This window comes from Mucilaginibacter frigoritolerans (assembly GCF_007830615.1).
Classification (GTDB): domain Bacteria; phylum Bacteroidota; class Bacteroidia; order Sphingobacteriales; family Sphingobacteriaceae; genus Mucilaginibacter; species Mucilaginibacter frigoritolerans.
The window spans coordinates 1-57,671 of record NZ_VLLI01000007.1 but is presented as its reverse complement, the minus strand read 5'-3'; the positions used below and the strand labels follow the sequence as shown (position 1 = coordinate 57,671).

Below are 57,671 nucleotides of genomic sequence, written 5' to 3'. Positions count from 1 at the left end.
TTTTGCTGGAAAATCCCGGCAAGTATAAAAATATAATGTTGACCGATGTAAGGGATGTGATATTTCAAAAGGACCCCTTTAATGAGTTGAGTGCAGGAAAAATTAATTTTTTTCTGGAAGACCCTATACAAACCTTCCGTTATTCTGAATTAAACTATCAATGGTGTTCTGCTGCTAATGGCACCGAACTTACTGATCGTATTATTGATAATATAGTAAGCTGTGCCGGGTTTACCATCGGAGAAATAAACCCTATAATGGAATACCTGGAGCACATTCAAAAAAAGCTGGAGTTTCGTGATGAGCTGCCATGGGCCTTTGATCAAGGTATACATAATGGGTATATTTATGGTGTAAAACCTGCCGAAATGCAAGTTTTTACCAATGATGATCCCTTTGTGGTAACACTAGGGGCTTACCAGCCCTATAAGCTAAATGAAGAAAATGAAGTGGTGAATAGTAAGGGCGAAATTTATCCGGTGGTACACCAGTATGACCGTTCAGGTGAGCTTTTTACCCTGGTGAAAGAAAGATATATCGGGAGTCGGCTCACACAAAAATTAAAAAGGTTGTATTACGCAATAATGCCCTGATATTTTAAGGTGAAAACGTTGTTTAGGAAAGGGATTCTGGATGTATTAAGGCGATTTAAAATTTATCGTGCTTATTCGCTAATACCAAAGGGTGAAATCAATTTTTCGCAATTGGAAGATGCTAAGGTTTTAAAAGCCGATGAATATCCTCCAATAAAAAGAAAAACCCCTTTTACAATAGGTGAGGGAATATATTGGAAGTTTGAACAATCATTAAATGATGTTCCGCAAAAAACATTTGTAATTGAAGCAAATGGCTGGCGGGTATGGGGTAATCAGGGTGCTGCCATTAATAGTAAAGAGTACTTATTTAAAGATGTTTCAAGAGAATTTGAGAAGCCGGGACATAGTATCTTTCTGCAACTTAAGTTAGCCCCTCTGGTCCATTTGGCAGGAACCTCAGCATTAATAAACGCGTCCGGTGCAGATATGTATTACCATTGGATGGTTGATATTTTACCCCGCCTCAAGTTGTTACTTGATTGTAATTTTAACAATGAAAATATAGATCATTATATAGTTGATTACCGGGGCATTTCTTTCCAAACCGAAACACTGGCAATATTAGGCATCAATGATGATAAAATTTCAAGAGCTGATAATCATTTCAATTATCATGTTTTAGCTGAGCGTTTAATAGTCCCTTCGCTTGCTTCAAAACTTGATGTGGTATCTGCTGATGCGTGCGGTTTTTTAAGAGATACATTTTTAAAAGAAGAAAAAATCAGTAGTTTCGGAAAGAAGATTTATTTAAAAAGGACAGGTAAAAGAAAACTGATCAATCAGGCTGAGATAGAAGAGTATCTGGAAAGTTTAGGATTTCAGGCCGTTCAGTGCGAAAACTACTCTGTTGAAGAACAGGTTGCAATTTTTCAGCATGCTGATATAGTAATAGGTCCACATGGTGCAGCATTTACTAATGTAGTGTTTTGTAAACCAGGAACTAAGGTTATTGAATTCTTTTCGCCAAGATGGATAAATCAGTGTTACTGGACAATATGTAATGAGGTAGCATTGGAATATTATTATTTAATTGGTGAGGGGCCCCCTCCTGCAGATCATTCTGATGCAAAAGGTACAACGGCTGATATTCAATTAAATCCGGATAAAATAAAGCAGTTATTTAAACAATTTCACATTTGAATTAATTGGCTTCTCCAAAAAAACAAATCAAAATAAAATTCCTTAATGGGCTATCTTTTCAATTAGGGGTAAAGGAGATTTTAAGCTACGTGACTCCTTACTATGATTTTATTGATAGTGAGGATCCTGATTTTATCATTTTTGGTCCTTATGGCAACAGTCTGCCTGAAAAGAGTGACAAATATGTCCGCATCGGATATTTTTGTGAAAATGTGGTTCCTGATTTTAGTATTTGTGAATGGGGCTTTGGAATGCCTAGAGAAGAAGATATTAAAAACCCCAGGTATAAAAAAATTCAATGGCATAACCTTGATCCAAACGACCTGGTTAAAGTAAATGCGGATATTGATGAGGTAATCAATTCAAAAACAAAATTCTGCAATTTCTTGTACGGGCACAAAGTACCATATCGTGAAGCTTTTTTTAAAGCATTGTCAAAATATAAAAAAGTAGATGCGCCGGGTAAGTCAATGAATAATATGCCTTCTATCGATGATATTTATACCGGCGATATCTGGAGCCGTAAGAGGCAGTTTCTGAAGCCTTATAAATTCACCATTTCATTCGAAAATAACTCTTATCCTGGTTATCAAACAGAAAAGATTTATGATGCAATGTTAGAATGGAGCATACCTATTTATTGCGGCGACCCATATATTTACAACCTGTTCAACACAAAAAGTTTTATTAACGGCTTTGACTATCTGAATCCTAATTATGGTGGCCTTATCAAGTCGATAGAAAAATATTCACAAATGAATTTTGTTGATTTCAGACCGGGAGTTTATAAAACCATACCGCATCATATTGTCAGGAAAATTAAGACTCTTAGCAGGGAACTAAAAATGACTTTGGAATTCAATGGTTTAAATTATAAAAAGCTGGTAGACCGTGTTGTTGAAATTGATGAAAATGAAAGTCTTTACAGAGAAATGTTACTTCAGCCCTGGTTTGCTAACAACCAGATTCCAGCGCAGACCTCAGCAGTTGAAAGGTGGAAAGAGATTTTTGGATAATGATTGAGCAGCCTTTAGTTTCAGTAATAATTCCTTTATACAATACAGAGCGTTACATTGAGCAATGTATTAATTCGGTATTGAATCAAGGTTGGCCTAATATTGAATTAATAATTGTTGATGACGGTTCAACCGATCGGAGTTATGAAATTGCAAAGGCTTTTGAAGGCCCTAAAGTCAAACTATTAAGACAATCTAACCAGGGAGCAAGTGCCGCAAAACAAAACGGCTTAAACCATGCTACCGGGCAGTATATCCAATATTTGGATGCAGATGATTTACTGCATCCTGAAAAAATAGAAAAACAGATCATCTCCTTACAAAATAACCCCAACAAAATTGCGGTATGCACAACAGCGCATTTTTTTGATGAGGACATAGTTAACTATATTGCTGATGATGACCGTTTTTTTAAAGAATATCTCAATGACCCTCTAAATTTTTTAATAAAATTGTATGGTGGTTTTGATTTAATGGGAGGAATGATACAGCCTAATGCCTTTTTAACGCCAAAAAGCATTATTGATAAAGCCGGCCCATGGGAAAAGAGTATTTCGCCCTGTACAGATGAAGATGGCGAATATTTTGCCCGTGTAATATTACATACCGAAGGCATTATTTATACACCGGAAATCTTAAATTATTACAGAAAAACTAAGACTCAAAGCTCCCTGTCGGGGAAACTGAATACAACCACTTGTTCTAATTTAATTAAAAGTATATGGCTTAAGCATACTCATTTGTTGTCATTTGCTAAATCAGATGAGCAAATAACGGCTATACATAATGCTACATACCGTTCACTTGATCAATTAAAGGTTTGGATATTTTTGGTTTATGACAATCTAGTATCGGAGATAGAGGTATATCAAAGTAAACTTAAGCCATCGCTTAAACCCAGTTACCATAAAATGGGTGGTGCCGCCATCAATACTATAGCCTGGCTGTTTGGATGGAAAATTGCCAAAAGATTTCAGGTTTTAAAGCAGAAGTTGTTTTAATGGATACCTTGAATTTTTATATTGATAAAAACCATTTCCCTTATGAATATCAGAACGATTTGAGTTTTGATAACCCAAGGCTGCTGGAGGTTTTGGGCAGCGCCAATACCTGGATGCTTTGGACCCTGCGCACCTACCTTGAAATGAAAGAGAATTTTGATTGCAGGCTTACAGACGAAATTCCGGCAAGCGGCATCACCTTATTTTTTCGGGGTTCCATCAGCTTAACACAAAAACCCAATAAAAACCAGTTTTGGGTTTGTATGGTGGCCGATGCTACCTGGCATCCTTATAGTCATGTTAATTTATTTCAGAATAAGGCAGGCATTACAAAATATGCCCAATCGTACTTTATCAGGCATTGGTATCAGTTGGGGATCATTAAATCACAATCAACCAACTCATCGCCTAAAAATATTTATTACTTTGGCGATAAGGCTAATCTGGCGCCTGAATTATTATCGGACGACTGGAATAGATTTGTTGATGAAAATGATTTTTCCTTTATAACCCCTCATTTTTCTGAGTGGAACAATTACACCGATGCCGATATTGTAATTGGCATACGATCATTTAAAAAAGGCGAACAATTTTTGAATAAACCATCGTCCAAACTCATTAATGCCTGGCGGGCCAATGTGGTTTTTATAGGCGGCGAAGATGTGGCCTATGCAGAAGAAAGGCAAACTGAATTTGATTATATTGATGTAGATAGTTACGAAAATTTTAAAACTTCGTTATTAAAATTAAAAATGGATCCAACCCTTTATCAAAAATACCGTTTACAGGCATTAAAATGTAGCGAGCGGTTTCCGGATAGTTTTTTCTCCGGTCAATGGAAGCAGGTGATTACTGAAACCATTATTCCGCTTTATCAGCAGTCGGCAAAAGCCGACAGATTTAAACATTACAAATTTTTAATAACACGCTTTATAAGGTATAAATCAGAAGCATTGGCCCTAAGGCTCAAAAAAGCAGCTGCATAATCCCTTTTTAAACACAAACTAATATCCATGAGTAAAGTTAGTCTGGTCATTTTCACCTGCGAGAGCAGGGAACACCTGATGAAAGCCACCTACGATTCATTTTTGGCCAGGTGCAATTATGCATTCGATCAGATTATACTAGCTGTTGATGGTCATGTAGACCAATCCATCATATCTTATATCAACCCCGACCTGGTTATTTACGGGTACAAACGGAAAGGATATGTAATCAGCATAAAAAATACCATCATCAATATTAAATCCGACTATTTTTTTTGGCTGGAAGATGACTGGAATTTCCATACAAAAGTGGATATACCTTGCTATATTGATCTGCTCGAAAAAAATCCTTCCTGGAGCCAAATTGCTTACAGCAAATATGGTCCTTTAACAGAGGAGTTTAAAGTGCAAAAGCTGGCCGACAACTTGTACGAAAACATTAATGGTTATTCATGTAATCCTGGTTTTAATCGTACTGCATTTGTAAAGGATGGGTTTTACCAAATGGATTCCGCGAAAAAGAAGCGGGATGACTTAAGTGAAATAGGCTTTGAAAACTTTCTGACCAGTTACGCTAGCGAAAACGGTAAAAAATGTGTGCTCATTGACCCCGTTGATCATACAGCTATCTCGCACGAAGGTTACCTGGAAAGTACGCCCCGCAACTGGCATATGATCAGCTCCCTGGAGAAAAAAACAGAAGAGCATTTATTGATTTTCCCCAAGCCATCCCTATGGAGAAGGCTATATATGATTGTGAAGCTGTCAAAAGCATTGATTAGCCTATCACTGCGGCAGCTGTGGAATAATGAGGTTTATGAGTTGTGTTTCAGGGTGATTACCCTAGATATTGTAAAAAAGAAGAATGCCAGGACAGAGACAGATCATAACAATAGCAACGGGTAAAAAGCTTTACGTTGATTTTTCGGTAAACTTAGCCCGTTCTTTTTTCTGGTGGCATCCGGATACGGATATTAAATTTCAGCTGGTTACAGATCAGCCTGATTTTATACCTGCTGATGTGAAGTCTAAAATTGACCTGATTGCAATTACAAAAGGCGAAATAGGCGAAGGGTTTTCAACCAAACTGCACTTGGATAAGCTGATCAGCGAAGGTCAAACCCTTTTTATTGACAGCGACTGCCTGGTTTATAGAAACCTGGATAACGTATTTGAACAGTTTAAGGGTCACGCCGTATCAGTAGTTGGCGATTACATTGCAAAAGGCGAATGGTTTGGTGAGATTGAGCCCATCTGCAAAAAGTTCAACATTGCTCACATGCCTAAATTTAACGGTGGTGTGTATTATTTGGAAAAGGGCGAAATGGTAAACAAAGTTTATGATACCGCCCGTCAGCTGGAAAAGCAATATGACGAAATAGGCTTTAAGCGCTTGCGCAACCGCCCCAATGACGAGGTTTTGATGGCATTGGCTATGGAACTTAATAATCAGGTTCCGGTTGCAGATGATGGAAGCATACTGGCTGAGTTTGTAAATTTTAAATCGGGTGTAAAGTCTGATTTATTGAATGGTATAGCGGAGTTATACAATAGCCCGGATCACCAGGAATACCAGGAGCATTGGCCGCTTAAAATAGCCAAGCCAGCCATGGTTCATTTTTTGGGTCATCATAGCCAGATCATGCCTTACGTAAAAGAGGTGAAGCAATTGGAATATGTGTCTGCAAAAAAGAGATCGGTAAATGCAGCTAAGCAGCTTGCTTTTTTACAGGTAACTTTACCTGCAGAAACAGCCTCATGGTTTAAAAATACATTGAGGCCATTTTATCACTCGTTATTTGGCGCTCGCAAAATAAAAAAGTCAGAAAGGATAATTGATTGAGATGGATGTAAGCATTATTATACCCACCTATAATCGTTTGTGGAGTTTGCCAAAAGCTATAAAAAGCTGCCAGGAAAGCTCCTTAAACGTTGAAGTTATTGTGGTTGATGATGGGAGTACCGACGGCACCTGGGAATGGCTTGGGGAGCAAAAAAACATCGTTGCCTTTCGTCAGGATAATATGGGTAAAGATTGGGCCGTAAACGCCGGATTCGTGGTAGCAAAGGGAAAATATATCCGGTTTTTAGATTCTGATGATTGGCTGTTAGCCCATTCAACCGACCAATTGTTTGCCGAAGCAGAACGGGATGCTCTGGATATTGTTTGCGCCGGTTATGAGTATTACAGCGAAGACGAAAGCTTTATAAAAGAATCGCCCTGGGTAGTTTGCGATGATTTTTTAGCACAGCAATTGGGGGAGTGCGATTCGTCGCACTATAGTGCGTACCTGTTTCGCAAAGAGTTTATTAAAGATGTTCCCCACAGACAGGAATACGGGGCGCTTGACGACCGGAAATTTGTGATTGAATGCGCGATGAAGCAACCCCGAGCCGGTTATATCAATATAACAACACTGGCGCACCGAATACATGAGCAAGCGCGTTTACAAACCACCAACGGCTTGCAGGAGAGTGCCAATTATTGGGCAAGGTTAAATATTTACAAAAAATGCTTTGATGTACTTGCAGCAAATGGAGAGCTAACGCAGCGTCGTAAAAATGCAGCCTGCAATATTTTATGGCACCTGGCCCATTGGGTAGCCAAAAGCCACATCAAAAGCGGCGAAGAAATTTACAATTGGGTTTACCAATTAAATCCTGAGTTTTTGCCGACTGAAAATTTAGGCATAAACCGTTTGTACAAAACCATTGGCTTTGTTAAAACGGAGAAATTGTTAAGATTAAGACGTTCACTAAAATTATAGAACTATAAAACCTTTAAATATTTTTTACGGCGAGCCTGAGTCTGATCGCTGGATAAAGTTTGATCGTTATCCGCGCCAGCTGATCCGCAGGATAGTAAGGGGCAAAAAAAAACCTGGTGGGGTGGGTATGGTAGCTATTAACCTGTTAAGGGGGTTGGATAAATTGAATATCTCCTATCGGTATAATGATTATAGCTATATAAAAAAGCATCCGGAGGAAATTGCTTGTATAATAGGTATGCCCCATATTTTGTTTAAGAAAAAGTGGGTAAACCCGGTTATTTTAGGAGCAGCTATTTATTCGCACTCCATAGAATGCCCTGATCTTTTTGAAAAATATCCAAACGTAAAGCGCTGTTTAGTACCCGGTGAGTGGATGCGTAAAATGTTTGAACCACATTACCAGGATAAAGTATTATCCTGGCCTGTAGGTATCGATATTAATCAATGGTCGCCCCAGCTAAAGGGAAAACCAGAAGTTGATTTTCTGATTTATGACAAGATCCGCTGGAAGCACGATGAATATCAACAAGAGCTGATTGATCCGCTATGCACGATATTGGATAAACATAACCTGTCGTATGAGTTTATCAGGTATGGCAGCTATGTGCATCAGGATTTGATGGACAAACTAAAAAGGGCAAAGAGTGTGATCTTTTTGTGCGAGCACGAAACACAGGGCCTGGCCTACCAGCAAATGCTGGCAACCGGAACACCCGTTTTGGCCTGGAACCGTCAGGGCTTTTGGCAGGACCCCTATTACTATCCGCATAAAGTGAAGTTTGAGCCGGTTGATTCAACCCCATACTGGGACGAACGCTGCGGTTTAAAGTTTGCCGGGATAAGTGATTTTGAAGAGCAGTTGCTGCAATTTCAGGCAGATTATGCCGGCTATCAGCCAGAAAAATATATTGAGGAAAATCTCACCCTTGAAAAATGTGCCGAAAAATACCTCGCGATTTATCAACAGGTTTTAAATGAATTGAATTGAAGATAGCCATCATTGTAAATCCGCTGATTCCTGTACCTCCTGAGCAATATGGAGGTATTGAACGCATTATTTATATGCTGATACAGGAGTTGATAAAAACAGGACATGATGTTACCCTGTATGCCCACCCAGATTCAAAGCCTGGGTGCAAGCTGATTCCTTATAGCGAAGAAGAGCATTATTCGTTAAAAGATTTCATCAGGATTAACCGTATAACCGCCAAAATAGCGCATCAGGGCTTTGACCTGGTACATACTTTTGGCCGCATGAGCAATATCGCTTTGCTGATGTTATCCAAAATACCTAAAGTGGTGTCCTATCAATTGCCCCCAACGGTATCGCAGGTAAAAAAGGCGGTAAAAATAGCGCGTTTACACTCTTTACATTTTACGGCTTGTAGTAATTATATAGCAGGGCAAATAAAAGATTATTGCGATGTAATCACCATTTACAATGGCGTTGATATAGCCGATTACCAATGTAACGATAAGATGGAAGCCGATGCACCATTGGTTTTTTTAGGCAGGATACAAAAAGAAAAAGGAACAGCAATAGCCATACAGTTGGCAAAAAAAACAAAGCGGAAGTTGATTATTGCCGGTAATATACCTGCAGAAGCCATCCATCAGCAATATTTTAATGAGGAGGTAAAGCCCTTTATTGATGGGGAGCAGATCAACTATATTGGTCCAGTTAACAATGTGCAAAAGAATGAGTTGTTGCGCAAAGCTTATGCCTTTTTAATGCCCGTTTTATGGGATGAACCCTTCGGTATAGTAATGACCGAAGCTTTAGCCTGTGGTGCACCCGTTATTGGTTTTAGAAGAGGAGCCGTACCCGAAGTAGTAACCAACGGACTAAATGGTTTTGTTTGTGATACCTTTGATGAAATGGTTATAGCCATTGAACACATTGGTGATATTAGCTGTACTGCATGCCGCCAGGTGGTGGAAGAAAGATTTAGTTCAACCGTTTTGGCTAAGCAGTACGAAACACTTTATAAACAACTAATTGGTAAATGAGTAAGGTAGCACTGCTGGTATCTGACAAAAAATATATCCGTGCTGATATTAACGGCGGGGTACAGCTGTGCACGCAGGAGTATATCATGTACATACAATCGGCAGGGTATGAAGTACAGGAGTTTCATGTTGCTCCATCCATCAGCATAGCTAAAAGAATAAAAATAAAACTCGGCATTGATACTTATGATCATTATAATATTGGTCAATACTGGTCTGCGTTGATTCAAACTATTAACACATCGGGAATAAAACTGGTGTTCTTTAACCAGCTAAACTTAGCTGTTTGGGCCGAAGAACTTAAAAAGCATGTAATGGCTGATGTGAAATTTGTAGGATTGTCGCACGGCAATGAGAGTGCCGATTATCTGAATGATATTACCAAATCCGGCAAAACCACCTTTTTGCAAACCTGGAAACTGGGTAAGCTTTTAGTTAAAGAAAATAGTCTGTTTACTTCGGCACTTAATGGCGTTATTGTTTTAAGTGAACTGGAAGTAGCTATTAATCACTGGATAGGTGCAGATGCAATTCTGTATTTACCACGATTGCTTAAGCCAAATTTTATACAATGGAAACCAGTAAAGCTAACTGCTGGTTTTGTAGGAACTTTGGATCATTTGCCTAATCTGCTAGGCATTCAATACCTGGCAGAAGAATTACAGCGCAGCGGGTTCAAATATCAACTCGAATTGATTGGCGGTCCGGCTTCAACAGGTGAGCGATTGGCAAATCAATATACTTTTATTCGCTACGTTGGCCCTGTGAGCGATGAGCAATTGGTGGAGCAGGTAAAAACCTGGTCTGTTTTCTTGAACCCGGTGTTCTGGTACGCCCGTGGTGCATCAACCAAGCTGGCGCAGGCTATTAACTGGGGCTTGCCTTGCCTCACTACTCCTGCGGGCAGAAGAGGGTATCATTTAAATAATGAAGCTATTGTAGCGGCAGATAATACCCCAAAAACTTTTGCCAAAGCGGTGATAAATGCATTGGCTGATGATGCACAGTTGTCCGCATTAAAAACAGCTTCAGAAAATAACGCTGAGCAGTTTGATATGCCCCCTTATATTGAGCAGTTGAAGGACTTTTTAAACCTGATTGCGGCGACAGACAATTGAAAAAGGTATTGGTGATTTCTCCTTATTTTCCGCCAACCAACGCTGCCGATATGCAGCGTATCCGTACCAGTTTGCCTTATTTTAAGGATTATGGATGGGAAGCAACCATTGTAACCGTTGATGAAGAATATTCGGAACAGGTAAAGGATAATTTACTGCTGCAAAGCGTGCCAAAGGGCGTTAACATTCACAAGGTAAAAGCCTTCAGTCGTAAGTGGACAAGTAAATTAGGATTGGGGAGTATAGCCCTGCGTTCGCTTTGGTTTTACAGGCAAACGGTAAATGCTATTTTGAAAAGGGAGCAGTTTGATCTGATTTATTTTTCAACAACTCAGTTTCCTGTCTGCATTCTAGGTGCGTACTGGAAAAGGCGATTTAATGTTCCGTATGTAATAGACATGCAGGATCCCTGGCATTCTGATTATTATAAAGATAAGCCTAAAGAACAGCGGCCTGCCAAGTACTGGTTCTCCTATCGTTTAAATAAATGCCTGGAGCCCATTGCTTTGAAAAAGGTGGATGGTTTGATCAGTGTATCGCAGTATTATATTGATACTTTAAAAACACGGTATTCTGTTATAAAAAATGTACCGGAAGCTACTATCACCTTTGGTGCTTTTGATCCGGATATTAAAATAGCCCGGGATAACAAGGCGCTGTTTACCCCTATTCTTGATGGAGCGTTTATAAATATTGTTTATGTAGGCCGCGGAGGTGCGGATATGCATAAAGCCATTGCTCCGGTATTTGAAGCACTAAAGAAAGGGCTGACCGAAAAGCCGGAACGCTTTGATAAATTGAAATTTTGGTTTATTGGCACCAGTTATGCACCCGTAGGTCAGGGAATTCCAACCATATTGCCATTGGCCAAACAATACGAGGTTGAAGGTATGGTGATGGAAATTACCGACAGAATAAGCTATTATCAATCATTAGCCACCCTACAGCAGGCTGATGCCTTGTTTATACCAGGTTCCGATGATCCGCAATATACAGCATCAAAAATATACCCCTATCTGCTGATGAAAAAGCCGGTGCTTGCCATTTTCAATAAAAGCAGCAGTGCAATTGAGGTATTAAACAATTGCGCCCAAAATGGAATAGTGCTAACAATCGGCGATGAAACGGATAAAATATACCAGCTACTGCAAGACTGGGCAAATGGTATTTTTAAAGCCGTAGAGCCAACCGTAGTTTTTGACGAATACAGCGCAAAAAACCTAACCGAAAAACAAACTGAACTATTTAACGAGGCTATAAAATATTTTGAAACAACGTATACAAACGCTTGATGGATTAAGGTTTTTAGCGGCCATTGGTGTATTATGGATCCACGTATGGACAGCGCACAGCAATCCACGCTTTCACCTCTGGAAAATAGACCTGGCCGATTTTATGGCCATTGGCGTAAACGGCGTCGAATTGTTTTTTGTGATCAGTGGTTTCTGCATGTATTATTTCTATGCCATTAAAAGCGAGTTTTCTTATCATGATTTTTACCGGTTTCTGGTGAAAAGATGGGTAAGGCTATCGCCTGCTTTTTATGCTGCAACCCTTATTTATATCCTGGTAAATAAATTCATTTACCATTACCCTGTAAACGGGATCATGAATTTTATCCATAGCCTGTTTTACTTCAATTATATTTTAGGCGATTACTTCACAGCGTCTCATTTTTGGACGCTCACTGTGGAGTGGCAATTTTATTTTATCATCCCCATACTGCTCATCTACCAGAAAAAAATCGGCTTTAAAAAAATATTCATCATCATTTTTGGATTGATAGGCTTGTCGGCCATTATATCAACCTTTATCCTCAAAAACACTAACGATTCGCTTACCGGCACTTTAGTTTTTCGTGGGATTGAATTTGGATGTGGGGTTATTGCAGCAAGGTTGTTAATTAAAAACAATGATTTTTTTAAAAACAGAACCCTTTGGTTCCTGGCATTTATAGTGATTACCTATATCGGAAGGGTGTTGATCTCAAAACCGGTTTTAAACTTATCGCTCTATTATTATAATCTATTTAAACTGGCAGGTTTTACTTTAATGGGCTGCGGCTTTGCAGGTATTTTGTACTTGTCGGTTACTTCAACCAAATGGCTTCATAGTTTTTTAGGCAATAAGTTATTCCGCTCTATGGGGCGCATCTCCTATAGTTTTTACCTGTTGCATGCATTGGTATACCCTGTTATTGTAAGTTTCACTATTGCTTATCTGCCATTTTTGAAAGGTATAGCAGCACCTGTTGTAACTACTATAATCAGCACCGTTATTTTGTACCCGGTATCGCTGTTAAGCTTTACCTTGCTCGAAAAACCGTTTTTATCCATCGGTAATTTAACTACCAAATGAAGAAACTGGCAATAATTACTACCCATCCTATACAATACTATGCACCTGTTTTCAAGCTATTACAGCAAAGGGGAAAGATTGCTATAAAAGTATTTTATACCTGGGGAGAGCAGGCAGGCTACAAGCACGATCCTGGCTTTAATAAAGCCATACAATGGGATATTCCGTTATTGGAAGGATACGATTATAAGTGGGTTGAAAATACTTCAGTACAGCCGGGCTCCCATCATTTTAAAGGAATTGTTAATCCTGGTTTGATTGATGAAGTAAAAGAATGGCAACCAGATGCTTTATTGGTTTATGGCTGGGGGTATCAAAGTCATTTAAAGCTGATACGATATTTTAAAGGAAAAATTCCGGTGTGGTTCAGGGGAGATTCAACATTGCTTGATGAAAAAAAAGGGACAAGGTCAATATTGAAATCCATTTTTTTAAGGTGGGTATATCATCATGTGGATTATGCGTTTTATGTGGGGACAAACAGTAAAGCGTACTTTAAAAAATATGGCTTTAAAGAAAATCAGTTGGGTTTTGCCCCTCATGCTATTGATAATGAAAGATTCAGTTCAGGCAAAGACAAAGAAACCTTACTTTTACGTCAAAAGCTATCTATAAAGGATAGTGATATTTTAGTTTTGTTTGCCGGAAAGATGGAAGAAAAAAAGGCGCCCATGCAACTATTGCAAGCCTTTTTAAGTTTAAACAGACCTGATGTGCATTTACTCTTTGTAGGTAACGGACAATTGGAAAGCGAATTAAAACAGCGGGGCAGCGTAAGTAATAATATCCATTTTATAGATTTTCAAAATCAATCACAAATGCCGGTAATTTACCAAGCTTGTGATGTGTTTTGCCTGCCATCCATAGGGCCGGCAGAAACCTGGGGGCTAGCCGTAAATGAAGCCATGGCATGTGGGAAAGCCGTATTGGTATCAGACAAAGTAGGCTGTGCGGTTGATTTGGTAAAAGATCATTTAAATGGGGCAATTTTTAAAGCAAGCAATGTAACGGATCTTGCTGATAAATTAAAAGACTTAACAGCAGATAATGATCTGCTAAAAAAATACGGCGAACAGTCGCGATTAATCATTAAAGATTGGAACTTTACAAATATCGCCTTAGCGATAGAAAATAAACTATTATATGAAGCGGACGGATCGCATTAAGCTTGATTTTACCAGAAACTGGACATTGCCCGGAAAAGCGCGCCTTTCGCGTTGGTTTAAACCTTCTGACCAGCTTAAGTCCATTATTAATAACGGTATAGTATGGTTAAACAATGAGGATATTGCCATTTATGCCAACACCAATAATTATATTGAATGGACTATACTCAGCAGCGGAACTTATGAAGATGAAATTAACAAGCTGATAAGGGTATCTTTAAAAAATGGTGAAAATGCTTTGGATATTGGCGGTAATATTGGCTTACAAAGTATCCGGATGTCGCAATGCGTCGGCAGCACAGGTAAAGTATTTGCTTTTGAGCCGCTTAATCATTTGCAGCAGAAGTTTACCAGAAATATGTTATTGAATAAAGCCGCTAACGTTAAACTTTTCCCGTTTGCCTTGGCTGATGAAGAAGGTGAAGCTGATTTTACCATTGATACCAATTCATGGAACCAGGGTACATTCAGTTTAACAGGGCAAAATCAAGGTACCGAAAAACAGCATGTATTTATAAAAGTAGCAGACAATATTCAGGAAGTACAAGATTTAACCTCGCTGGCACTTATCAAAATTGATGTGGAAGGATTTGAGTTCCAGGTATTGAAGGGTTTAAAACAAACATTACAAAAACACAGACCCCGTATTATATTTGAGTATGATTATCATTACTGGTTAAAAACGGGCCTCAGCATTGAAGAATGTTGTTCATTCCTTGAATCATTTGGCTATCAGTTTTACCAGATTACACCGGTAGGTTGCGAATTGATAAGCAATATAACCGAAATTGAGGGGGGTAATTTATTTTGTATCCCAATTAATTAATGAAAAGTGGTAATGCTTTAGAAAGATACGTGGTGCTCTTTATCCCATGGGCGCTTTCACTACTATTTAGTGGTGACCCTGTGTTATCTTATTTTACGGCGTGGCTGGGATCATTTGTTATATTTTACCTAACCCTATCAGGTTGGGTAAAGCCCCTTCCAAATGACAGGGAGTTTTCAGAACAGCTAATGCGGCCGGTTATTATCGTCCAGATAATTTTTGCCGGTTATATGTGTTGTACCTCCATTTTTTACTTTTTAAGTGTTTTGGGTTTTGAAAATTTTCAACGGCTAAATACCATAGTTTTTATTGATAGTGAAAAACTGAATCTTACTGCTCAATGCCAGCGATATTATTGCCTGGCACACGCTTCATTTGTTTCCGGAGTTTTAATTTTTATGAACTACTCAGAAAAAAAGGATTACTATATTGAAACTGATAAGCTGGCTAACTTTTTATTAACAACAGCATTATTATCGTTTCCTGTTTCCATTATTTTCCTGAAAGTTCCGGGCTTAACGCAATTTTATTTTCAGTTTAGTTCGTTGAGTTTTATTGCAGGTACACTGGCATTGGCGTTTGCCATTCCGTTAAGAAAAATAGGCAATACATTAATCTGCCTTGCTTTATATCTTTTCAACTTTTACCAGGCGTTTACTTCCGGATTTAAAGAGCCCATTATTATCAGTATTCTGGTTTTGGGGATATTTTTATATCCCAATTATAAAAAACTGGTTACCGTAACGTTTGGCCCAATAATGATTCTGTTGTTTATCTTTCTGCCATCGTATGTAAATAGTTTCAGGCAAAATAACTGGACTGGCGATGAAAATGTTGATAATGCATCACAGATAGCACTTGATGCAGCTTTGAATGACAATAAAGATGAGTCGAACTGGGGCTTTTTGGTTTACCGTTTAAGTGAAATTGATATGTTCACCGATTTTGTCACTTCTACACCTTCCCAAATTCCATATTATGGTATGCAGTTGGCGGCACAATCAGGTATAGCTATTATACCGCGGATATTCTGGCCCTCCAAGCCTAATACTGAAGATTTAATCATGCAGCGTGTTTATGATGCAGGTGTGGTAAAAAAGAACTCTTCGGTATCGGCCAAGCCTGCTTTTGTTGTTGATGCTTATCTTTCAGGAGGGCCTCTGGGTATATTTATTTGCTTGTTTTTATATGGTGCTGTTGCCCAGTTAATCTCTGTTTATGCCGAAAAAATATTTGGCGGTTACATACTTGGGACTACGCTTATATTCAGTGGATTATTCCAGATTATGTGGCGAGGGCTTAGTTTTGAGTTTTTAATCAATACGGTATTCTGGAGTTTTATCAGCATGCTGGTTATCCATAGAATATTAGTTTCAACCCACATACTAAAAAAAGTGTGAGAGTTTTACAGATTTGCGCGGCGTATAAACCTGCCTTTATTTATGGCGGCCCAACCATGTCTGTCTCCATGCTGAGCGAGCAGTTGGCTAAAGCTGGTATATACACAGAAGTTTATGCCACCACTGCTAATGGTAAAACAGAATTACCGGTTATCTCCGGGGTGCCCGTTAATATTGATGGCGTTACCGTCACTTATTTTAAAAGGATCACAAAAGACCATACCCATTTTTCGCCATCGCTGTTAAAAAATTTATGGAAGCAGGCACCGCAATTTGATGTAGTACACATCCATGCCTGGTGGAATCTGGTATCCCTGTTTTCGTGCCTTATTGCATTATTACGCAATGTTACTGTAGTCGTTTCACCGCGGGGAACGCTAAGCTCTTATTCCTTTAATAATAAAAATATTGGGGTTAAGCAGCTTATTCATACTTTATTGGGTAAGCCAATGCTCAATAAATGCTATCTGCATGTAACCTCTGAGAGGGAAAGTGCAACTATTGCCGGTCTTATCAATCCTAAAAGTATTACAGTATTACCAAACTTTGTTAAACTGCGGGCGTATAAACCATCTTTAAAAGTTAAGCAAGAAGATGGTTTAAAACTGATTTTTTTTTCACGCATAGAAGAAAAAAAAGGGCTTGATCTGTTATTGAATGCGTTGGTTAACATAACGGCTCCTTATCACCTTACTATTGCAGGCGATGGGGATAAAAATTATGTGGAAAGCTTAAAAGCATTGGTAGCTAATAAGCACATTGATGATAAAATAAGCTGGATCGGTTTTCAGAGCGAAAATAAATTCGATTTGCTGGGTGAACATGATCTGTTTATACTGCCATCATACGATGAGAATTTTGGTAATGCTGTAATTGAAAGTTTAAGTGTGGGCACACCAGTACTTATAAGCGAACAGGTGGGCCTTGCTGATTACGTAATGAAAAACAACCTGGGCTGGACTTGCAAAACCAGTGCTGACTCTATTACTAAGGCAATAAATAACATTGCGGCAGATAAAACATCACAGCAACAAATAAGGGAGATTGCGCCCGGTATTATTTATGAAGATTTTAACGAAAATAATTTAGTAAAAAGGTATGTTGCCTTCTATAATCAACTGATAAAAAATGACCGAATATAAAGACTACGGGTTTCACCATAATAATGCTACTCATAATTTCGGTTATCAGCTTAAGCCGTTGTTAGGTTTGCTGGATAAATCAAAAAACAAAACTATTATTGATTTAGGCTGCGGTAATGGATACCTGGTTAACTATTTAATAGAATTGGGTTATAATGCATATGGAACGGACGCTTCCGAAAAAGGAATAGCACTGGCTAAACAAACCAATGCCGACCGGTTTTTTGTTCAGGATCTTTCGTCTGATAAATTGCCAGCGCTTTTGCAAAATATTCAGTTTGATACCATTATATCCACCGAAGTTATTGAACACCTGTATGACCCGGAAGGCTTCGTGGAGTTTTGCAGAAATGCTATCCAATCCGGAGGAGAGATCATTATATCAACTCCTTATCACGGGTACTTAAAAAACCTGGTCCTGAGTTTATTTAATAAATGGGATACGCATATGGATCCTTTCTGGCTTGGTGGGCATATTAAATTATGGTCCAGAAAAACATTATCCAGAGCACTAACCAATAAGGGTTTTACTATTGAAAGCTTTACAGGCTGCGGACGGATACCTTATTTTTGGAAATCAATGATCATTAAAGCACGATTATCTTGAATAACCAGTTTTCATTCATTATAATTACCTATAACGAAGAGGTTCATCTGCCACGATTGCTGCAATCCATCAGCGGGTTGGATGCACCTGTTTTTATTTTGGATTCCGGCAGTACAGATAATACCCTGCAAATTGCCGAACAGTTTGGTGCGGTTACTTTGCAGCATGCATTTGAAAATCATCCCAAACAATGGGATTTTGCCTTAAAAAACTTTAATATCCAAACTCCATGGGTTATTTGTCTGGATGCCGACCAGATAGTAACCGACGGATTAAAAGAGCGGTTAAAGAATTTCAGGGATGAAGATCACCCGCATTTGGATGGTATTTACTTTAACCGGAAAAACTTTTTTAAAGGTAGTTGGATAAAGCATGGAGGATACTCTCCTTTTTACCTGCTTAAAATGATCAGGTATGGTGCAGGTTATTCAGATTTAAACGAGAATATGGATCACCGCTTCATTGTGCCTGGTAAAACGGAAATATGGAAGGATGGCTATATTTTAGAAGAAAACCTAAAGGAAAACAATATCAGTTTCTGGATCAATAAACATAACCGTTACAGCGATTTGGTGGCGCAGGAAGAAGTAGAACGGATGCAGCAATTGCGTTCACAAACTTTGCAGCCCCGTTTTTGGGGTTCGCCGGATGAACGTACGGCATGGCTTAAACAGTTGTGGTGGAAAATGCCCCGCTACGCCCGGCCTATGATCTATTTCATTTACCGGATGTTTTTCCAACTGGGTATTTTGGATGGGCGCACCGGGATTATATTTCATTTCTTACAGGCCTTTTGGTTCCGTTTAATAGTGGATATAAAGATTGATGAAATTTTATCGCCCCCTCAAAAAGCACCGCTAAATAGTGTTCAGAAAAAAAGCGGACCGTTAAGATTCGTCTTTTCATTTATTGTTCTCTTTGTGCTTTTTTATTATTTCAATATCCTGTTTTTTAGCATGACGGAACCTTATGGAAGGTATTATATTCCCTGGTTAGCTAATCACTTAAACTATATAAGTGCCCTGCGACTGGGATTGCTTAAAAGCAGTGCACAAATATTAAATTGGCTTGGTTTTACCTCACTCAGCAACGAATATGATTTATTGCTTGTTGGGCATGGGGTTTTAAAGCTTGTTTATTCATGTCTGGGTCTTGGTGTTATTAGTTTTTTTGCGGCATTTGTAATAGCATACCCTAAAAAATGGAAGTCAAAAATTGTATTTTTGATTAGCGGAATTATAGGTATTGAACTCTTAAATATTACCCGGTTTGTTTTGCTGGCCCTATTTTGGGACAAGCAACATGCTCGTATCATTGATCACCATACCCTTTTTAATATTTTTATATATCTTGCTATTGCCCTTACCTTGTATTTTTGGGTTAAAAGCGATAATGCATTAAACGATACAGATGCAGCAAACTAAACTGTCAACATACAACAACTATCCTTTTAATCCGGGAGGAAATCCGGTAAAAAGGGTTTTGTGGTTTTATGTTAATGCCATGTTTTTAAAAACCAGTCTGCTGCCTATAAATGGTTTTAAGCTATTTTTACTTAGGTTATTTGGTGCAAAGGTGGGTAAAGGAGTTATTATAAAACCCGGTGTAAACGTTAAATATCCATGGCATTTAACTGTTGGCGATTATACCTGGCTAGGTGAAAATGTATGGGTTGATTGCCTGGTGCCTGTAACCATAGGCAACAATGTTTGTGTTTCGCAGGGCGCATTGTTGCTTACCGGAAACCACAACTATAAAAAAACATCGTTTGATTTGATAACAAAAGAGATAGTTTTGGAAGATGGCGTTTGGATTGGTGCCTGTGCTATAGTAAACCCAGGTGTGGTGGCAGCATCACATGCAGTGCTTACCACTGGGTCGGTAGCCAATAAAAACCTGGATGCTTATTCCATTTATCAGGGTAACCCTGCAATAAAAATCCGCTCTCGTATTATAGCCTAGATAAGTCTTATGTTAAAGAACAGCTCGTATAAAGTTATCCTTACAGCCATTTTTATTACCGTATTGGTAATGGGCGTCATTTTATTTATTATTCCGCCCGCTCTTTTTCCTGATCCGGCAAACGGCCTGCAGGTATTGCGTTGTATGAAATTAGGCAGTAGCTTTAATACTTTTGTTAGCCCCGATCAAAGCGATATTTCACAAAACTACACTGAATATTTAACATGGTGGTCGCCGGGGCAATACCTGGTGCCTTATTTTTTTAAGCTGATTACCGGTGCTAATATGGGGCGCTCAATCGCCATTACAGTAACACTGGCTGAATTGCTTGGCCTTGCCGGTTTTTACGCATTCTTTAAAAAGATAGGATTTACACCCTTTGTATCATCCATTAGCCTATTGTTTATTGCATCCCAGCAAGCATTTATGGTTCCTTTTGTATATTACAATGGGGGCGAGATATTGCTCTTTGCCTTTGAAGGCTGGTTTTTGTACGGCTGCGCCAGATTAACTAAGACAGATTTTAAATTATTGCTATTTGTATTGTTATCAGGCTGGATTGGGTTTTTCTTAAAATCATCCTTTTTATGGATTTACGCTGCTGGTTTGGTTTGTGTATGGATCAGGCTTTCATCGCTTAGAATTGGTACCATTGAGTGGGTAAAAAAAGGTTTATGGCTGGCCATACCAGCTGTTATATCATTTGCTGTAATTTATTTGGGTTTTATATCAAAGGGTCAGAGCCCAACCTCTAGCTCAAACGGAATAAAAATAACCGCTGAAACCTTTAGCTTTCCGCTTGCATCGCCTATACTTTCGGGTTTTTCTGTTGATGATTTGGTGCATGGACTTATTTTTCACACAGGTAAGCCGGTGTTTAACCCCGCGTCGAGTATTGCTGTATTGTTGCTGCTTGCTTTATTGAGTTTGCTGCTTGTTTTTGCGGTTATTAAATATGTACCGAACGATAGTTACAAGCTATTTATAGGTGTATTTTATGTCATTGCTTTACTGTTTTTTGGCGTAGTTTATTTGCGCCGGCTGTCTATCTCTTACGAAGCAAGACACTTCCGGATCATTGGGCTGCTGATTATTCCGGGTGTTGTTTATCTGGCAGGCAGATTTAAAGGCGCATTTCGTATTGTTTTTAGTTTAATCTTTGTTGGCATAGCGTATACCAGCTTTAATTACCTAATAAAAGGGTATGAACAAAACAACCTGGCTGCAAAGGGCTCCACAGGTATTGCCCAGCCTAATGTAGATCAGGCAGCTTTAAATGCCATATTAAAGCTTGATAAAGAGAACAGCAACGCCCTGTTTGTTTTTATATCAAATGATACCGGCCTTGAGATTTTGCATAACCGTATTATTACCATGCCTGCAATTGGCGATAATCTTAAAATTGATATAGACGATTATAAATACGCTGGTTTTGCCGGGCCGCTATACCTGGTACTGCCCGAGAGCTATAACGGGCCAAAAGAAAAATTGATGATGAAGTCATTCCCCCAGTATGCAGGTTGGAACATATCCATGCTTAGCCCTAACTATGTTTTATATGAGGCGAAGTTGAAAAGGGGAGCAGTAAAATAACTGCCCTGCACAAAAGATAATTAGCGATTAATCTCTTTCCAAAGTAAATCTTTCAATTGATCGATATTTTTTTGCGCTACCGATGAGATGAAGATGGAAGGAATATCAGTTGGAAGTTCTTTTTTCATTTCCTCCTGAAGCTCATCATCCAGCATATCTGATTTGGTTACGGCCAATACGCGTGGTTTATGAATCAGTTCAGGGTTATATTCTTTTAATTCGTGTAGTAAAATCTGGTATTCTTCATTTATGGTGCGGGTAGTATCTGCAGGAACCATAAATAACAGTACGGAGTTACGTTCAATGTGCCTTAAGAACCTAAATCCTAGCCCTTTACCTTGTGATGCACCTTCGATTATACCCGGTATATCAGCCATTACAAATGACTTGCTGCCTCGGTAAGCTACTATACCCAGGTTTGGAACTATGGTAGTAAATGCATAATCGGCAATTTCGGGCTTGGCTGCAGACACTACCGAAAGCAAGGTTGATTTGCCTGCATTAGGAAAGCCTACCAATCCAACATCTGCCAGTATTTTTAATTCCAGTACGTTCCATTCTTCCTTACCCTCTTCACCAGGTTGTGCGAAACGGGGTGTTTGCTGAGTTGCTGTTTTAAAATGCCAGTTACCTAAGCCCCCACGACCACCCGGCGTTAAGATTTTGGTTTCGCCGTCCTGGGTTATATCAAAAAGGATTTCTCCTGTTTCCGCATTTTTAACGGTAGTTCCTAAAGGAACTTCTAAAATTTCGTCCCTTCCGGTTTTTCCGCTTCTTAAAGAACTTGCTCCAGAATCTCCATCACCTGCAATTACATGTTTACGGTATTTAAGGTGTAACATGGTCCATAACTGGGCATTACCTTTCAAAATAACATGACCACCGCGCCCGCCATCTCCACCATCAGGCCCGCCTTTTGACGTCAAAATATCACGATGCAAATGAGATGAACCAGCGCCTCCGTGACCAGAGCGACAGCAGATCTTCACATAATCAACAAAATTGGAACCCTGAGACATTTTATTTCGAATTTCAATTTCGGAGTCATTTATGAGATCAATTCCGGGTTAATCAGATTAGCTGAAAAACCTGGAATCGAACGTCCGAAATCCGAAATTTTTAGTAGTTACTTACAACATCATTAATGGCATCAAATATCTCATGAATAGAACCGATACCATTGATGCTTTTAAATTTATGCTGACTTTTATAGAACCCGGCCACCGGCGCGGTTTTATCATTGTATTCTTTAATTCTTTTACGGATCACTTCCGGATTGGCATCATCTGGTCTGCCTGAATCTTTACCCCTTAGCAATAAACGATGTTCCAGTTCATCATCATTAACCTCCAAAGCTACCATGCCTAAAATGGGCGCTTTTTTAGTTTCTAATAGTTTATCCAATGCCTCGGCTTGTGCCACGGTACGCGGAAAACCGTCAAAAATAAATCCTTTAGCGTCTTTGTTAGCATCCAGTTTATGGCTAATCATTCCAATAACCACTTCATCAGGGACTAATTTGCCTTCATCCATCAATTTCTTTGCCTCTAACCCTAATGCTGTGCCTTGCGAAATTTCGCCGCGTAAAAGATCACCTGTTGAAAGATGGATTAACCCATGCTTTTCAATAAGTTTTTGCGATTGAGTACCTTTCCCTGCCCCAGGAGGACCAAACAATACCAGGTTTAGCATGCTTTTATCAAATTAAAAGCCTTTCAGTACTACACGGAAAGGCTTATTTAGTCTTGAGTCAGAGGCCTTTTAGTCGTAAAAAACAAAGTAATGTGCTTTGTTTGTGACTATGGACAGTTGACTTGATCCAGTGCACTTGAAGGGAGTCGAACCCCTAACCTTCTGATCCGTAGTCAGATGCTCTATCCAATTGAGCTACAAGTGCTTTTTTAAACGGACTGCAAAAATAGGAAATTTTTCAATCCGTTATAATTTTTTTTAAAATTTACTTTACAACTTCTGCAATTGCAGCAAAATCAGGTAGTCCTGATGCATCTTCCAATACCTCAGCGTAGATGATTTTCTGATCCTCATCAATAACAAAGGCAGCACGTTTTGATACGCCTTTTAAGCCAAAAACGAAGTTTTCATAGATGGCGCCATAAGCGGTTGATACTTCTTTATTGAAATCAGACAGCAAATCAAACTGGTAATTATTCTCTTCTTTAAACTTTGCCAATGTAAAAGGCGAATCAACAGAAATGCCCAAAATGGTAGCATTTAAGCCATCATAATAACCAAAATTATCGCGCATGGTGCAAAGCTGGGTGGTACAAACGCCGGTAAAGGCCATCGGAAAAAAGTGGATTACTACTTTTTTCCCTTTAAAGTCAGATAATGATACTTCCTTCAACGCCGAAGAAAATAAAGTAAACTGCGGAGCGGCCTGGCCTGGTTGTAATGACATAAGCTATTTTTTTATGTAAAAGAAATCAATTAATGTGGTTTCTCAAGGAGCTCATTTGTTTTTTACATTTCCATGTATCATTATTTTAGCTTCAGTAACTTATCAGCATTGCCATGCGTTATTTTCTCCATATCGGTGTTTGAAAGTTGCATACTGTCCAGATATGTTCTACCCACTTCATTTGAGCTGAAAGGATAATCTATAGAAAACATAATATTATCAATGCCAAAGGTATCAATAGCTACTTGCAAAGGCGGCAGGCTGAATAATCCGCTGGTGGTAATGTGTACCTGGTCGTGTAGGGTTTGTATAATAGAACGCTGGTTAATGCCACCCTGGTCAATGCCAAACATTTTATCGCTACGAACCATCATCATAGGCAGCATCTCACCCATATGGCCGATGATCAGTTTCAATTTAGGATATTTATCCAAAGTACCCGATACAATGAGCCGTAAAGTATGAAGTGCTGTTTCTGAGTGCCATCCCCAGCCTGCTATAGATAAAAAGGCACCTGCCTGTTTAGGCAAGTTACTGTAGTATGCATCAAAAACTGCTTTGGGCGGTAAACCGGGATGCAGGTAAATAGGGACGTCAAGCTGTTCTGCCCGCTCAAAAATAGGCGCATACTTGGCATCATCCAAAAACTCGTCATTGGTAAGTCCATTAATAAGTGCACCGCGAAAGTTGTAGGTTTTTACAGTTCGTTCCAATTCATCAGCAGCAGCCTCGGGATTGGTGGTAGGAAGATGGGCGAATGCTTTAAATCTGTCTGTATGATTAGCTATCCGCTCGGCTATAGCATCGTTATATTTTTTAGCGAATGCCGGACCATAGCTGGCATCCAGCAGATCAGCACCTGCACCGGCTACTGATAGTACCTGTGTGGTAATGCCGTTTTCATCCATTGATTGTAGTCGCTCACCAGTAATATCTGCCAGCTTTGCAGCAAGCTTTTGTATCATTGGCGATTTGTCTAAATAATGTTTGTCATGTGCTTCCTGGGGGATCTGATTAACAAGTTCAGGAAAGGTTATGTGTTCTTCAAGAGTTACTACGCGCATAAATGTTTTTATTTAGTGAGTAACAAAGATCAGCCTGTTTAGATTGAAAAACATTGATCTGGATCATTAAAATCAGATTTTTGATTTTAATCTGCTTAATGCCTCCTGCGAGATGTTGAGATAATTTGCCACCATTTTATTGGATAAACGCAGTACCATATGCGGACTTTCTTTTAATAATTGTTTATACCGTTCGGCTGCATCATGCGTAGCAAAACTTTGTAAACGTTTGGTGTTAGTTACATAGGCAAACTCCAGGTAATTGCGATAGAATTTTCCCCAGGCTGGCATAACATCCAATAAGCCATAAAAATCGTCGCGTGTTATATATAGCAGTTCTGAGGCTTCAATCGCTTTTGTTATTTCAGTCAGCGGTTCGCCGCTTATAAAGGAAGTAAGGGAAGTTGAAAAGGTGTTTTCAAAAGCAAACCTGCGGGTAACTTCGGCCCCATTGGCCTTTACGAAATATACCCTGAGACAGCCTTTATTTACAAAATACATCCTCCGGGCTGGGGTACCTAGAATATTGATCATTTCATTCTTTTTCAATGTTAGCGACTTAAAGTGAGAAAAGACCACCTGTAACTGCTCATCATCTATAGCAACCCTGTCTGTAATATATTTACCTAACTGTTGGTACATTAAATTAATTTCAGTGATTCATTTAATTAAGTGATAAATATCGGAGTAAAAAATGGTAGACATTGATCTGCATCAAAAAAACAGACTTTTTTATGATACAAAAAGATAATATCATTGTTAGTGCTTAACTGATGAAATAAAATAACTGTTAAAAGGTAAACGATAATGAAAGCAATTGTAATTACCCAGCCCGGCGGACCGGAAGTTTTGCAAATAGCCGAAAGGCCAAAATCAGTATGCGGAACCGGTGAAGTACTGGTAAAAGTTTATGCGACAGGTGTTAACCGGCCCGATGTTTATCAGCGTAAAGGAAATTACCCACCGCCAAAAGGAGCATCGCCCGATATCCCAGGGCTTGAAATTGCAGGAATTGTTGAACAGATTGGCGAAGATGTTTCCCACTGGAAGGTAGGTGATAAAGTATGTGCCCTGCTAACCGGAGGCGGTTATGCCGAATACTGCGCCGTTCCGCATGGGCAATGCCTGCCTGTGCCAGACAATTTGAGTTTTGAAGAGGCCGCTTCCTTGCCCGAAACATTTTTTACTGTATGGAGTAATGTTTTCGACCGGGGGCAGCTAAAAAGAAGTGAAACACTACTGGTTCATGGAGGATCGAGCGGGATTGGTGTTGCTGCGATACAAATGGCCAAAGCTTTGGGGCATAAAGTTTACGTAACCGCCGGATCGGAAGAAAAATGCAGGTTTTGTGAAAACTTGGGCGCTGAACGGGCCATCAATTATAAAACAGAGAACTTTGCTGGTGTGATTAATGAAATTACCAACGGTAAAGGGGTTGATGTGATTTTAGATATGATTGGCGGTGATTATGTACAGCCCAATATTAAATCATTAGCAGAAGATGGCCGACTGGTAATGATCAATATGATGCTTGGCAATAATGTTCAGGTTGATCTTTCGGCCGTGATGAGTAAAAGGCTAACTATTACAGGCTCTACCTTACGGTCGCGGGATGTGGCGTTTAAATCCGCTATTGCAAAAAAGCTGGAGCATACCATATGGCCATTACTGGTAACCGGAAATATAAAACCTGTTATTAACACTGTTTTCCCTCTTGAAAAAGCTAGTGATGCACATGCTTTGATGGAAAGTGGTGATCTGATAGGGAAAGTGGTTTTGAGGGTTGGTTAATAGATGTAGATGTTTAATTTCTGCTTTACGAGAATTTTGCAGCCTTTATGCGCTCATTTTTGAACGGTATGCTTTGTAGGTAAAACAGGCTTAAGTGTTTAAAAATAGAGCTTGTAAACTATCGCCTAAAAAAAACTCAAGGGCTATTTTAATATTTGCTTATAAATCTTAACTTTGCGCCTCTGAAATAGCGGGTGTGTTTCATATCAGCCAATTTCACTTAAAATACATTAAATTACCCGGTTATATATGCCAAACATTGGAAAAATTTCACGGATCATTGGTCCGGTAGTTGACGTAAGCTTTGCAGATGATGCACATCTTCCAAAAATTTATGATGCATTGGAGATCACAAAGGAAAATGGTCAAAAAGTTATTTTAGAAGTTCAACAACATTTAGGTGAAGATCGTGTTCGTGCGATCGCGATGGACTCAACTGACGGATTGCTGCGCGGGATGAAAGTGCTTGACCTGGAATCAGCAATTAAAATGCCGATTGGTGATGATATCAAAGGCCGCGTATTTAATGTGGTTGGTGATGCTATTGATGGTATTGCTAACTTAGATAAAAGCAATGGTCGCCCAATTCACAATAACCCTCCGCGATTTGAGGACCTTTCTACCGAAACTGAAGTTCTTTTTACCGGTATTAAAGTTATCGACTTATTAGAGCCTTACAGTAAAGGTGGTAAAATCGGATTATTCGGTGGTGCAGGTGTAGGTAAAACCGTATTGATTCAGGAATTGATCAACAACATAGCGAAAGCATATTCTGGTTTATCAGTATTTGCAGGTGTAGGTGAGCGTACCCGTGAAGGTAACGATTTATTACGCGAGATGCTGGAATCAGGCATTATCAAATATGGTGATGACTTTATGCACTCCATGGAAGAAGGTGGATGGGACCTTTCAAAGGTTGATCCTGAAGCTTTAAAAGATTCAAAAGCTACATTCGTTTTCGGACAAATGAACGAGCCTCCTGGTGCACGTGCACGTGTGGCACTTTCAGGATTAACTATCGCTGAATATTTCCGTGATGGTGATGCTGACGGTAAAGGCCGTGATATATTATTTTTTATTGATAACATTTTCCGCTTTACACAAGCAGGTTCTGAAGTATCAGCGTTGCTTGGCCGTATGCCATCAGCGGTAGGTTACCAGCCAACACTGGCGACTGAAATGGGTACCATGCAAGAGCGTATTACCTCAACCAAACGTGGTTCAATTACGTCTGTACAGGCGGTATATGTACCTGCGGATGACTTGACCGACCCTGCACCGGCTACTACATTTGCCCACTTAGATGCTACAACCGTATTGTCACGTAAAATTGCCGAGTTGGGTATTTATCCTGCGGTGGATCCATTGGATTCAACCTCACGTATCCTTAGCCCAACTGTTTTAGGTGATGAGCACTACAATACTGCTCAACGTGTTAAAGAAACTTTACAACGTTACAAAGAGTTACAGGACATTATCGCCATCCTTGGTATGGACGAGCTATCTGAAGAAGATAAATTGGTTGTATCGCGTGCACGTCGTGTTCAGCGTTTCTTATCTCAACCTTTCCATGTTGCTGAACAGTTCACCGGTTTAAAAGGTGTATTGGTTGATATTAAAGATACCATCAAAGGCTTTAACATGATTATGGACGGCGAAGTGGATGAATATCCTGAAGCGGCGTTCAACCTTGTTGGAAACATTGAAGAAGCTATAGAAAAAGGCAAAAAATTATTAGCTGAAGCTAATAACTAAGATAAGAGACAAGAGATTTGAGATTTGAGATTGGGACCGTTGTGTCTCACGTCTCAGATCTCAGATTTCACATCTAAAAGAAACATGACATTAGAAATCCTTACTCCCGATAAAACAGTATACGAAGGCGAAGCCACATCGGTAACGCTTCCTGGTACTTTGGGATCTTTTGAAATACTGAATCACCACGCGCCTATCATCTCTACACTCCAAGATGGTAAAGTAGTTGTACGCGGTGGCAGTGCTGGTAAAGAAGACATTTATTTGATTAAGGGCGGTGTTGTTGAAGCATCAAACAACAAAGTAATTATTTTGGCCGAAGGTATTCAGCACAAATAATTATCGGCCTATCTGATATTAAAAATCCCCGGTTGGTTTCCAATCGGGGATTTTTTATGCTGCTGATTTTTGAGTCTAAACCAAAAACTCAAACAGGGTTTGATCCCTGTTTAATTCTATCACATCGAAACGATGCTCTTCCATCCGTTTTAACAGGGACGGATAATCATCGGCTGATTTGAGTTCAATGCCGACCAGTGCAGGCCCGCTTTCTTTGGAGGTTTTTTTGATAAACTCAAAGCGGGTGATATCGTCGCCGGGGCCAAGTACATTGTTTACAAACAGCTTTAATGCTCCTGGACGCTGTGGGAATTTTATAATGAAATAGTGTTTTAAGCCTTCATACAGCAGTGATTTTTCTTTAATCTCCTGCATGCGCTCAATATCATTATTGCCACCGCTAACTACACAAACTACTTTTTTACCTTTTATTTTATCCTTGCAAAAATCTAAAGCAGCTACTGATAATGCACCTGCTGGTTCAACTACAATGGCATCTTCATTATACAGTTTTAAAATAGTGGTACATACTTTTCCTTCGGGTACTGTAAGCATGTCATTTAGTACCTCACGGCAAAGGTTATAGGTTAACTTACCTACCGTTTTTACGGCCGCACCATCAACAAAACGGTTAATATCAAGCAAACTTACCGGGCCGCCATGCTCAAATGCTGTGAGCATGCTGGGTGCACCATCCGGTTCCACACCAATTAATAATATGTTGGGATTGTGTTGCTTTAAAAAGGTTCCTGTACCTGCTGACAGGCCACCACCACCAACAGGCATTATTACAGCTTCCACGCCGGGTAAATCTTCCAGTATTTCAACGCCTACCGTTCCCTGACCTTCAATAATAAGGTAGTTATCAAAAGGAGGAATAAAGGTCATAAGGTGAGTTTCTGTGTAGGCAAGGGCTTCCATAAGGCAATCATCAAAGGTATCGCCTACCAAAATAATTTCCACATGGCCATTGCCAAACATTTCTGTTTGCCTTACTTTTTGTTTAGGGGTAATTTCGGGCATAAAGATTACTCCCTTAATCCCCATTTTATTGCATGAAAAAGCAACTCCCTGCGCATGGTTACCCGCACTGGCGCAAACCACACCTCTACTTAACTCATCAGCATTTAGCTGACTAATCATGTTATAAGCACCGCGAAGTTTATAGGAACGAACTACCTGTAAATCTTCCCGTTTCAAATAAAGCTCACATTCGTAAGCTTTAGAGAGGCCCACATGATACTCCAGCGGGGTGCGTTTTACAATGTCTTTTAATCGCCGTGAAGCAGCTTCGAAATCCAATACAACATCAGCCATATTTAAATGATTTATGCCCCTCGCCTGGCAGGCAAGGGGCTATTTTTTATCAGTCTATGCCAATAAATTACAAAGATCGGTTTTTAAGATGATTTTATATTTTCCTGACGCGTTTAAATAATGTTCAGCATCTTTTGAGTGGCCTTAATTGCGCAAACGGTTTGATCGGAGTCAAGCCCACGGGTAATGAATTTGCGCTTGTCGGTTTCCCAGGTAATAATGGCTTCGCACAAAGCGTCAGAACTGCTGCCGGGTGCAATCCGTACCGCATAGTCAATTAGTTTGGGCAGGTGTCTTGCCTTCTTTTTGTAAACCATGCTCAGCGCATTCATAAAGGCATCAAACTGACCATCGCCCTGAGCATTTTCTTCAAATTTTTCACCCTCAATCTGTACTGCAATAGTTGCCGAAGGGCGCAGACCCATTGCGTGCATTAATACGTATGATTCAACCACAACTTTTTCTTCATAAAGGCTGCTGTCCAGCACATCTGAAATAATATAGGGTAGGTCTTCTTTAGTTACTGTTTCTTTTTTATCACCCAATTCAATAACACGTTGGGTAACTTTTTTAAGATCCGCATCATTTAACTTTAAACCTAATTCCTGTAGGTTTTTTTCAATATTGGCTTTGCCTGATGTTTTGCCAAGGGCATATTCACGCTTGCGGCCAAAACGTTCGGGAAGAAGATCATTGAAATATAAATTGTTTTTATTGTCGCCATCGGCATGGATACCTGCCGTTTGGGTAAAAACATTATCACCAACAATTGGCTTATTGGATGGGATTCTTATCCCCGAAAAGGTTTCAACCAGTTTACTTACTGAATAAATAGAGGATTCCTTAATGCCAACCTCAACTTCAGGGGCAAAATCGTTTATCACAGCAACGGCGCTGGCCATGGCTGCATTTCCCGCCCTTTCGCCCATTCCATTTACAGTTAAGTGTAACCCGCTTACTCCGGCTTTTACAGCCTCAAGTACGTTAGCAGTACCTAAATCGTAATCATTGTGTGCATGAAAATCAAAATGAACGCCCGGATATTTAGCGATCAGCTCATTTAAGAACTTGGCAGTTTCAACAGGAGTTAATATACCCAGTGTATCGGGTAGTAAGATCCTTTTTACGGGCTGTGTCGTTAAGAAATCCAGCATTTGGTATACATACTCAGGGGAGTTGCGCATACCATTGCTCCAATCTTCCAGATAAACGTTAGTTGCTATGCCCTTACTTTGCGCAAGGTCAATAACATGTTTTATTTCTGCGAAATGTTGTTCGGGTGTTTTTTTAAGCTGATGTGTTAAATGATTTAACGAACCCTTGGTTAGCAGGTTTTGAACTTTAACTTTTGAGTTTACCATCCAATCAATTGATACCCCATTATCCACAAATGATAATACTTCAATGCGGTTGGAATATCCGTTTTCTTCGGCCCAAATTAAAATGCTTTTAACCGCCTGGAATTCGCCTTCTGATACCCGTGCCGAAGCAATTTCAACCCGGTCTACATGAAGTTCTTCCAATAATAATTGGGTGATAGTTAGTTTTTCCGAGATAGAAAATGACACACCCGATGTTTGTTCGCCATCGCGAAGAGTGGTGTCCATTATCTCTATTTTCCTGCGTTCCATGTATACGGTTGGTTGTTGTGCGGCAATTAAGGGCAAAAGTTAGTGATTGGTTGGCTGGAATTGAGCTGATGATGTTAGCAGCCTTTTAGTTATGGCAAGGCGGGTATCATCAATTCAATTAACTTTAAAATTATAGCGGAAGATTTTCAGCAAATTCCTGAATTTCCGTCTTAATGCTTTGCAGATAATCAATATCATCAAAGCCATTTATCATGTTATCTTTTTTGTAGTGGCTGATGTCAAAGGTTTCTTTCTCGCCGGTTGAAATAATGGTAATAGTTTGAGCAGGCAGATTTATTTCAAGCTCAGTTTTTGGATCAGCAATAATGGCAGCAAATATTTTGTCAGCAAATTCGGCACTAACCTGAACAGGTAATACGCCAATGTTTAAGCAGTTATTTTTGAAGATATCTGCAAAGAAGCTGGATACTACACACCTGAAACCATAATCATAAACTGCCCATGCAGCATGTTCCCTTGAAGAACCGGAGCCAAAGTTTTTTCCACCAACCAATATTTTACCGCTATAGGTTGGATTGTTTAATACAAAGTCTTTTTTAGGAGTATTATCAGCATTATATCTCCAGTCGCGGAAAAGGCTGTCGCCAAAGCCAACGCGTTCGGTTGCTTTTAAAAAGCGAGCCGGGATAATCTGGTCGGTATCTATATTTTCTATCGGAAGCGGTACACCTGTGCTTCTTAATACAGTAAATTTATCGTAAGCCATTTTATTGTTTTTTGATTGCATCGATGTTTTTGATTACACCGATGTTTTTTGATTGATTTATTTTTTGCCTGAACTCTGATCTCTAATCGCCAATCTCGATCTTAAACAAGTTCTTCTACTTCAATTAATGTTCTTGGATCTGTAACCACACCGGTAACAGCAGCAGCAGCAGCAACCAAAGGGCTAGCCAGCATAGTTCTTGCACCTGGGCCTTGTCTGCCTTCGAAGTTCCTGTTTGAGGTACTTACAGCATATTTTCCGGCAGGAACTTTATCATCATTCATTGCTAAACAAGCGGAGCAACCTGGCTGACGTAAAGTAAAGCCTGCTTCGGTTAAAATATCCAGCAAACCTTCTTCTTTTATCTGTGCCTCAACAATGTGTGATCCCGGAACCAGCCAGGCCGTAACGTTATCAGCCTTGTGTTTGCCTTTTACGAGTGATGTAAATGCCCTGAAATCCTCGATACGGCCATTTGTACAGCTACCCACAAAAACAAAGTCTACCTGTTTGCCTATCATGGAATCACCTTCGTGGAAGCCCATATAGCCTAATGATTTTTCATAAGTAGCAGCGCCACCTTCCACATGAGCAGCATCCGGAATATCTTGTGATATACCCATACCCATGCCCGGGTTGGTTCCGTAAGTGATCATCGGCTCAATATCAGCAGCTTTGAAAGTTAATTCTTTATCAAATACGGCATCGGCATCAGTTTTTAATGTTTTGTAATAAGCTAGTGCTTTGTCCCAAGCTTCGCCTTTAGGGCTAAACTCTCTACCTTTTACGTAGTTGATAGTCGTTTCGTCCGGGGCAATCATACCACCACGGGCACCCATCTCAATGCTTAAGTTACAAACTGTCATACGGCCTTCCATGCTCATGTTTTCGAAAACATCACCAGCATATTCAACAAAATAGCCGGTAGCACCAGAGGTAGTCAGTTTTGAAATGATGTATAAAGCAACATCTTTAGGTGTAACACCCAAGCCTAACTTACCATTAACGTTAATGCGCATTTTTTTAGGTTTGGGCTGCATAATACATTGTGTAGCCAAAACCATCTCCACCTCGGAAGTACCTATACCGAAAGCAATGGCACCAAAAGCACCATGCGTTGAAGTATGCGAATCGCCGCAAACAATAGTAGCACCCGGCTGGGTAATACCATATTCTGGGCCTACAACGTGGACAATACCATTTTTTTGATGGCCCAGTCCCCAATAACTAATGCCATACTCGTTTGAGTTGGTCTCCAGCGCTTGTAACTGATTAGCCGAAAGCGGATCAGCAACCGGCAAATGCTGGTTGATGGTTGGCGTGTTATGATCGGCCGTAGCAAACGTACGTTCAGGATATAAAACTTTTATACCTCTGCTCTTTAATCCTAAAAAGGCTACGGGGCTTGTTACTTCGTGGATAAGATGACGATCGATAAAAAGCACATCCGGTCCGCCTTCAATTTTGCGCACTACGTGCGTGTCCCAAACCTTATCAAATAATGTCTTGCTCATGGTTTTAGTTCCTTATTTGTAATTCTATTTATAAAGATTAGCTGTTTTAGTACTGTTAACCAGCAATAAAAGGTCAGCATCATTAATATCTAATTTATTATCAGCCAAAGTTAAGAAGTTCTTATAGGTATCGTCAAGCTCTGCTTTATCAAGCGTAAAGCCTAAACGCTCCAGGTGAAACTTCAGGGCATGTCTTCCACTACGTGCAGTAAGCACAATAGTTGCATTTGGGAAACCTACATCCTCCGGCTTAATGATCTCGTAATTTTCACGATTTTTCAAAAAACCATCCTGGTGAATGCCTGAACTATGGGCAAAGGCGTTGGCGCCTACAATAGCTTTGTTGGGTTGTACCGGCATACGCATTTGCGTGCTTACCATGTGGCTAAGCTCGTAAAAATTGCGTGCGTTAATATTGGTGTACAAGCCTAAGTTTTGGTGTGTTTTTAAAATCATTACCACTTCTTCAATAGAAGTGTTGCCTGCACGTTCGCCAATACCGTTAATGGTGCCTTCAATTTGGCGGGCTCCATTTTGCAAACCGGCAATGGAATTAGCTGTTGCCAAACCAAGGTCATTATGACAATGAACCGAGATGATGGCCTTGTCGATATTTTTAACGTGTTCTTTAAGGTATTTTATTTTGTTTCCGTATTGATCGGGCAAGCAATAGCCATTAGTATCCGGAATGTTTACTACAGTAGCTCCGGCAGCAATAACTGCTTCAACCATTTGTGCCAGGTAAGCCACATCGGCACGACCTGCATCTTCCGCATAAAACTCAATATCCTCAACTGATTTTTTGGCGTATTTTACTGCTTCAACAGCACGTTCCAGAATTTCTTCGCGGGTACTGTTAAATTTGTGTTTGATGTGCATGTCAGAAGAACCGATACCGGTATGGATACGCGGATGTTTGGCATACTGTAATGATTCTACAGCGGCATCAATATCGCCTTTGTTGGCACGGGTAAGTGCACAAACGGTTGGGTTTTTAACTGCTTTTGAAATTTCAACAACGCTTTGGAAATCGCCGGGGCTGGAAATGGGAAAACCAGCTTCTATAATATCAACACCCAATGCTTCCAGTTCTTTAGCGATCTCAATTTTTTCAGGGGTAGTTAACTGGCAGCCCGGTACCTGCTCGCCGTCGCGTAGCGTGGTATCAAAAACGTAGACTCGATTTGGATCGTGTAACATAATTTTCCTTTTTTATTTATGATAACAGTTTTAACGTTTTATGCTCCTGTCATCAGTTAATGATCATTTTATTTATTCTGTCATTCCTCTCCACCATTGGCGGATCAGGATGATAATTTATGCTTCTTTTACTGCAACAAACCTTAACCTTTTATAATCGGCAAACCATTGGCCGTTCTCATTATAATCAGGTTCCAGCAGAGTGGTTATCTCTGCTAGCATTTGTTGTAATTCATTTTCGGGCACGCCTTCAAAATATGGTGAGCCAAACATCTTTATCCATTTAGTTACACCCTGATCACCATCCTGTAACGGTGTTTTACGATCAAAATGGATAGCAAATGTTACCCTCAAACCATGTGCCTCTAACCTGCTGGTGTATTCGCCTAATGATGGGAAATACCAAATCTGTGTTTGAGCCTGTTTATGGTAACCATGTTGTTCCAGCACTTTTTTAGTAGCTGCTATAATTTTTTCTACATTGCCTTTGCCACCCATCTCCGCAACAAAACGACCGCCGGGCTTAAGGCTTTTATAAACGCTGTCCATCATGCCATCGTGATCTTTTACCCAATGCAGGGCGGCATTTGAAAATACAGCATCGTATTGTCCCTGTTCGTTGAAGTTGCTGGCATTAGCAACTTCAAACAAAACTTCGGAATGTTTTTCTTTTGCTTGTGCAATCATTTCGGGTGAATAATCAGTACCCTTAACAATAACCCCAAGCTCATGTAATTGCTGTGTTAAATAACCAGTGCCACAACCAATATCCAGGATATGTTCCCCGGCTTTGGCATCAAGTAGTTCCAATACATTTTCACCAAACTGGTAAACAAATGCATGTTTCTGGTCATATAAATCAGCGTTCCATTTCATAATAGCCCCCTCTAAATCTCCCCCGGTAGTGGAGACTTTAATTTCATTGTTAAAACCCTCCCTACCGGGGAGGGCTGGGTGGGGCCTACAAGTACTCCAATACTTTTTGGCCCATAGCTTTGGTGCCTAATATTTTGCTTTTGTCTGTTTTGCTATCCGCGATATCGCCTGTACGGTAACCGGCTTTAAGCGCTTTATCAACAGCACTGGTAACTTTCTTTGCTTCTTCTTTTAATCCGAAACCAATTTCAAGCATTAATGCTACCGATAATATAGATGCCAGCGGATTAGCTTTATCCTGACCGGCAATATCATGTGCCGAACCATGGATCGGCTCAAAGAAACCGGTACCATCGCCTATTGAAGCAGATGCCAGCATACCCATTGAACCTGCAATTTGTGATGCCTCATCTGTTAAAATATCGCCAAAAAGGTTAGCGGTTACTACCACATCAAACTTTTTAGGGTTTTTAACCAGCTGCATAGCGGCATTATCAACAAACATGTGTTCGGTTTCTACATCAGGGTATCTTTTGGCTACTTCCTGTACTACTTCGCGCCAAAGACGTGAGGTTTCCAGTACGTTGGCTTTATCAACAGAGCATAGTTTTTTACCGCGTACCTTTGCTGCTTCGTATGCTTTTATGGCAATGCGTTCAACCTCATAACGGTTATAGTTCATTAGATCGGATGCGAAATCTTCTGTGCGTTTTTTTTCGCCGAAATAAACATCACCTGTCAACTCACGGAAAAACAGGATATCGGTTCCTTTTAACACTTCGGGTTTAAGGCTCGATGCATCCAGCAACTCATCAAACAACATAATTGGACGCAGGTTAGCATATAAACCAAGTTCCTTGCGGATTTTCAATAAGCCCTGCTCCGGACGAACCTTTGCTGAAGGATCATTGTCATATTTAATATGGCCCACTGCACCAAATAATATGGCATCACTGGCTTTAGCCTTTGCCAAAGTTTCGTCAGGTAACGAAGTGCCTGTAGCTTCAATGGCTTCGTGACCCATCAATGCCTCATCAAAGGTAAATGTATGGCCAAAATCTGTACCTATTTTTTCCAGTACGGCTTTACCCCAAGTGGTTACCTCAGCTCCAATCCCGTCACCGGGTATTACTAATATTTTTTTTGATAGTCCCATTTTAATTTCTTGTTGTTACTGCACACTAGCTTACAATAACAAGGATGTTTTTCTGCTTTAACAATAATGTTCAACCACCGGGAAAGGATCATAAAAGTGATGTAATAAACTTTTCCATTCCTGGTACTGAACCGATCCTCTGAAACCCTCGGTATGATCGGTTAATTTCTCCCACTCAACCAGCAAAATAAATCTGCTTGAGTTCTCTATGCATCTTTTAAGCTGATGAGAAATATAACCTGCCATTTTTGATATAATAAGCTGTGCCTTTGAAAACGCTTCTAAAAAATCATCTTCAAGGCCCGGCATCACATTTAAAATGGCTACTTCAAGTATCATTTGATTAGATTTTAGATGTGAGATTTGAGTATTGAGATAAAGGGGATTTCCGTCTCATATCTCAATACTCATATCTCCTATCAGTGACAACTAATTACGCTTCTACTACCTGGTTTTCAGGACGTAAACTGCGTACGGTTTTACCTGCTTGCCACATTTCGCTGTCGCGCAGTTCTTTTAATTCTGCATCCAGTTTTTCGCGGTAATCAGGTTTGCTGTTTGTGTCAATTGATCTTTGTGATTCAACGCCGGTTGCAACACTTTTGTATAGGTCTTCAAATACCGGTTTAGTAGCATCACGGAATTTTTTCCACCAATCCAAAGCACCACGTTGTGCAGTAGTTGAACAATTTGCATACATCCAGTCCATACCGTTTTCTGCAACCAATGGCATTAATGATTGGGTTAACTCTTCAACAGTTTCGTTAAATGCTTCTGATGGTGAGTGGCCATTGCTGCGTAATACATCGTACTGAGCAGCAAATACACCCTGAATACAACCCATCAATGTACCACGCTCGCCGGTTAAATCGCTGAATACTTCTTTCTTAAAGTCGGTTTCAAATAAGTAACCGCTACCTACAGCAATACCTAAAGCAATTACTCTGTCTTTTGCTTTTCCGGTTGCATCCTGGAAAATAGCAAAGCTTGAGTTTAAGCCACGACCCTGTAAAAACATACGACGTAATGAAGTACCTGAACCCTTAGGCGCAACCAGGAATACATCCACATCAGCAGGAGGTATAATGCCGGTTTGTTCTTTAAAGGTGATACCAAAGCCGTGTGAAAAATATAATGCTTTGCCTGGAGTTAAGTGTTTTTTAACAGTTGGCCATAAAGCAATCTGAGCAGCATCGCTCAATAAGTAGCAAATAACGGTTCCTCTTTCTAAGGCTTCTTCAATTTCAAAAAGGGTTTCGCCCGGTACAAAGCCATCATTAATTGCTTTATCCCAAGTTTTGGTGCCTTTACGCTGACCAACAATTACGTTTATGCCATTGTCTTTTTGGTTGAGTGCCTGACCCGGACCTTGTACACCATAGCCAATTACAGCTACAACTTCATTTTTCAATACTTCCTGAGCCTTTGATAAAGGGAACTCTTCGCGGGTAACTACGTTTTCTTCAGTACCGCCGAAATTTAATTTTGCCATTGTTTTTGTGTTTATGATTGCACCGGTTTGGTTTTAATTATGCCGATGCGTTGTTTTTATTTATAGTTTAATAATTTATTTTTTGGTGATGATCACTATCCCCGTTGCCCAACCCATCTTGGTTAATATAATATCTTCGCGGCTATCAAGATAAGCTATCAGCTGTGTTGCCTTTTCAGCATGACCTGTTGGCCAGTTTTGCTGAGGCAGCATATCGTCAATAATATAAATGCCTCCTTTTTCAACCATGTCCAATACCTCATCAAGCAGTAAATATTTACCAGGCCAGGTATCAGCAAAAATAAAGCTAAACTTTTGCCCTGCATTTTGCTTTATCCATTCGCCACCATCTGTACAGATCAACTTCAGGCGTTTATCAACTCCTAAATTTTCCTTAGCTATATTTAACAACGTTTCATCATTGTCAATCGATATTAAGGTCGATTTTTCATCCATGCCATCCAGTATCCAAGTGGTTGACAAACCTGTACCTGTGCCCAACTCCAGCATTTTGCTGCCCGGTTTGGTAGCTACCAATGTTTTAAGTAACGAACACGTTAATACTTCCGACGGCATAGTAAAACCATTAGCCTCCGTAGCCACTTTGATAGCGTTGTATGCTAATGGATATTTTTGTCTGATTTCTTCGATCATATACCCCCCAAACCCCCTAAAGGGGAGTTTTGATAATGTATTTTGTTTGTTACTATTTTTAATTCCCTATTGTTCCCCCTTCAGGGGGCTAGGGGGTTACATGGTAAATACTTTATCGCCCTTGTTTAAATATTCGTTTTCAATCACGTCTTCGCCGGGTTCAAGCCTTTCAAACTCGCGGAGTTTGCGGTTAAAACCATCGCTGTCTTTAATAATAGCAACGCGGGCGCTGCGCACAAACTCAATCAGTCCGTAAGGCTGAAGAATGCTGATCAGATTATCAGTTTCTTCGCGATGGCCTGTTGTTTCGAACACGGTGTAATCCTTACGGATTACTACTGCACGGGCACCATTTTCGCGAAGCAAACGTTCAACGCTAACCTTTTCGGCAATAACATCGGTACTGACTTTGTATAAAGCCAGTTCCTGCCAAATCACATCTTCGTTAGTATGGTAGTATACTTTTAACACTTCTACCTGTTTTTCAATCTGGCGGCAAAGCTTGCGTACTACATCTTCTGATTCGGTAATTACAATATTAAAACGGTGAATACGCTCAATTTCTGATGGCGAGGTATTCAAACTATCAATATTGATTTTACGGCGCGTAAATATGATAGCTATCCGGTTTAATAAACCAATTTGGTTTTCGGTATAAACCGTGATGTTAAACTCCTGTTTTTCTATATCTTGATTGCTCATGTTTTCTTTTTTAGGGATTATTTAAGCCTGATTTCGGCAACACTGCATCCTTGCGGCACCATTGGGAATACGTTGTTTTCCTTGGTTACCATCACTTCTAAAAGGAATGAGCCTTTATTGTTCAGCATTTCATTTAGTGCACCGGGTAAATCTGCTCTGTCTGATATACATTTGCCAGGTATTCTATAAGCTGCAGCAAGCGCAACAAAATCAGGACTTTGGATATCCACAAAAGAATAGCGGCGTTCGTTAAACAATTCCTGCCATTGGCGTACCATGCCCAGGAAACGGTTATTAAGAATAATGATTTTTACATTAACACCTGTTTGCATAATGGTGCCTAATTCCTGCAAGGTCATCTGGAAGCCACCATCGCCAATAATGGCAATAACATCACGGTCCTGGGCGCCAAATTTAGCCCCAATTGCAGCAGGCAACGCAAAGCCCATAGTACCTAAACCACCACTGGTAATATTGCTACGGGTTTTGTTCAGTTTGGCATAACGGCAGGCCACCATTTGGTGCTGACCAACGTCAGAAACAATAATAGCTTCGCCTTTGGTAATTTCGTTTAGTTGTTTAATTACCTCGCCCATCGTCATTTCTTCCGTTTTGGGGTTTAGTTCAGCCTCAATAACTGCGTCAAATTCTTTTGAAGTGTAGTCGTTAAACTTAGCAAGCCATTCGGTATGTTTTTTGGGTTCGATAAGTTCTGTGAGTAGTGGTAATGTTTCTTTACAATCGCCCCAAACTGGTACAGTTGATTTTACGTTTTTATCGATCTCTGCAGGGTCAATATCTAAATGAACAACCTTTGCCTGTTTAGCATATTTATCTAAACGACCTGTTACACGATCATCAAAACGCATACCTATAGCAATCAGCACATCACATTCATTGGTTAATACGTTAGGGCCGTAGTTGCCATGCATACCCAGCATACCCACATTGAGCGGATGATCTGTTGGTATAGCACCGGCGCCTAATATGGTCCACGCCGCTGGAATGCCACTCTTTTCAATAAAAGTTTTAAACTCCTGCTCGGCACTGCCCAATATTACACCCTGCCCCCATAAAACAAATGGTTTTTTTGCCGCATTAATTAATTCGGCCGCTTCCTGAATATACTGCGGACGAACAATTGGTTTAGGCCTGTAGCTACGGATATGTTTGCAAGGAGTATAACCTTCAAAGTTAAACTTCTGTATCTGTGCGTTTTTGGTAATGTCAATTAACACTGGTCCGGGGCGACCGCTTTTGGCGATATAAAATGCCTTGGCAATTACTTCCGGAATTTCGGTTGCATCTGTTACCTGGTAGTTCCATTTAGTTACCGGAGTAGTGATGTTAATTACATCAGTTTCCTGGAAAGCATCGGTACCTAACAGGTGGGCAAATACCTGCCCGGTGATGCACACTAACGGTGTACTATCAATTTGTGCATCGGCTAATCCGGTTACCAGGTTAGTAGCACCTGGGCCACTGGTTGCAAATACTACACCCACTTTGCCTGATGTACGTGCATAGCCTTGTCCTGCATGGATACCACCTTGTTCGTGGCGGACGAGGATATGGTTCAGTTTATCATGATAATCATACAAGGCATCATAAATGGGCATAATTGCGCCACCTGGATAACCAAAAATGGTATCCACACCTTCAACGATCAATGCTTCCAGTAAAGCCTGCGATCCTGATAACTCAACTGCTTCTTTTGTTACAGATGGTGCGTTTAATATTTCCTGTGCTACTTCCATATCTTATTTATTTCGGATTTCGTCCGCCAATTGGCGGATCGATTTCGGATTTAATTTATTAGTCGTTTTACGTTGCTTTATTCCATCTCGTCGGTAACACAACCTTCGGCGGCAGTGCTAACGGTTTTGGCGTATTTGTACAGTAATCCTTTTGTTGCTTTTAACGCTGGCCTAACCCAGTTGGTGCGGCGTTTTGCTATTTCTTCTTCAGATACCTTCAATGTCATGGTAAGGTTGTTGGCATCAATTTCAATGATATCATTATCATTAACCAAACCAATTAAGCCGCCATCATATGCCTCTGGAGTAATGTGACCCACCACAAAACCGTGTGTACCTCCAGAGAAACGGCCATCAGTAATTAACGCTACTGAAGCGCCTAAGCCTGCACCAAAAATAGCGCCTGTAGGTTTCAGCATTTCGGGCATACCCGGCGCGCCTTTAGGGCCAATATTGCGGATAACTACCACATCGCCTGCTTTAACGCGGCCGCTTTGTATACCATCAATCAGTTCAAATTCGCCATCAAATACACGGGCAGGGCCTTCGAAGCGTTCGCCCTCTTTACCGGTAATTTTGGCAACGCTGCCGCCTTCTGCAAGGTTTCCGTATAATATTTGTAAGTGACCAGTTTTTTTAATCGGATTATTTACAGGGAAGATGATCTTCTGGTTTTCAAATTCCAGATCAGGAACATTAACCAGATTTTCTTCAATTGTTTTGCCGGTTACCGTTAAACACTCGCCATGTAGTAAGCCTTTTTTAAGCAGATATTTCATTACCGCCGGAACACCGCCAATATTATGCAAATCTTCCATCATGTATTTACCGCTTGGCTTCATATCGGCCAGTACCGGGATACGGTTACTTACCGACTGGAAATCATCCTGAGTTAATTTAACACCTACACTTTTTGCCATGGCAATTAAGTGTAGCACCGCATTGGTTGATCCGCCTAGAGCCATAATGGTTACAATAGCATTTTCAAATGCCTTGCGGGTCATAATGTCTGATGGTTTAATATCTTTTTCAAGCAAGATCTTTATCGCTTTACCAGCTGCAAGGCATTCTGCTTTCTTTTCGTCGCTTAATGCAGGGTTTGATGATGAATAGGGCAAACTCATGCCTAAAGCCTCAATTGCCGATGCCATAGTATTAGCTGTATAAATACCACCGCAGGCACCTGCACTTGGGCAGGCGTTTTTTACCACGCCCATAAAATCTTCAGGAGTTATAGTTCCTGCTAACTTCTGGCCCAAAGCTTCAAATGCCGAAACAATGTTTAAATCTTCTCCTTTATAATGCCCTGGTTTAATAGTGCCACCGTAAACCATAATTGACGGGCGGTTCAATCTGCCCATAGCCATCACAGAACCAGGCATGTTTTTATCGCAACCCGGTAGTGTAATTAAACCATCATAATATTGTGCGCCGCAAACTGCTTCAATAGAATCAGCAATAACATCACGGCTAACCAATGAATAACGCATACCATCGGTACCCATGCTCATACCATCGCTTACGCCAATAGTATTAAAAATAAGTCCCACCAAATCTTCTTCCCAAATACCTTTTTTAACCAGTTTAGCAAGGTCGTTAAGGTGCATATTGCAGGTATTACCATCATAACCCATACTTGCCACACCCACTTGTGCCTTTTTCAAATCATCATCAGTTAAACCTATTCCGTAAAGCATGGCTTGTGCTGCCGGCTGGGTAGGGTCTTGTGTTAACGTTTTGCTGTAACGGTTCAATTCTATCGCTTCTGTAGTATTTGTTGGTGCGCTCATGTTATTTGCTGTAGCAGCTTTTTGTACTGAAAAATTAAATATTAACTAATTAACTAAGGTTCTGTAAATTGATATTTGTAAGTTAGAGATAGCCCAAAGGAATAACAAGTGAATAAAAAATTAATTTCATTTAGTATTTAATTCTGCAATTATTAATTATGGCGATATAATAAATTGATTAATTAGTTTATAAAGATATAAAATAATTTAACAAATATACCAAAGTTCAAAACGGTATTCAGTACATAAATTATGCATGCATAGCAAGTGGCCGGATTTCTGCCTGAAATTGCCAGATGGTAGAAAAATATTGATGTGAAGAGGTGCTTTTTGATGCAGAGATTTACGGGTATAAAAATATACGGATTAGTTAAAAAGAGTGGAGAGTTAATTGAGGGTAAATGTGGTTGGCGCAATTATTAATAATTTGAAATTTTTAATTGGGGGCTGAAATCTTTCAGCATATTTACCCAATGAAAATTTCCCTATCCTTATTTATGCTATTCGTTAGCCTGAGTTGCTTTGCGCAAAAAAGAATGTTATTGCTTAATTTAAAACAAGATAGTACTTACTACATGGCAACTGACGCCAACCTTTCCATGATTGAAAAGATTAATGGCGTTCAACATCTTGTTAGTACGCTTATTAGTGGAAAATTATCTCACAAGGTTGTTTCTATAAAAGATTCTGTTTATCAGATGGAAGTGCAATATTTAAGAATAAATATGCACATGGAGGTTGAAGGTAAAAAGATCGATTTTGATTCATCAGATAAAGTCAGTCAAAACATGGTCTCAAAAATTGCATCTAAAATGGTCAATAGGCCTTTTTTAATGACAATTGATAAAAGAGGTAAGGTGCTTGAAATAAAAAATATGGAAAATGTTTATGCAGAAATATTTGCCGATTTTCCTCAAATTACAGCAAGTCAAAAAGCGCAAATTAAGGCACAACTGGAGAAGACCTTTGGAGAAGAGGCGATAAAAAGCAGCTTTCAGAATGTTTTTACGGTATATCCAGATAAAGAAATTGGACTTAATGACCAATGGGTAGCTAAAACTAAGTTTCAGACAACGATATTAGCAAACATTATAACTACTTATACCTTAAAGGGAATTACGGATAAAATATACAAGATACATGGTGATGCGGTGATACAGGCAGATGGAAACGGTGCTTTTATTACACGTAATAATATACCTATACGTTTCATTAATGTAAACGGAACTTCAACAACGGATGTGCAGATTGATTTAACTACTGGTTGGATAAAAGAATCAAAAATGAGTACAGCTATAAATGGGATAATGGAAGCCAAGGATAGCCCCGCAACACCAGGAGGACTAACCTTTCCTGTTTCTGTAGTTGTAGATATGGAAATGAGCGATAAATAGCAACAGTAGTACGCATGTGTAACAATGGCTATTCATTGCTGATTGCATGCTTGTTAAATTATGTAATAACTGTCTATTTGAAATATTTTTTTAAGTCTAAAGTTGAGCGTCTTTTTTTGACTCTCAACTTTAGACTTAGCTTAGTACTTATTTAAACAGTATAATTCCAACCGTGGGTATCAGCAACGGTACCATATTTAATGGCATCAAGAGCTTTTAGTATTTTTTGAGAAAATTCTCTTTCTTTTGGATCAATTAAAAAGTACTCCTCACCATTGTGGCTGATAGAACCAACGGGTGCAATGGTTGCAGCTGTACCGGCGCCAAAGGCATCCTGTAGTTTGCCGTTTTTGGCACCTTCAATAATTTCAGCAACAGATACGCGACGTTCTTCAACTGGTATTCCCCATTCGCGGGCAAGGGTTAGAACGGTATCGCGGGTAACACCATCCAAAATGGTATCACGGGTTGATGGGGTAATCAGTTTGCCATCCAGTACAAATATTACGTTGGCGGCTCCCATTTCTTCCACGTATTCGTGGTTCTTGGCATCGGTCCATATCAATTGGTCGAAACCTTCTTCGGTAGCTTTTTTGGCCGGCAACATACTGCCACCATAATTGCCTGATGACTTTGCATAACCCATACCACCTTCGGCAGAGCGGGTGTAGTGCGTTTCTATTTTAACGCGTAATGTTTTTGAAAAATATGGGCCTACAGGGCATAATAAAACCATGTATTTGTATGTTGACGATGGTGCAACTCCAAGGAAAGGATCTGTTGCAAACATAAACGGTCTTATATATAAAGCATGGTTAGCTTTTGCAGGTACCCAATCACGGTCAATATCTACAACGGCAGCAATGCTTTGTAAAAATATTTCTTCAGGCAAAGTAGGCATGCACAAACGCTCGGCCGATTTATTAAAACGGATAGCATTTTTGTCAGGACGGAAAACAGAAACTGTGCCGTCAGCATGTTTGTAAGCCTTTATTCCTTCAAAAAATGATTGGCCATAATGCAATGATGAAATAGCCGGACTCAATCCAATTTCGCCGAAAGGAATAATCTCAAAGTTTGTCCATTCGCCATTGACGTAATCGGCCACAAACATGTGGTCGGTAAAAATTTTGCCAAAGGGTAAATTGTTAAAATCGGTTTCACTCAAGCGTGAGTGATTGGTTTTGGTGATCTTGATGTCCAGCGTTTCAGTCATGGCCGTAAGTATTTAATATAGAAAACGGCAAGTTAGGATTTTTTTTTATTAGTTGATACTTCAGTTTGCGGTTTTCAGTTCGCAGTTAACAGATTATACTTTTTTTGCGTTAAAATTGCTAACTGGGAATTGTCAACTGCTTACTGACTACTCAGCACACTTTCCACCCAGCCTTTGCCCCAATTTTCTACCTCTTCGGTGTTCCATAAAGCGGGATAAAAAATGCGTTTTTGAAAGCGCGGAGGCAGGTACTTTTGCCAGTTGGTACCACCTGTAGCTTTAATATCTTCCGGATCGCGGTTTAAATAACGAACTGCTGATTTATAATGCGACAGCGGCCAGTTTACATTTACGTTGATGTCCAGTTGTTTCAATTCAGCTTCCAGTTCAGGCGTAGTCTGGTTATTGTTTTTAAACTGATGATATAGCGCATTAAAATTAAGGCTGATGTTCTCTTTGCCCAGTTCGATGAATGTTTTGGCATATTTCTTTTCGAACTGTTTGAGCGTAAGCGTTTTTTTACCGGTTGATAACTCTGTAGCGCCAAACTTCCAGTAAAGAAATTCAAACTGCTTTTCAATGCTAGCGGTACTCAACTCCTCCCTTTTATCACGGGCAACCAGGTTAATAAAATCGCTGGCATAAATTTCAATCATGCGGTACTGGCCCGATTGAAATCCGCTGGCTGGCAGTAGCGACATCCGGAATTTTAAAAATTGTTCTTTTTCCATCCCATCAACCATAATCTCGAATGATTGGGTAAGCGCTTCAAAATAACGATTGACACGTTTTAGCCGGGCAGTAAAAAAGTCAACTGTTAAAGGTTGTACCGAGGTAATCTGCTTGCACTCATGCAGGGCCAGTTTAAAATATAACTCAGTTATCTGGTGGTAAATGATAAAGATCTCTTCATCAGGAAACGGTGTTTTAGGACTTTGTAAACTTAATAGGGTGTCCAGGTGGATATAATCCCAATAGGTTAAAAAATCAGCATAAAGCAGGCCGTCCAGGTACGAGATCATATCCTGACCCATAGCCTCGTATTTTTCCTGCAAACGACTAAGTCGCTCTTCTATTTCTGGCGAAAATTGCATGCGGTAAAGGTAGGAAGTTTTATAATTTTTTATGGTGTGGCAACTCTTGCAGTAAAGTTTTTAGGAATGATGAACAAATAAATGCTGAGCTAACCCAACGTATTTGATTTTTAGTACGATGATGCTATAAAACAGAAATTATTAATCATCCTAAATTAAAAACAAAATGAAAAACACAACACGTGGTTTACTGGCGCTTGTAATGCTAATCTTTACTATATCGGCCTGCACCAAAGGCGACTTAGGCAGTACAAAAGGACAACTCAATGTTACCACTTACAAACCCCTCATTAATCAGCCCGATACGCTTTTACTAGTTGGTGCAAAAGCAACTGACAGTATCCACTGGAGTGTAGCTCCTGCCGGATTTGATAGCCTGATTACCAAAAATAATGCGGCAATTGTATTTTTTAAGAAAGCAGGTAATTACCAGGTGCAGGTAAAAGATAATGGTGTTACTACCTCAGCATCATTTACTGTATCAGACTCCGTTTATCACCCCACAATACAATACAATTATGTACCAATTACAGGCAACATAACTTTGGTGCCGCATTTCCATAACAGTCCCGACTCTAGCTATATGATATTTGTAGCGCAGATAAGCAGTGGATATTGCGGCGGTAGCTCCCTCAGATATACTGATAGCCTTAAAAATAATACTTATGGCATAAACTTTATTAATGTTGCCCAGCCAGCAACTTGTACTGGTGGAAATGGCCCCTTGTATGCAGTTATTAATTTTACACAAACGCAGCCTTCTTTATTAACTACTGGAGCTTATCCGTTTAGTGTTACTTTAAATAGTGTAACCTATACCGGCAGCATGGTAGTAACCACAACAAATATTACCTTTAACTGGAATTATAATAGTGGTGTATTAATATCACCTAAACAGATAAGCAGATAATGAAATTTTAACCTGAGTCCAATCATAAACATCGGGGGCTGCTTACGTAAAGGTGGCTCCCGTTTACAACAACAATTAAAAATAAATATTTTGATTTTTACCCAACGTTTATCAATCAGCTTACGAAGAGCTTTATAATTCAGTTAAGGGAACGTATATTTTGAATGAACCTTACTAAAAAGCAGGCGGAAAAGCTGGTAAATGGATGTATAAATAATGAACGCACGGCCCAGGAGGCCCTGTATAAGCTATGCCATGCCGATATGCTTCGGGTATGTTATAACTATTTGCCGGATAAAGAGCTTGCTAAGGAAGCTTTTAATAACGGTTTCTTAAAAGTATTTCAATCGATAAAAAGTTTTGATGCAGAGAAGGGCGAACTGGGTGGATGGATCAGGAAAATTATGATCTATACTGCCATTGATCTTTGTCGCAGCGAAATGAAATTTAATAAGGCACTATTATTTACAGAAAAAGATGAGGACGAATTTTTTATATCACCCTCTGTTTTAGAAAAATTATTTTTTGAGGATATTTTACAAAGCATCCGCACTTTACCTCTGGCTACACAAACCGTTTTTAATTTATCGGTAATAGATGGATTTAGTCATAAAGAGATAGGTGAGCAGCTAAACATAAGTGAAGGCACCTCGCGCTGGCATTTATCTGAAGCAAAAAAACAATTAAGAACATTGCTTGAAACATCCGGGAAAAGCACTGATCAGCTACCAGAAAGGAGTGGTAAAGCAAAATGAACAATTCATTAAAATACCTTAAGTTCTGGCAGAAAAAGCGGAATGAGCTGCAGATTAATGATGATCCGCAGGCTGATTGGTTTAGTATGCAGTCGCTCCTGGAAACGCATTTGCCTGTAAATAATCATCCGGGGATAAAAAAAGGATCATCCTTTAAGGGAAAGATATTTAAGATGCTGCCAAAGCTATTAATTACCTTTTCGGCAGCAGCTATGATTTACACTGCATCGCATATTATTTTAAAGAAGGTGCATCAGCAACATACTAAACCTAATAATGAACGGCTGCTTGCAGACTCAATTAATAAGGATACTTTAAATATTGATTCAGCTCTTTTGGAGGATAGCCTAATTTCAACTAATCAACCCAAGGCTAATGATAGCAATGTTTCTGTTTCTGGGGACAATAAAAAAGAATCTACCAACTTGTTATCAAATAATAATCCGAACGGAATAACAACTAATAACAAAACTAATTCATCTGCCACTATATCAGCAGCAAAAGCATCGGCACAAAATAAGAGTTTACCAGATATTATTAACAAGGTTGATAATAAGCTAGCTTCTGCTTCAACAGCAAATAATAAAATCGTTTCTGATAATAAGTTAGGTTCTTCCTCATCAGCAGGAAATAAAACAAGTACAGGTAATAAGCTGAATGTAGTTTCAGCTACGGGTAATAAAACTGTTCTCAATAATCTTACTAATAATAAGGGTAATGCTCCATTATTTGGTACTAAAACTAATAATCCAAATGGTGCATTATCATCAGCCAATAAAACTATTCCCGGTAATAAGCCAGGGTGGGCATCAGAAAAGAATAAAACTGTTTCTGGTAGTGGGTTGGGTTATTCACCATCATCAGGCAATAAAACAATGGCTGGAAACAAGCATAGCGCTGCTTCGTCAATAAATATTAAAAGTGTTCCCGGTAATAAGTTGGGTTCTTCACCGTCATCGGGTAATAAAACAAATATGGCTAAGAAGTTGGGCGCTGCTTCCTCCGCAAATATTAAAACTGTTAATAGCCATAAATTGGGAGCGGCCTCATCATCCAATAAAACTACTTTGCTAAATAAACCAGGTAATGGATTGGTGACAAGCCATAGTGGCACTACGCACAGAAATAAATTTACCGGAGTCTTAACATCTGGGAATAAAAATACCGGTAGCAATAAACGTAAGTCTAATTTATTAGCTGATAATAAAATTATTCATAGCAATAGACCGGGTTCCACTTTGTCAAAAAGCAATGGGGCTGTTTCGGGTATTCGTTTGTTATCAGCCTCAAAAAATAACAATCGGGGAAATATTCATAATGGATATTTGCCATCAGGTTCTTCCAAAATTGAGCCGGCAATTGGGACTCAAACAGCAGGCGGATCAGATAAAGATGAAAAAGGTACAACAGCAGATAATTTACACAATAAACAACAGGAAATACTGACAGCAGCGCCTCCGCAAACATTGATCGATGCAGTAAGTAGTAATAGGGCTGCTGATTCTAAAAAATCAGATCAAAAACCGGGTTTAAAATTATTAGCTAATCAATCAAAAAATAACAACACTAAAAACAAAAAAGATAAGTCATCAAAAAATGCTAAACCCACCAGCCAAAAGAACTTAGGCCCTTCAAAGTTAGACTGGGGTGTTTTAGGCGGTGTTAACTCATCGGGCAGTTTTACATCGTCCAAACAAAACGCCAACTTTTATGGCAGTTCGCCGGTTGACGCTTATTTTGGGTTGTTTGCTACCTATAAACTGAATGATACCTGGGCGGTTGGCCTACAAACACAATTTTTTAGTCCGCAAAGCATCACAACCAGCTACACGCATGCCAATGAAAGTAAGGTTGATTCGGGCCAATCTCTGCAAATTACTGCTTCGCGAAAGTTATATACAGTTAATATACCTATAAACGTTATTTATAAAGTATCCGATAATTTTAGTTTGATGGGTGGCCCGGTAATCGGCATCCCTATAAAACAAATTAGCGCCACCAGTACTTTACTGCCAGCTACCATAAAAAATGATAGTGCTTATTACGCCAAAGTTTCCAGCATCCTTAATCAAACCAATTACGAGCAAAAATTAAATATAGGCATTAATGCTGGTGTTGGTTTCCATTACAAACGTTGGCTTTTTGAAGCCAGCTATTTGAAAAGCTTAACGGGATACGCTATAAGTAATACTTGGGGGACCTATAAATCAAGCGGTAGTACTTTTCAGTTTACAATAGGATTTCAGATTAGTAACCCAAAACAATAACGGTTGCTTTTTGTAGATGTAAATAGGGGTTTCTCTTCAATTAATTAAGTTTATTAATAAAGAAAATAACCTTAAATTTAAACTACCGAAAAACATCTAAAACAAAAAGCCATGAAAAATGAACCTAAAATTGTATTGCCCGGGAGCCACAAGGCTGCCGTTGAAGGTTATGAATCAACCGGGCTTAGTAAAAATAAAAAGATTGAAATAACTATCAGGATAAGACGAAAAAACGCGCTTAAAGTTGAACCTGGTACCGTAATGACGCACGATGAATATAATGAGCAGCATGGTGCAGGTCAGGAAGATGCGACCCGTGTTCACCAGTTTTTAAAAGAATATGGGTTGGAAGTTACCGAAACCAACTTGCCCAGGCGTAGTATAATGGTAAAAGGCAGTGTTAGTAAATTGGAGTCGGCTTTTAATGTGAATTTAGCTGGCGTTAAAGACACGCAAAGCAAGCACTACCATACCCGCAGTGGTGATATCAGTATTCCGCAATCATTAAGCGGCATTATAACAGGTGTTTTTGGTTTGGATAATCGCCCTATAGCGCGCCCCATGTTTAAGGTTGCCGCAAAAGCCACATTAAGTCCTTTTACGCCGGTGCAGGTAAGCCAAATTTATGGTTTCCCATCGGGCATGAACGGCAGCGGACAAACCATAGGCATTATTGAATTGGGTGGTGGTTTCAGAACTACAGATATTAAGAATTATTTTAAAGGGTTAAAGATTGCGGCACCCACTGTAAAAGCCGTTTTGGTTGATGGCGGGAAAAATGCCCCCACAACATCGAGCGGGCCGGATGGTGAGGTGATGTTGGATATTGAAGTGGCTGGGGCTGTAGCGCCTAAAGCAAAAATTGCAGTATACTTTACCCCCAATACCGATCAGGGATTTCTGGATGCCATAACCACAGCTGTGCATGATACCACAAATAAGCCCTCTGTAATTTCAATTAGCTGGGGATCGGCTGAGGTGAATTGGACACAGCAGGCCCTGACTAATATGAATGAGGCGTTTCAAACTGCAGCAGCCCTTGGCGTTACTATAACTGTAGCTGCCGGCGATGCCGGATCTTCTGATGGAGTAAAAGATGGTAAGGTACATGTTGATTTCCCTTCATCAAGCCCTTACGCTTTAGCTTGCGGCGGTACCCGTTTGGTTGTAGGTGCCAACGGTGCTATAACAGAAACTGTATGGCACGATAGCACCACTTCTGCAAGCGGTGGTGGAGTAAGTGATGTTTTTGCATTGCCAACATATCAGGCAAATGCTGATGTACCGCTGTCATTAAGTAGTAAATTTAAAGGGCGCGGTGTTCCTGATGTAGCAGCAAATGCCGATCCGGATACAGGTTACGAAGTATTGGTTGATGGTCAGAAACTGGTTATTGGCGGCACCAGCGCCGTTGCCCCGTTAATGGCCGGGTTAATAGCCCTGATTAATCAGCAAAATGGAAAAAGTGCCGGCTATATTCATCCAACAATTTATGCCACTCCTGGTTTATGCAGAGATATAACCAGTGGGAATAACATAACTACTACTACTAAACTTGGATATAGCGCGGGTAAGGGATGGGATGCCTGTAGCGGTTTGGGAGTATTGTCTAATCTGGGTATCTCGGCATGATTTGGGCGAAGTGCCGTTTGGGTGTTGAGATAGATCAGCTAATTGTGAAGTTTAAATTTTATCATCGTCAAACATATTTGTGTTTACTTGTTACTATATTTATAAAATATAGCTTATACTACCATGACAATCAAAAAAGTGCTTATTGGAATTGATGACAGCAAATTTGCAGAGCATGCTGCAGAATTTGGCTTTGATATAGCACATAAATTTAAGGCTGAAGTAGGATTGGTAAATATTGTTGAGCCTATAATTATGCCACAAACAATGTCAGGTATTGATCCACTATCGGGGATGTCAGCAACGGATACTGGCATTGAAGAGATGGAAATATTGGATATCCGGAAAAGTCAATCAGAACAGATAATTGATCAGGCTATTAAAAAATTTGCCGGTGATATATTGGTCACTCAATTCCATGAATATGGATCTACTGCCGATGGTATTATCAATTGCAGTAAAGAATTCCAGGCTGACTTGATTGTAATAGGAACACACAGTCGCACCGGGCTTGACCGCCTGCTGATGGGAAGTGTAGCAGAGCACGTAGTGAGGCACTCGCAAATACCTGTACTGGTGGTGCCGTTTAAAGAATAAGGTCCATAGTCAATGGTCGATAGTTCATAGTTTGAAAAACAAAGAGTGTTCTTTTTTTCTATGGTCCATGAACTATCAACCATGAACTTCCTCACTAATAAAGCAACCTGAATTTTATAGTCTGCTCAATTGCTTTCAGCTCATTGAGTACTTCGGTGTCGTAGCCTTTGTTTACATCAGTAATTACATACCCTATTTGTGGGTTGGTAACCAAAAACTCACCTACTATATTAATATTGTGGCGGGCAAATACCTCGTTTATTTTAGCCAGTATGCCGGGAACGTTTTTGTGGATATGGATTAAACGGTGCGCATTATTAATACGTGGTGGCTGCAGATCGGGGAAATTACAGCTGGTATGGGTTTTCCCTTCGTTCATAAAAGCCATTACCCTTTTCGGGATAAAATCATCGTTGCGTGGATTATGCTTCGGGTCATCAAAAATAATGATCCCATTTTCGCAAGCCGTTTCAGCCAGTTGTTTACTGCTGATTTTACCGAAAATACCGATCACCTTTAATCTGCCTGCGTTTTGTAATTGCTGCGGCGTAGGTTGATGAGCTTCATCGCAAAATAAAACCCCCGCTTCTTCCAGGTATTTATCTTCAATATTATCACGTTGCCTTATATTATAGCCTTCTTTACGCATCTGTGCCAGGGCTTCTTCTTCAATTTCGCCAACAACCAAACATTTAATGCGGTTTTTAGGATAGGATATGGCCCTTGGCAGTTTATTGATGTATAAAAATTCGTCAAAACTGGGCGTAATATGATCAGCTTTTTCAGCTACTGATTTACGCTCAATGTTTTCAGTGAAGGCGAAGAACTTTTTAATCATACCTGATTCCTTTAGCTGGAAATCAGAGTAACCATCGCCAATACCAAATATCTCGCCTGGCAGGTTCAACTCTTTCAGCAATTTTACCTTGCCACCCTCTTGCGACAAAGGATTTTCCCGGTCATAGCCTATTATATTGCCATCTTCATCAAACACAAACGTGTTGGCGTATATATTTTCCTTTTTAATATGATATTCGGTAACTACCGGAATAATAAATTCCTTAAATCCACCCGATACTATTAATACAGTGTCTGCATGGTTTTTAAAAAAGATGGTATTGCGGGAGAAAGAAGTAGATACTTTTTTCTTTAGATGGGTAACCAGTTGTTTTAAATGATCGCGGTTAGCCTGCAATAGTTTTACACGGTTTTCCAGACTTTGGGTAAAGGATAACTTACCCTCCATAGAGGCATTGGTTAAATCTTCAATCTGTTTGTATATGTTTTCCCTGTCGGGATGATTTTTTAGAGAGATGCGGGCCAGTTCGTCCAAAGCTTCTACCTGTGTAAACGTACTGTCGAAATCTATAATAAAGTATTGGTCCATTCTAATATTCTATATCCGCCGGATAGCGGTTACAAATGTGCAAATTTTTTAGATTGATTTTTTGACGATGTTTATTAAGTTGATAGGATGGGTAGAGTATTTTGCAGTGAATATTAATTGTATTTCTTCGTTTATCATCATAAGGGCTGTGACGATAATATCCTTAACTCCTTCGGGTAATAATTATTGATCCGGTTTGGCAACAGTTTGGCCCATCCGAGGGGATGCCCTTCAAAATTCATCAGGCTCCAGCCCTTGTTGTTTATATTAAGGTCGATGTTTTCGCGGCGCAGGTATTGGATGGCCTGGTTATGATCAAGCTCCGTTTGTAATACGATATCCTTATTAATAGCTATACTTAATGCCAGTTCATGATCAGGTATCAGATCGTTCCCCATCAGCTTACCTAAGCGTACGCCCGATTTCTTAATGTATAGATGCCTTTGCAGCGTATCCAAACTTTCTTTGTGTTCTTTATTAATAGCCAGCCAATCATCATTTACTTTAAAGTAGTAAAAATCGTTTGGCTCGTTCAGGTATTCTTTAACCAATTCAATCTCTTTTAAGGCTAATTTTTGATGCCCTTTACTTTTAAAGGATGGCGGCTGATCACTTTGTCCTCGTTTTCTTAAAACAGAAGCAAACAAACCCTCGCCTTTTACCTGACCTGGATAAAAGCGATAACCCCATGCTTTTTGCTGGTTTGATTGTGTTTCAACAATACCCCACTCCTTATTAATAGGTATACGTAGGCTTTCCATATCAAATTCGCTGCATAGCCAATCCAGTATATCCTCGTTCTCTTGATGCGAATATGAACATGTACTATATATAAGGTATCCGCCTTCATTTAATACCGGGTAAATATCGGCCAGTATCCGCTCCTGCCGTTGATGGCATAAGTTTACATTAGCTTCCGACCATTCATTCATCGCAGCCGGATCTTTCCTGAACATGCCCGAGCCAGAACAGGGGGTGTCAACCAATATAATATCAAAAAATCCGGTTAGCCTGCCGAAGTCTTTCGGATCATTATTGCTCACTATTATATTAGGTGTACCCCAGCGGTTAAGATTATCGCATAAAACAGGCACACGCGTTTTTATAATTTCATTTGCAACCAGCAGGTCATTGCCGCCAATTGCCGAATTGATGAGGGTACTTTTGCCTCCAGGGGCAGCACAAAGATCCAATACCTTAATAGGATCATCATTATTTAGCCGTATTGTTTTAAGGATATGATCAATAAACATAGACGATGCTTCCTGTACATAATAACATCCGGCAGGAAATAACGGATCAAAAGTGAAGGATGGGCGGCTATCCAAGTAGAAACCGTCGGCACACCAGGGCACTTGTCCATCAGTTTTAATAGCAGATCCTTTAAAAGGATTTAGCCTTATAGAAGTAAGCGGGTTTGGATTTTGGTGGGCATTGATGAAGTTTTCGCTTTCAAAACCCGGCTCAGCGGATAAAGAAGAAAGGAAATGTGCCGGGAAATGTTGCTCGTTCATATCAATTTCAAAGATACAAAATCCATAAATAGCATGGCAGACCATGTAAAGGATAATGCGTGGTGTCTAAAATGATTTAGCTTACAGATAGTTATGGAAAAAGCACTAATTATTTGAAAAAAATCTTTGTGAGCATAACAAAATCTCAGTACATTTGTGACCGCTTTAAGAAAAAGGCGATTGTTTTTTGAAATCTGGCAACTTAAAAATATCTGAAAGAAAAGTGCAAATAGTACTTGATGAAAAGAAATAAAAGTTGCACCTTTGCAGCCCGCAAACGAGGAGAAAAAGAGAGAGGGGGGATGCGGGAAAAAGTGAACGAAAATAATAAAAAATAAAGTTTGCAAAAGAGGAAAAGGTTGTTACCTTTGCAGCCCGCAAGAGAGGAAGGAAAAGAGGGGTTAGGGCGGCAAGAAAGGCGAACAAAAATAAAAAAATAAAGTTTGCAAAAAAGAAAAAGGTTCTTACCTTTGCAGTCCCAAAAGAAAGGGGCGCTGAAAAGCAAAAGAGACCGGAAGCGATTTCCGGTAGTAAAAATGAAATAGTGAGGGTTTTAAAAGGCCTGATACGAAATAAGCAGAACCGAGATGGGGAAGCGCAAAGTTCTTAAAAGATATAGATAATCATGTAGTGTAACAGTAGAGATCTTCGGATCGAAGCGGTTATGAAAACAAAGAGATAGGATACTGTAAAAAGATATAAAATACAGATTCTATTATTAATAATAGGGTCAGTGAACAAACAAAAACATTTTACAATGGAGAGTTTGATCCTGGCTCAGGATGAACGCTAGCGGCAGGCCTAATACATGCAAGTCGGACGGGATTGAAGAGCTTGCTTTTCATGAGAGTGGCGCACGGGTGCGTAACACGTATGTAACCTACCCATATCAGGGGGATAGCCTCTCGAAAGAGAGATTAAGCCCGCATAAAATCACAGTACAGCATTGTATAATGATCAAATATTTATAGGATATGGATGGGCATGCGGAACATTAGCTAGTTGGTAAGGTAACGGCTTACCAAGGCT

The 57,671-nt window shown here is 39.8% G+C and carries 52 protein-coding genes, 1 tRNA gene and 1 rRNA gene (1 of these 54 running past the window's edge); 31 read left to right on the top strand and 23 right to left on the bottom strand.

What is annotated here, in order from left to right; genetic code table 11:
• The 21 genes from JN11_RS12625 to JN11_RS12525 form a co-directional block, all read left to right on the top strand.
• Positions 1-593, top strand: the 3' portion of a protein-coding gene (locus tag JN11_RS12625; protein WP_144913058.1) for a hypothetical protein. 277 nt of this gene lie to the left of the window's left edge; only the last 593 of its 870 coding nucleotides appear in the window; its start codon lies beyond the left edge, outside the window; the stop codon is at positions 591-593.
• A 9-nt stretch (positions 594-602) separates the two neighbouring features.
• Positions 603-1,736 carry a glycosyltransferase family 61 protein gene (locus JN11_RS12620; RefSeq protein WP_144913056.1) on the top strand — a complete coding sequence of 378 codons (1,134 nt, stop codon included), beginning with the start codon at positions 603-605 and terminating at the stop codon, positions 1,734-1,736.
• Positions 1,737-1,825: 89 nt separating this feature from the next.
• A complete protein-coding gene (locus JN11_RS12615; RefSeq protein WP_144913054.1) occupies positions 1,826-2,752 on the top strand; it encodes a glycosyltransferase family 10 domain-containing protein in 927 nt (308 codons plus the stop codon).
• The gene (locus tag JN11_RS12610) at positions 2,731-3,753 is read left to right on the top strand and encodes a glycosyltransferase family 2 protein (protein ID WP_144913053.1); all 1,023 of its coding nucleotides are present in this window, start codon (positions 2,731-2,733) and stop codon (positions 3,751-3,753) included. The genes JN11_RS12615 and JN11_RS12610 overlap by 22 nt, the downstream gene beginning before the upstream one ends.
• Positions 3,753-4,739: a hypothetical protein gene (locus JN11_RS12605; RefSeq protein ID WP_144913051.1), complete on the top strand. Its 987-nt coding sequence runs from the start codon at positions 3,753-3,755 to the stop codon at positions 4,737-4,739. Before JN11_RS12610 ends, JN11_RS12605 begins: the two co-directional genes overlap by 1 nt.
• 27 nt (positions 4,740-4,766) lie before the next feature.
• Positions 4,767-5,645 (top strand): hypothetical protein, encoded by an 879-nt coding sequence (locus tag JN11_RS12600; RefSeq protein ID WP_144913049.1) that lies wholly within the window; start codon positions 4,767-4,769, stop codon positions 5,643-5,645.
• Positions 5,605-6,582 (top strand): hypothetical protein, encoded by a 978-nt coding sequence (locus JN11_RS12595; RefSeq protein WP_144913047.1) that lies wholly within the window; start codon positions 5,605-5,607, stop codon positions 6,580-6,582. Before JN11_RS12600 ends, JN11_RS12595 begins: the two co-directional genes overlap by 41 nt.
• Position 6,583: 1 nt before the next feature.
• Positions 6,584-7,507, top strand: coding sequence for a glycosyltransferase family 2 protein (locus JN11_RS12590; RefSeq protein ID WP_144913045.1), 924 nt, complete (start codon positions 6,584-6,586; stop codon positions 7,505-7,507).
• Between the two features lie 127 nt (positions 7,508-7,634).
• Positions 7,635-8,498 carry a glycosyltransferase gene (locus JN11_RS12585; RefSeq protein ID WP_144913044.1) on the top strand — a complete coding sequence of 288 codons (864 nt, stop codon included), beginning with the start codon at positions 7,635-7,637 and terminating at the stop codon, positions 8,496-8,498.
• The gene (locus JN11_RS12580; RefSeq protein WP_144913042.1) at positions 8,495-9,520 is read left to right on the top strand and encodes a glycosyltransferase family 4 protein; all 1,026 of its coding nucleotides are present in this window, start codon (positions 8,495-8,497) and stop codon (positions 9,518-9,520) included. Before JN11_RS12585 ends, JN11_RS12580 begins: the two co-directional genes overlap by 4 nt.
• Positions 9,517-10,638, top strand: coding sequence for a glycosyltransferase (locus JN11_RS12575; protein ID WP_144913041.1), 1,122 nt, complete (start codon positions 9,517-9,519; stop codon positions 10,636-10,638). Before JN11_RS12580 ends, JN11_RS12575 begins: the two co-directional genes overlap by 4 nt.
• A complete protein-coding gene (locus JN11_RS12570; protein ID WP_246139003.1) occupies positions 10,635-11,930 on the top strand; it encodes a glycosyltransferase in 1,296 nt (431 codons plus the stop codon). The genes JN11_RS12575 and JN11_RS12570 overlap by 4 nt, the downstream gene beginning before the upstream one ends.
• On the top strand, positions 11,905-12,996 hold the full coding sequence (locus tag JN11_RS12565) for an acyltransferase family protein (protein ID WP_170227749.1): 1,092 nt from the start codon (positions 11,905-11,907) through the stop codon (positions 12,994-12,996). The genes JN11_RS12570 and JN11_RS12565 overlap by 26 nt, the downstream gene beginning before the upstream one ends.
• Positions 12,993-14,162 carry a glycosyltransferase family 4 protein gene (locus JN11_RS12560; protein ID WP_144913038.1) on the top strand — a complete coding sequence of 390 codons (1,170 nt, stop codon included), beginning with the start codon at positions 12,993-12,995 and terminating at the stop codon, positions 14,160-14,162. Before JN11_RS12565 ends, JN11_RS12560 begins: the two co-directional genes overlap by 4 nt.
• A complete protein-coding gene (locus JN11_RS12555) occupies positions 14,140-14,988 on the top strand; it encodes an FkbM family methyltransferase (protein ID WP_144913036.1) in 849 nt (282 codons plus the stop codon). Before JN11_RS12560 ends, JN11_RS12555 begins: the two co-directional genes overlap by 23 nt.
• Positions 14,988-16,388 carry an exosortase Y-associated Wzy-like protein gene (locus tag JN11_RS12550; protein WP_144913034.1) on the top strand — a complete coding sequence of 467 codons (1,401 nt, stop codon included), beginning with the start codon at positions 14,988-14,990 and terminating at the stop codon, positions 16,386-16,388. Before JN11_RS12555 ends, JN11_RS12550 begins: the two co-directional genes overlap by 1 nt.
• On the top strand, positions 16,385-17,530 hold the full coding sequence (locus JN11_RS12545; RefSeq protein ID WP_144913033.1) for an XrtY-associated glycosyltransferase XYAG1: 1,146 nt from the start codon (positions 16,385-16,387) through the stop codon (positions 17,528-17,530). Before JN11_RS12550 ends, JN11_RS12545 begins: the two co-directional genes overlap by 4 nt.
• The gene (locus JN11_RS12540) at positions 17,517-18,137 is read left to right on the top strand and encodes a class I SAM-dependent methyltransferase (RefSeq protein WP_144913031.1); all 621 of its coding nucleotides are present in this window, start codon (positions 17,517-17,519) and stop codon (positions 18,135-18,137) included. Before JN11_RS12545 ends, JN11_RS12540 begins: the two co-directional genes overlap by 14 nt.
• On the top strand, positions 18,134-19,561 hold the full coding sequence (gene xrtY / locus JN11_RS24750; protein WP_144913029.1) for an exosortase Y: 1,428 nt from the start codon (positions 18,134-18,136) through the stop codon (positions 19,559-19,561). The genes JN11_RS12540 and xrtY overlap by 4 nt, the downstream gene beginning before the upstream one ends.
• On the top strand, positions 19,548-20,099 hold the full coding sequence (locus JN11_RS12530) for a WcaF family extracellular polysaccharide biosynthesis acetyltransferase (protein ID WP_144913028.1): 552 nt from the start codon (positions 19,548-19,550) through the stop codon (positions 20,097-20,099). Before xrtY ends, JN11_RS12530 begins: the two co-directional genes overlap by 14 nt.
• 9 nt (positions 20,100-20,108) lie before the next feature.
• Positions 20,109-21,692: a hypothetical protein gene (locus tag JN11_RS12525; RefSeq protein WP_144913026.1), complete on the top strand. Its 1,584-nt coding sequence runs from the start codon at positions 20,109-20,111 to the stop codon at positions 21,690-21,692.
• A 20-nt stretch (positions 21,693-21,712) separates the two neighbouring features.
• Here JN11_RS12525 and obgE read toward each other — a convergent pair whose 3' ends face one another.
• From obgE to JN11_RS12495, 6 genes are all read right to left on the bottom strand, one after another.
• Complete coding sequence (obgE, locus tag JN11_RS12520; RefSeq protein WP_144913025.1) at positions 21,713-22,711, bottom strand: GTPase ObgE; 999 nt, start codon at positions 22,709-22,711, stop codon at positions 21,713-21,715.
• Between the two features lie 100 nt (positions 22,712-22,811).
• Positions 22,812-23,384 carry an adenylate kinase gene (locus tag JN11_RS12515; protein ID WP_144913023.1) on the bottom strand — a complete coding sequence of 191 codons (573 nt, stop codon included), beginning with the start codon at positions 23,382-23,384 and terminating at the stop codon, positions 22,812-22,814.
• A 131-nt stretch (positions 23,385-23,515) separates the two neighbouring features.
• Positions 23,516-23,589: transfer RNA gene (locus JN11_RS12510), tRNA-Arg, on the bottom strand.
• A 60-nt stretch (positions 23,590-23,649) separates the two neighbouring features.
• The gene (locus JN11_RS12505; RefSeq protein ID WP_144913021.1) at positions 23,650-24,111 is read right to left on the bottom strand and encodes a redoxin domain-containing protein; all 462 of its coding nucleotides are present in this window, start codon (positions 24,109-24,111) and stop codon (positions 23,650-23,652) included.
• Between the two features lie 80 nt (positions 24,112-24,191).
• Positions 24,192-25,175, bottom strand: coding sequence for an amidohydrolase family protein (locus JN11_RS12500; protein WP_144913019.1), 984 nt, complete (start codon positions 25,173-25,175; stop codon positions 24,192-24,194).
• A 72-nt stretch (positions 25,176-25,247) separates the two neighbouring features.
• Positions 25,248-25,817: a Crp/Fnr family transcriptional regulator gene (locus JN11_RS12495; protein WP_144913018.1), complete on the bottom strand. Its 570-nt coding sequence runs from the start codon at positions 25,815-25,817 to the stop codon at positions 25,248-25,250.
• Between the two features lie 165 nt (positions 25,818-25,982).
• Between JN11_RS12495 and JN11_RS12490 the strand changes: the two genes are divergently transcribed.
• The 3 genes from JN11_RS12490 to atpC all read left to right on the top strand — a co-directional run bounded on the left by JN11_RS12490 (position 25,983) and on the right by atpC (position 29,060).
• Positions 25,983-26,966 carry an NAD(P)H-quinone oxidoreductase gene (locus tag JN11_RS12490; RefSeq protein ID WP_144913016.1) on the top strand — a complete coding sequence of 328 codons (984 nt, stop codon included), beginning with the start codon at positions 25,983-25,985 and terminating at the stop codon, positions 26,964-26,966.
• A gap of 249 nt (positions 26,967-27,215) precedes the next feature.
• Entirely contained in the window at positions 27,216-28,721 is a 1,506-nt protein-coding gene (gene atpD / locus JN11_RS12485) for a F0F1 ATP synthase subunit beta (RefSeq protein ID WP_144913015.1), read from the top strand.
• An 84-nt stretch (positions 28,722-28,805) separates the two neighbouring features.
• Entirely contained in the window at positions 28,806-29,060 is a 255-nt protein-coding gene (gene atpC, locus JN11_RS12480) for an ATP synthase F1 subunit epsilon (protein WP_144913013.1), read from the top strand.
• Between the two features lie 75 nt (positions 29,061-29,135).
• Here the strand turns inward: atpC and ilvA are convergent, their stop codons facing one another.
• From ilvA to ilvD, 13 genes are all read right to left on the bottom strand, one after another.
• Positions 29,136-30,377: a threonine ammonia-lyase IlvA gene (gene ilvA / locus JN11_RS12475; protein WP_144913011.1), complete on the bottom strand. Its 1,242-nt coding sequence runs from the start codon at positions 30,375-30,377 to the stop codon at positions 29,136-29,138.
• Between the two features lie 113 nt (positions 30,378-30,490).
• A complete protein-coding gene (locus JN11_RS12470; RefSeq protein ID WP_144913010.1) occupies positions 30,491-32,008 on the bottom strand; it encodes an alpha-isopropylmalate synthase regulatory domain-containing protein in 1,518 nt (505 codons plus the stop codon).
• 130 nt (positions 32,009-32,138) lie between these two features.
• On the bottom strand, positions 32,139-32,735 hold the full coding sequence (gene leuD, locus JN11_RS12465; protein ID WP_144913008.1) for a 3-isopropylmalate dehydratase small subunit: 597 nt from the start codon (positions 32,733-32,735) through the stop codon (positions 32,139-32,141).
• Between the two features lie 101 nt (positions 32,736-32,836).
• On the bottom strand, positions 32,837-34,249 hold the full coding sequence (leuC, locus tag JN11_RS12460) for a 3-isopropylmalate dehydratase large subunit (protein WP_144913007.1): 1,413 nt from the start codon (positions 34,247-34,249) through the stop codon (positions 32,837-32,839).
• Positions 34,250-34,273: 24 nt separating this feature from the next.
• Complete coding sequence (locus JN11_RS12455) at positions 34,274-35,449, bottom strand: 2-isopropylmalate synthase (protein WP_144913005.1); 1,176 nt, start codon at positions 35,447-35,449, stop codon at positions 34,274-34,276.
• Between the two features lie 117 nt (positions 35,450-35,566).
• Complete coding sequence (locus JN11_RS12450) at positions 35,567-36,325, bottom strand: methyltransferase domain-containing protein (protein ID WP_144913004.1); 759 nt, start codon at positions 36,323-36,325, stop codon at positions 35,567-35,569.
• An 85-nt stretch (positions 36,326-36,410) separates the two neighbouring features.
• On the bottom strand, positions 36,411-37,481 hold the full coding sequence (leuB, locus tag JN11_RS12445) for a 3-isopropylmalate dehydrogenase (protein ID WP_144913002.1): 1,071 nt from the start codon (positions 37,479-37,481) through the stop codon (positions 36,411-36,413).
• 57 nt (positions 37,482-37,538) lie between these two features.
• Entirely contained in the window at positions 37,539-37,820 is a 282-nt protein-coding gene (locus JN11_RS12440; RefSeq protein WP_144913001.1) for an antibiotic biosynthesis monooxygenase family protein, read from the bottom strand.
• A 94-nt stretch (positions 37,821-37,914) separates the two neighbouring features.
• A complete protein-coding gene (gene ilvC, locus JN11_RS12435) occupies positions 37,915-38,973 on the bottom strand; it encodes a ketol-acid reductoisomerase (protein WP_144912999.1) in 1,059 nt (352 codons plus the stop codon).
• 75 nt (positions 38,974-39,048) lie between these two features.
• Positions 39,049-39,627 carry an O-methyltransferase gene (locus JN11_RS12430; protein WP_144912998.1) on the bottom strand — a complete coding sequence of 193 codons (579 nt, stop codon included), beginning with the start codon at positions 39,625-39,627 and terminating at the stop codon, positions 39,049-39,051.
• A 96-nt stretch (positions 39,628-39,723) separates the two neighbouring features.
• Positions 39,724-40,329, bottom strand: a complete 606-nt coding sequence (gene ilvN / locus JN11_RS12425; protein ID WP_144912996.1) for an acetolactate synthase small subunit — start codon at positions 40,327-40,329, stop codon at positions 39,724-39,726.
• Positions 40,330-40,346: 17 nt separating this feature from the next.
• Complete coding sequence (gene ilvB, locus JN11_RS12420) at positions 40,347-42,086, bottom strand: biosynthetic-type acetolactate synthase large subunit (protein WP_144912994.1); 1,740 nt, start codon at positions 42,084-42,086, stop codon at positions 40,347-40,349.
• A 77-nt stretch (positions 42,087-42,163) separates the two neighbouring features.
• Positions 42,164-43,876: a dihydroxy-acid dehydratase gene (gene ilvD / locus JN11_RS12415; protein WP_211360746.1), complete on the bottom strand. Its 1,713-nt coding sequence runs from the start codon at positions 43,874-43,876 to the stop codon at positions 42,164-42,166.
• A gap of 473 nt (positions 43,877-44,349) precedes the next feature.
• On the opposite strand from ilvD, the gene JN11_RS12410 reads away from it, so the two are divergent.
• On the top strand, positions 44,350-45,270 hold the full coding sequence (locus JN11_RS12410) for a DUF6263 family protein (protein WP_144912993.1): 921 nt from the start codon (positions 44,350-44,352) through the stop codon (positions 45,268-45,270).
• Positions 45,271-45,421: 151 nt separating this feature from the next.
• Here the strand turns inward: JN11_RS12410 and JN11_RS12405 are convergent, their stop codons facing one another.
• Positions 45,422-46,486 carry a branched-chain amino acid aminotransferase gene (locus JN11_RS12405; RefSeq protein WP_144912991.1) on the bottom strand — a complete coding sequence of 355 codons (1,065 nt, stop codon included), beginning with the start codon at positions 46,484-46,486 and terminating at the stop codon, positions 45,422-45,424.
• Between the two features lie 140 nt (positions 46,487-46,626).
• On the bottom strand, positions 46,627-47,580 hold the full coding sequence (locus tag JN11_RS12400; protein WP_144912989.1) for a tryptophan 2,3-dioxygenase family protein: 954 nt from the start codon (positions 47,578-47,580) through the stop codon (positions 46,627-46,629).
• 166 nt (positions 47,581-47,746) lie between these two features.
• Between JN11_RS12400 and JN11_RS12395 the strand changes: the two genes are divergently transcribed.
• The 5 genes from JN11_RS12395 to JN11_RS12375 all read left to right on the top strand — a co-directional run bounded on the left by JN11_RS12395 (position 47,747) and on the right by JN11_RS12375 (position 53,741).
• The gene (locus tag JN11_RS12395; RefSeq protein WP_144912987.1) at positions 47,747-48,490 is read left to right on the top strand and encodes a hypothetical protein; all 744 of its coding nucleotides are present in this window, start codon (positions 47,747-47,749) and stop codon (positions 48,488-48,490) included.
• Positions 48,491-48,654: 164 nt separating this feature from the next.
• Entirely contained in the window at positions 48,655-49,245 is a 591-nt protein-coding gene (locus tag JN11_RS12390) for an RNA polymerase sigma factor (RefSeq protein ID WP_144912986.1), read from the top strand.
• Positions 49,242-51,512, top strand: coding sequence for a porin family protein (locus JN11_RS12385; protein ID WP_144912984.1), 2,271 nt, complete (start codon positions 49,242-49,244; stop codon positions 51,510-51,512). The genes JN11_RS12390 and JN11_RS12385 overlap by 4 nt, the downstream gene beginning before the upstream one ends.
• A gap of 111 nt (positions 51,513-51,623) precedes the next feature.
• Positions 51,624-53,144: a S53 family peptidase gene (locus JN11_RS12380; RefSeq protein ID WP_144912983.1), complete on the top strand. Its 1,521-nt coding sequence runs from the start codon at positions 51,624-51,626 to the stop codon at positions 53,142-53,144.
• Between the two features lie 123 nt (positions 53,145-53,267).
• Positions 53,268-53,741 (top strand): universal stress protein, encoded by a 474-nt coding sequence (locus JN11_RS12375; protein WP_144912981.1) that lies wholly within the window; start codon positions 53,268-53,270, stop codon positions 53,739-53,741.
• A 94-nt stretch (positions 53,742-53,835) separates the two neighbouring features.
• On the opposite strand, the gene JN11_RS12370 is transcribed toward JN11_RS12375, so the two are convergent.
• Positions 53,836-55,128, bottom strand: coding sequence for an HAD-IB family phosphatase (locus JN11_RS12370; protein ID WP_144912980.1), 1,293 nt, complete (start codon positions 55,126-55,128; stop codon positions 53,836-53,838).
• A gap of 137 nt (positions 55,129-55,265) precedes the next feature.
• Complete coding sequence (locus JN11_RS12365) at positions 55,266-56,642, bottom strand: methyltransferase RsmF C-terminal domain-like protein (RefSeq protein WP_144912978.1); 1,377 nt, start codon at positions 56,640-56,642, stop codon at positions 55,266-55,268.
• 754 nt (positions 56,643-57,396) lie between these two features.
• Between JN11_RS12365 and JN11_RS12360 the strand changes: the two genes are divergently transcribed.
• Positions 57,397-57,671 (top strand): 16S ribosomal RNA (locus tag JN11_RS12360); the annotation flags it as partial.

Bases quoted from the DNA above. Each gene is read 5' to 3' on its own strand.
- JN11_RS12550 (WP_144913034.1), top strand. From the start codon at position 14,988: ATGAAAAGTGGTAATGCTTTAGAAAGATACGTGGTGCTCTTTATCCCA.
- JN11_RS12405 (WP_144912991.1), bottom strand. From the start codon at position 46,486: ATGACTGAAACGCTGGACATCAAGATCACCAAAACCAATCACTCACGC.
- leuC (WP_144913007.1), bottom strand. From the start codon at position 34,249: ATGAGCAAGACATTATTTGATAAGGTTTGGGACACGCACGTAGTGCGC.
- JN11_RS12375 (WP_144912981.1), top strand. From the start codon at position 53,268: ATGACAATCAAAAAAGTGCTTATTGGAATTGATGACAGCAAATTTGCA.
- JN11_RS12370 (WP_144912980.1), bottom strand. From the start codon at position 55,128: ATGGACCAATACTTTATTATAGATTTCGACAGTACGTTTACACAGGTA.
- atpD (WP_144913015.1), top strand. From the start codon at position 27,216: ATGCCAAACATTGGAAAAATTTCACGGATCATTGGTCCGGTAGTTGAC.
- JN11_RS12380 (WP_144912983.1), top strand. From the start codon at position 51,624: ATGAAAAATGAACCTAAAATTGTATTGCCCGGGAGCCACAAGGCTGCC.
- JN11_RS12385 (WP_144912984.1), top strand. From the start codon at position 49,242: ATGAACAATTCATTAAAATACCTTAAGTTCTGGCAGAAAAAGCGGAAT.
- JN11_RS12605 (WP_144913051.1), top strand. From the start codon at position 3,753: ATGGATACCTTGAATTTTTATATTGATAAAAACCATTTCCCTTATGAA.
- JN11_RS12525 (WP_144913026.1), top strand. From the start codon at position 20,109: ATGTTAAAGAACAGCTCGTATAAAGTTATCCTTACAGCCATTTTTATT.
- JN11_RS12450 (WP_144913004.1), bottom strand. From the start codon at position 36,325: ATGAAATGGAACGCTGATTTATATGACCAGAAACATGCATTTGTTTAC.
- JN11_RS12585 (WP_144913044.1), top strand. From the start codon at position 7,635: ATGGTAGCTATTAACCTGTTAAGGGGGTTGGATAAATTGAATATCTCC.
- JN11_RS12575 (WP_144913041.1), top strand. From the start codon at position 9,517: ATGAGTAAGGTAGCACTGCTGGTATCTGACAAAAAATATATCCGTGCT.
- JN11_RS12500 (WP_144913019.1), bottom strand. From the start codon at position 25,175: ATGCGCGTAGTAACTCTTGAAGAACACATAACCTTTCCTGAACTTGTT.
- ilvB (WP_144912994.1), bottom strand. From the start codon at position 42,086: ATGGAAGTAGCACAGGAAATATTAAACGCACCATCTGTAACAAAAGAA.
- JN11_RS12400 (WP_144912989.1), bottom strand. From the start codon at position 47,580: ATGCAATTTTCGCCAGAAATAGAAGAGCGACTTAGTCGTTTGCAGGAA.
- JN11_RS12470 (WP_144913010.1), bottom strand. From the start codon at position 32,008: ATGGAACGCAGGAAAATAGAGATAATGGACACCACTCTTCGCGATGGC.
- ilvC (WP_144912999.1), bottom strand. From the start codon at position 38,973: ATGGCAAAATTAAATTTCGGCGGTACTGAAGAAAACGTAGTTACCCGC.
- JN11_RS12390 (WP_144912986.1), top strand. From the start codon at position 48,655: ATGAACCTTACTAAAAAGCAGGCGGAAAAGCTGGTAAATGGATGTATA.
- leuB (WP_144913002.1), bottom strand. From the start codon at position 37,481: ATGGGACTATCAAAAAAAATATTAGTAATACCCGGTGACGGGATTGGA.
- JN11_RS12430 (WP_144912998.1), bottom strand. From the start codon at position 39,627: ATGATCGAAGAAATCAGACAAAAATATCCATTAGCATACAACGCTATC.
- JN11_RS12595 (WP_144913047.1), top strand. From the start codon at position 5,605: ATGCCAGGACAGAGACAGATCATAACAATAGCAACGGGTAAAAAGCTT.
- atpC (WP_144913013.1), top strand. From the start codon at position 28,806: ATGACATTAGAAATCCTTACTCCCGATAAAACAGTATACGAAGGCGAA.
- ilvN (WP_144912996.1), bottom strand. From the start codon at position 40,329: ATGAGCAATCAAGATATAGAAAAACAGGAGTTTAACATCACGGTTTAT.
- JN11_RS12590 (WP_144913045.1), top strand. From the start codon at position 6,584: ATGGATGTAAGCATTATTATACCCACCTATAATCGTTTGTGGAGTTTG.
- JN11_RS12455 (WP_144913005.1), bottom strand. From the start codon at position 35,449: ATGTTACACGATCCAAATCGAGTCTACGTTTTTGATACCACGCTACGC.
- JN11_RS12540 (WP_144913031.1), top strand. From the start codon at position 17,517: ATGACCGAATATAAAGACTACGGGTTTCACCATAATAATGCTACTCAT.
- JN11_RS12505 (WP_144913021.1), bottom strand. From the start codon at position 24,111: ATGTCATTACAACCAGGCCAGGCCGCTCCGCAGTTTACTTTATTTTCT.
- JN11_RS12530 (WP_144913028.1), top strand. From the start codon at position 19,548: ATGCAGCAAACTAAACTGTCAACATACAACAACTATCCTTTTAATCCG.
- ilvA (WP_144913011.1), bottom strand. From the start codon at position 30,377: ATGGCTGATGTTGTATTGGATTTCGAAGCTGCTTCACGGCGATTAAAA.
- JN11_RS12600 (WP_144913049.1), top strand. From the start codon at position 4,767: ATGAGTAAAGTTAGTCTGGTCATTTTCACCTGCGAGAGCAGGGAACAC.
- JN11_RS12490 (WP_144913016.1), top strand. From the start codon at position 25,983: ATGAAAGCAATTGTAATTACCCAGCCCGGCGGACCGGAAGTTTTGCAA.
- JN11_RS12395 (WP_144912987.1), top strand. From the start codon at position 47,747: ATGAAAAACACAACACGTGGTTTACTGGCGCTTGTAATGCTAATCTTT.
- ilvD (WP_211360746.1), bottom strand. From the start codon at position 43,876: ATGAGCGCACCAACAAATACTACAGAAGCGATAGAATTGAACCGTTAC.
- JN11_RS12410 (WP_144912993.1), top strand. From the start codon at position 44,350: ATGAAAATTTCCCTATCCTTATTTATGCTATTCGTTAGCCTGAGTTGC.
- obgE (WP_144913025.1), bottom strand. From the start codon at position 22,711: ATGTCTCAGGGTTCCAATTTTGTTGATTATGTGAAGATCTGCTGTCGC.
- JN11_RS12515 (WP_144913023.1), bottom strand. From the start codon at position 23,384: ATGCTAAACCTGGTATTGTTTGGTCCTCCTGGGGCAGGGAAAGGTACT.
- JN11_RS12495 (WP_144913018.1), bottom strand. From the start codon at position 25,817: ATGTACCAACAGTTAGGTAAATATATTACAGACAGGGTTGCTATAGAT.
- JN11_RS12440 (WP_144913001.1), bottom strand. From the start codon at position 37,820: ATGATACTTGAAGTAGCCATTTTAAATGTGATGCCGGGCCTTGAAGAT.
- JN11_RS12560 (WP_144913038.1), top strand. From the start codon at position 12,993: ATGAAGAAACTGGCAATAATTACTACCCATCCTATACAATACTATGCA.
- leuD (WP_144913008.1), bottom strand. From the start codon at position 32,735: ATGGCTTACGATAAATTTACTGTATTAAGAAGCACAGGTGTACCGCTT.
- JN11_RS12365 (WP_144912978.1), bottom strand. From the start codon at position 56,642: ATGAACGAGCAACATTTCCCGGCACATTTCCTTTCTTCTTTATCCGCT.
- JN11_RS12555 (WP_144913036.1), top strand. From the start codon at position 14,140: ATGAAGCGGACGGATCGCATTAAGCTTGATTTTACCAGAAACTGGACA.